The 56,900-nt window shown below is 55.0% G+C and carries 54 protein-coding genes and 1 tRNA gene (2 of these 55 running past the window's edge); 16 read left to right on the top strand and 39 right to left on the bottom strand.

What is annotated here, in order from left to right; all coding sequences use genetic code 11:
• Together sigJ and ED661_RS06205 are read left to right on the top strand one after the other, a co-directional pair.
• A protein-coding gene (gene sigJ / locus ED661_RS06200; protein WP_253279956.1) for an RNA polymerase sigma factor SigJ crosses the window boundary here: on the top strand, positions 1-606 show its 3' portion. It extends 264 nt beyond the left edge of the window; the window shows 606 of its 870 coding nt (coding positions 265-870); the start codon falls outside the window, past its left edge; the stop codon is at positions 604-606.
• 40 nt (positions 607-646) lie between these two features.
• Positions 647-1,354 (top strand): molybdopterin-dependent oxidoreductase, encoded by a 708-nt coding sequence (locus tag ED661_RS06205; protein WP_122073046.1) that lies wholly within the window; start codon positions 647-649, stop codon positions 1,352-1,354.
• Between the two features lie 509 nt (positions 1,355-1,863).
• Here the strand turns inward: ED661_RS06205 and ED661_RS06210 are convergent.
• The 5 genes from ED661_RS06210 to ED661_RS06230 form a co-directional block, all read right to left on the bottom strand.
• Complete coding sequence (locus ED661_RS06210) at positions 1,864-2,409, bottom strand: YbhB/YbcL family Raf kinase inhibitor-like protein (protein ID WP_083464437.1); 546 nt, start codon at positions 2,407-2,409, stop codon at positions 1,864-1,866.
• Between the two features lie 140 nt (positions 2,410-2,549).
• Positions 2,550-3,377 carry a CoA ester lyase gene (locus ED661_RS06215; protein WP_054463662.1) on the bottom strand — a complete coding sequence of 276 codons (828 nt, stop codon included), beginning with the start codon at positions 3,375-3,377 and terminating at the stop codon, positions 2,550-2,552.
• On the bottom strand, positions 3,377-4,552 hold the full coding sequence (locus ED661_RS06220) for a CaiB/BaiF CoA-transferase family protein (RefSeq protein WP_054463663.1): 1,176 nt from the start codon (positions 4,550-4,552) through the stop codon (positions 3,377-3,379). The genes ED661_RS06215 and ED661_RS06220 overlap by 1 nt, the downstream gene beginning before the upstream one ends.
• Complete coding sequence (locus ED661_RS06225) at positions 4,552-5,703, bottom strand: acyl-CoA dehydrogenase family protein (RefSeq protein ID WP_054463664.1); 1,152 nt, start codon at positions 5,701-5,703, stop codon at positions 4,552-4,554. The genes ED661_RS06220 and ED661_RS06225 overlap by 1 nt, the downstream gene beginning before the upstream one ends.
• Positions 5,704-5,712: 9 nt before the next feature.
• Positions 5,713-6,561 carry a MaoC family dehydratase N-terminal domain-containing protein gene (locus tag ED661_RS06230; protein WP_122073047.1) on the bottom strand — a complete coding sequence of 283 codons (849 nt, stop codon included), beginning with the start codon at positions 6,559-6,561 and terminating at the stop codon, positions 5,713-5,715.
• A gap of 101 nt (positions 6,562-6,662) precedes the next feature.
• Between ED661_RS06230 and ED661_RS06235 the strand changes: the two genes are divergently transcribed.
• Entirely contained in the window at positions 6,663-7,571 is a 909-nt protein-coding gene (locus ED661_RS06235) for a LysR substrate-binding domain-containing protein (RefSeq protein ID WP_054463666.1), read from the top strand.
• Positions 7,572-8,186: 615 nt separating this feature from the next.
• Here the strand turns inward: ED661_RS06235 and ED661_RS06240 are convergent.
• The 3 genes from ED661_RS06240 to ED661_RS06250 are packed head-to-tail and all read right to left on the bottom strand — an operon-like array spanning position 8,187 to position 10,822.
• Entirely contained in the window at positions 8,187-8,972 is a 786-nt protein-coding gene (locus ED661_RS06240; protein ID WP_083464438.1) for a gamma-glutamyl-gamma-aminobutyrate hydrolase family protein, read from the bottom strand.
• A 29-nt stretch (positions 8,973-9,001) separates the two neighbouring features.
• Positions 9,002-9,976 carry an amino acid ABC transporter permease gene (locus ED661_RS06245; protein WP_054463668.1) on the bottom strand — a complete coding sequence of 325 codons (975 nt, stop codon included), beginning with the start codon at positions 9,974-9,976 and terminating at the stop codon, positions 9,002-9,004.
• A 9-nt stretch (positions 9,977-9,985) separates the two neighbouring features.
• Positions 9,986-10,822, bottom strand: coding sequence for a transporter substrate-binding domain-containing protein (locus tag ED661_RS06250; protein WP_054463669.1), 837 nt, complete (start codon positions 10,820-10,822; stop codon positions 9,986-9,988).
• A 114-nt stretch (positions 10,823-10,936) separates the two neighbouring features.
• On the opposite strand from ED661_RS06250, the gene ED661_RS06255 reads away from it, so the two are divergent.
• On the top strand, positions 10,937-11,884 hold the full coding sequence (locus tag ED661_RS06255) for a LysR substrate-binding domain-containing protein (protein WP_054463670.1): 948 nt from the start codon (positions 10,937-10,939) through the stop codon (positions 11,882-11,884).
• Between the two features lie 429 nt (positions 11,885-12,313).
• On the opposite strand, the gene ED661_RS06260 is transcribed toward ED661_RS06255, so the two are convergent.
• From ED661_RS06260 to ED661_RS06270, 3 genes are all read right to left on the bottom strand, one after another.
• Positions 12,314-13,774, bottom strand: a complete 1,461-nt coding sequence (locus ED661_RS06260) for a hypothetical protein (protein ID WP_054463671.1) — start codon at positions 13,772-13,774, stop codon at positions 12,314-12,316.
• Positions 13,775-14,264: 490 nt separating this feature from the next.
• Positions 14,265-14,852, bottom strand: coding sequence for a hypothetical protein (locus ED661_RS06265; RefSeq protein ID WP_122073049.1), 588 nt, complete (start codon positions 14,850-14,852; stop codon positions 14,265-14,267).
• A gap of 481 nt (positions 14,853-15,333) precedes the next feature.
• The gene (locus tag ED661_RS06270; protein WP_122073050.1) at positions 15,334-16,569 is read right to left on the bottom strand and encodes a DUF4238 domain-containing protein; all 1,236 of its coding nucleotides are present in this window, start codon (positions 16,567-16,569) and stop codon (positions 15,334-15,336) included.
• Positions 16,570-17,063: 494 nt separating this feature from the next.
• Between ED661_RS06270 and ED661_RS06280 the strand changes: the two genes are divergently transcribed.
• Positions 17,064-17,771, top strand: coding sequence for a hypothetical protein (locus tag ED661_RS06280; RefSeq protein WP_122073052.1), 708 nt, complete (start codon positions 17,064-17,066; stop codon positions 17,769-17,771).
• Between the two features lie 906 nt (positions 17,772-18,677).
• On the opposite strand, the gene ED661_RS06285 is transcribed toward ED661_RS06280, so the two are convergent.
• From ED661_RS06285 to ED661_RS06295, 3 genes are all read right to left on the bottom strand, one after another.
• Entirely contained in the window at positions 18,678-20,054 is a 1,377-nt protein-coding gene (locus ED661_RS06285) for a PAS domain-containing methyl-accepting chemotaxis protein (protein ID WP_122073053.1), read from the bottom strand.
• 83 nt (positions 20,055-20,137) lie between these two features.
• Complete coding sequence (locus ED661_RS21875; protein WP_162930058.1) at positions 20,138-20,581, bottom strand: hypothetical protein; 444 nt, start codon at positions 20,579-20,581, stop codon at positions 20,138-20,140.
• A gap of 137 nt (positions 20,582-20,718) precedes the next feature.
• Complete coding sequence (locus tag ED661_RS06295) at positions 20,719-21,372, bottom strand: hypothetical protein (RefSeq protein WP_054459665.1); 654 nt, start codon at positions 21,370-21,372, stop codon at positions 20,719-20,721.
• A gap of 599 nt (positions 21,373-21,971) precedes the next feature.
• Between ED661_RS06295 and ED661_RS06300 the strand changes: the two genes are divergently transcribed.
• Positions 21,972-22,619, top strand: a complete 648-nt coding sequence (locus ED661_RS06300; RefSeq protein WP_054463835.1) for a hypothetical protein — start codon at positions 21,972-21,974, stop codon at positions 22,617-22,619.
• A 92-nt stretch (positions 22,620-22,711) separates the two neighbouring features.
• Here the strand turns inward: ED661_RS06300 and ED661_RS06305 are convergent, their stop codons facing one another.
• The 10 genes from ED661_RS06305 to ED661_RS21880 form a co-directional block, all read right to left on the bottom strand.
• Positions 22,712-23,806: an endonuclease/exonuclease/phosphatase family protein gene (locus ED661_RS06305; RefSeq protein WP_054463834.1), complete on the bottom strand. Its 1,095-nt coding sequence runs from the start codon at positions 23,804-23,806 to the stop codon at positions 22,712-22,714.
• 317 nt (positions 23,807-24,123) lie between these two features.
• Entirely contained in the window at positions 24,124-24,801 is a 678-nt protein-coding gene (locus ED661_RS06310; RefSeq protein ID WP_054463833.1) for a hypothetical protein, read from the bottom strand.
• Between the two features lie 338 nt (positions 24,802-25,139).
• On the bottom strand, positions 25,140-26,765 hold the full coding sequence (locus ED661_RS06315) for a phage/plasmid primase, P4 family (RefSeq protein ID WP_162930059.1): 1,626 nt from the start codon (positions 26,763-26,765) through the stop codon (positions 25,140-25,142).
• A complete protein-coding gene (locus tag ED661_RS06320; RefSeq protein ID WP_162930060.1) occupies positions 26,758-27,951 on the bottom strand; it encodes a CHC2 zinc finger domain-containing protein in 1,194 nt (397 codons plus the stop codon). Before ED661_RS06320 ends, ED661_RS06315 begins: the two co-directional genes overlap by 8 nt.
• 4 nt (positions 27,952-27,955) lie before the next feature.
• Positions 27,956-28,213, bottom strand: coding sequence for a hypothetical protein (locus ED661_RS06325; RefSeq protein ID WP_122073058.1), 258 nt, complete (start codon positions 28,211-28,213; stop codon positions 27,956-27,958).
• Positions 28,210-29,076 (bottom strand): DUF6456 domain-containing protein, encoded by an 867-nt coding sequence (locus ED661_RS06330; protein WP_122073059.1) that lies wholly within the window; start codon positions 29,074-29,076, stop codon positions 28,210-28,212. The genes ED661_RS06325 and ED661_RS06330 overlap by 4 nt, the downstream gene beginning before the upstream one ends.
• Positions 29,073-29,354 carry a hypothetical protein gene (locus tag ED661_RS06335; RefSeq protein ID WP_122073060.1) on the bottom strand — a complete coding sequence of 94 codons (282 nt, stop codon included), beginning with the start codon at positions 29,352-29,354 and terminating at the stop codon, positions 29,073-29,075. The genes ED661_RS06330 and ED661_RS06335 overlap by 4 nt, the downstream gene beginning before the upstream one ends.
• Before the next feature lie 120 nt (positions 29,355-29,474).
• Positions 29,475-30,149: an acyl-homoserine-lactone synthase gene (locus tag ED661_RS06340; RefSeq protein WP_054459419.1), complete on the bottom strand. Its 675-nt coding sequence runs from the start codon at positions 30,147-30,149 to the stop codon at positions 29,475-29,477.
• Between the two features lie 82 nt (positions 30,150-30,231).
• A complete protein-coding gene (locus ED661_RS06345; RefSeq protein ID WP_157063665.1) occupies positions 30,232-30,843 on the bottom strand; it encodes an autoinducer binding domain-containing protein in 612 nt (203 codons plus the stop codon).
• 2 nt (positions 30,844-30,845) lie between these two features.
• Positions 30,846-31,199 carry a helix-turn-helix transcriptional regulator gene (locus ED661_RS21880; protein ID WP_157063664.1) on the bottom strand — a complete coding sequence of 118 codons (354 nt, stop codon included), beginning with the start codon at positions 31,197-31,199 and terminating at the stop codon, positions 30,846-30,848.
• Between the two features lie 238 nt (positions 31,200-31,437).
• Here ED661_RS21880 and ED661_RS22405 point away from each other — a divergent pair, with 238 nt between their 5' ends.
• Both ED661_RS22405 and ED661_RS06355 read left to right on the top strand, forming a co-directional pair.
• Positions 31,438-31,587 (top strand): helix-turn-helix domain-containing protein, encoded by a 150-nt coding sequence (locus tag ED661_RS22405; protein ID WP_371412412.1) that lies wholly within the window; start codon positions 31,438-31,440, stop codon positions 31,585-31,587.
• On the top strand, positions 31,580-31,795 hold the full coding sequence (locus ED661_RS06355; RefSeq protein WP_216822441.1) for a hypothetical protein: 216 nt from the start codon (positions 31,580-31,582) through the stop codon (positions 31,793-31,795). Before ED661_RS22405 ends, ED661_RS06355 begins: the two co-directional genes overlap by 8 nt.
• A 232-nt stretch (positions 31,796-32,027) precedes the next feature.
• On the opposite strand, the gene ED661_RS06360 is transcribed toward ED661_RS06355, so the two are convergent.
• The 11 genes from ED661_RS06360 to ED661_RS06415 form a co-directional block, all read right to left on the bottom strand.
• The gene (locus tag ED661_RS06360) at positions 32,028-33,278 is read right to left on the bottom strand and encodes a tyrosine-type recombinase/integrase (RefSeq protein WP_162930061.1); all 1,251 of its coding nucleotides are present in this window, start codon (positions 33,276-33,278) and stop codon (positions 32,028-32,030) included.
• Between the two features lie 440 nt (positions 33,279-33,718).
• A tRNA-Gln gene (locus ED661_RS06370) sits at positions 33,719-33,793 on the bottom strand.
• Between the two features lie 103 nt (positions 33,794-33,896).
• Positions 33,897-34,901 (bottom strand): NADPH:quinone reductase, encoded by a 1,005-nt coding sequence (locus tag ED661_RS06375; RefSeq protein WP_122073061.1) that lies wholly within the window; start codon positions 34,899-34,901, stop codon positions 33,897-33,899.
• Between the two features lie 223 nt (positions 34,902-35,124).
• Positions 35,125-36,780 (bottom strand): transcriptional regulator, encoded by a 1,656-nt coding sequence (locus ED661_RS06380; RefSeq protein WP_122073062.1) that lies wholly within the window; start codon positions 36,778-36,780, stop codon positions 35,125-35,127.
• 382 nt (positions 36,781-37,162) lie between these two features.
• A complete protein-coding gene (locus ED661_RS06385) occupies positions 37,163-38,083 on the bottom strand; it encodes an MBL fold metallo-hydrolase (protein WP_122073063.1) in 921 nt (306 codons plus the stop codon).
• A 234-nt stretch (positions 38,084-38,317) separates the two neighbouring features.
• On the bottom strand, positions 38,318-39,493 hold the full coding sequence (locus tag ED661_RS06390; RefSeq protein WP_122073357.1) for an ABC transporter substrate-binding protein: 1,176 nt from the start codon (positions 39,491-39,493) through the stop codon (positions 38,318-38,320).
• A 47-nt stretch (positions 39,494-39,540) separates the two neighbouring features.
• A complete protein-coding gene (locus ED661_RS06395; protein WP_122073064.1) occupies positions 39,541-41,436 on the bottom strand; it encodes a long-chain fatty acid--CoA ligase in 1,896 nt (631 codons plus the stop codon).
• 11 nt (positions 41,437-41,447) lie between these two features.
• Positions 41,448-42,221 (bottom strand): ABC transporter ATP-binding protein, encoded by a 774-nt coding sequence (locus ED661_RS06400; RefSeq protein WP_122073065.1) that lies wholly within the window; start codon positions 42,219-42,221, stop codon positions 41,448-41,450.
• Positions 42,221-42,988, bottom strand: coding sequence for an ABC transporter ATP-binding protein (locus tag ED661_RS06405; protein WP_122073066.1), 768 nt, complete (start codon positions 42,986-42,988; stop codon positions 42,221-42,223). The genes ED661_RS06400 and ED661_RS06405 overlap by 1 nt, the downstream gene beginning before the upstream one ends.
• Complete coding sequence (locus ED661_RS06410) at positions 42,985-44,070, bottom strand: branched-chain amino acid ABC transporter permease (RefSeq protein WP_122073067.1); 1,086 nt, start codon at positions 44,068-44,070, stop codon at positions 42,985-42,987. The genes ED661_RS06405 and ED661_RS06410 overlap by 4 nt, the downstream gene beginning before the upstream one ends.
• Positions 44,071-44,074: 4 nt before the next feature.
• Positions 44,075-44,950 carry a branched-chain amino acid ABC transporter permease gene (locus ED661_RS06415; RefSeq protein WP_122073068.1) on the bottom strand — a complete coding sequence of 292 codons (876 nt, stop codon included), beginning with the start codon at positions 44,948-44,950 and terminating at the stop codon, positions 44,075-44,077.
• 446 nt (positions 44,951-45,396) lie between these two features.
• On the opposite strand from ED661_RS06415, the gene ED661_RS06420 reads away from it, so the two are divergent.
• Positions 45,397-46,011: a TetR/AcrR family transcriptional regulator gene (locus ED661_RS06420; protein ID WP_122073069.1), complete on the top strand. Its 615-nt coding sequence runs from the start codon at positions 45,397-45,399 to the stop codon at positions 46,009-46,011.
• 23 nt (positions 46,012-46,034) lie between these two features.
• Here the strand turns inward: ED661_RS06420 and pcaQ are convergent, their stop codons facing one another.
• On the bottom strand, positions 46,035-46,955 hold the full coding sequence (gene pcaQ / locus ED661_RS06425) for a pca operon transcription factor PcaQ (protein WP_122073070.1): 921 nt from the start codon (positions 46,953-46,955) through the stop codon (positions 46,035-46,037).
• A 96-nt stretch (positions 46,956-47,051) separates the two neighbouring features.
• Here pcaQ and pcaC point away from each other — a divergent pair, with 96 nt between their 5' ends.
• The 4 genes from pcaC to ED661_RS06445 are packed head-to-tail and all read left to right on the top strand — an operon-like array spanning position 47,052 to position 49,684.
• Positions 47,052-47,450 carry a 4-carboxymuconolactone decarboxylase gene (gene pcaC, locus ED661_RS06430; protein ID WP_122073071.1) on the top strand — a complete coding sequence of 133 codons (399 nt, stop codon included), beginning with the start codon at positions 47,052-47,054 and terminating at the stop codon, positions 47,448-47,450.
• A 14-nt stretch (positions 47,451-47,464) separates the two neighbouring features.
• On the top strand, positions 47,465-48,202 hold the full coding sequence (gene pcaH / locus ED661_RS06435; RefSeq protein ID WP_122073072.1) for a protocatechuate 3,4-dioxygenase subunit beta: 738 nt from the start codon (positions 47,465-47,467) through the stop codon (positions 48,200-48,202).
• On the top strand, positions 48,202-48,828 hold the full coding sequence (gene pcaG, locus ED661_RS06440; protein ID WP_122073073.1) for a protocatechuate 3,4-dioxygenase subunit alpha: 627 nt from the start codon (positions 48,202-48,204) through the stop codon (positions 48,826-48,828). The genes pcaH and pcaG overlap by 1 nt, the downstream gene beginning before the upstream one ends.
• Positions 48,829-48,838: 10 nt before the next feature.
• Positions 48,839-49,684, top strand: coding sequence for a 3-keto-5-aminohexanoate cleavage protein (locus tag ED661_RS06445; RefSeq protein ID WP_122073074.1), 846 nt, complete (start codon positions 48,839-48,841; stop codon positions 49,682-49,684).
• 189 nt (positions 49,685-49,873) lie between these two features.
• On the opposite strand, the gene cueR is transcribed toward ED661_RS06445, so the two are convergent.
• Both cueR and ED661_RS06455 read right to left on the bottom strand, forming a co-directional pair.
• Positions 49,874-50,263 carry a Cu(I)-responsive transcriptional regulator gene (gene cueR / locus ED661_RS06450; RefSeq protein WP_122073075.1) on the bottom strand — a complete coding sequence of 130 codons (390 nt, stop codon included), beginning with the start codon at positions 50,261-50,263 and terminating at the stop codon, positions 49,874-49,876.
• Positions 50,264-50,283: 20 nt separating this feature from the next.
• Positions 50,284-52,785: a heavy metal translocating P-type ATPase gene (locus ED661_RS06455; protein WP_122073076.1), complete on the bottom strand. Its 2,502-nt coding sequence runs from the start codon at positions 52,783-52,785 to the stop codon at positions 50,284-50,286.
• 375 nt (positions 52,786-53,160) lie between these two features.
• Between ED661_RS06455 and ED661_RS06460 the strand changes: the two genes are divergently transcribed.
• Positions 53,161-54,273, top strand: coding sequence for an S-(hydroxymethyl)glutathione dehydrogenase/class III alcohol dehydrogenase (locus ED661_RS06460; protein ID WP_122073358.1), 1,113 nt, complete (start codon positions 53,161-53,163; stop codon positions 54,271-54,273).
• Positions 54,274-54,362: 89 nt separating this feature from the next.
• Here ED661_RS06460 and ED661_RS06465 read toward each other — a convergent pair whose 3' ends face one another.
• Positions 54,363-55,460, bottom strand: coding sequence for a Xaa-Pro peptidase family protein (locus ED661_RS06465; protein WP_122073077.1), 1,098 nt, complete (start codon positions 55,458-55,460; stop codon positions 54,363-54,365).
• A 216-nt stretch (positions 55,461-55,676) separates the two neighbouring features.
• Here ED661_RS06465 and ED661_RS06470 point away from each other — a divergent pair, with 216 nt between their 5' ends.
• The gene (locus ED661_RS06470) at positions 55,677-55,949 is read left to right on the top strand and encodes a metal-sensing transcriptional repressor (RefSeq protein ID WP_122073078.1); all 273 of its coding nucleotides are present in this window, start codon (positions 55,677-55,679) and stop codon (positions 55,947-55,949) included.
• A 3-nt stretch (positions 55,950-55,952) separates the two neighbouring features.
• Positions 55,953-56,900 carry the 5' portion of an MFS transporter gene (locus tag ED661_RS06475; protein WP_122073079.1) on the top strand. Its footprint extends 399 nt past the window's final position, so the window shows 948 of its 1,347 coding nt (coding positions 1-948); its start codon is at positions 55,953-55,955; its stop codon lies beyond the right edge, outside the window.

Genomic DNA, 56,900 nt, shown 5'->3' on the forward strand with positions numbered 1-56,900 from the left:
GTTCAGGAGCCAAACCATCAGTTTGAACTGGCGCAGGAATGTGAACTGGCCTTGCTCTGGGCCATGGAGCGCCTTACCGAGCGCGAGCGCGCAGCCTTCATTCTCAGAGAGGCCTTTGATGCCAGTTACTCTGAAATTGCGAACACGCTTGGCACAAGCGAGGCCGCCTGTCGCCAGCTGGTCAGCAGGTCCCAGAAGAAACTACAAAACTCTGGCCCCCGGTTCGATGCCACGCCAGAGGATGTTGCCGATTTGAGCCAGCGCTTTTTTATGGCGGTTATGTCGGAAGACTTTGATCAGGCGCTGTCGCTTCTTACCCCCAATTCTGTTGCGCTGTCAGATGGTGGGGCCAAGAGAAGAGCTGCGCGGCGCCCATTGGTGGGTGGCAGCGAAATCATACAGGTATTCCGTGCGCTGTATGAAAAGGCGAAGGCAGAACAGGGGTGGACGACCCAGTTGTCTATGGTGAATGCCAAGCCCGCTTTCCTGCGCAGACAGTTCGGCGTTTTGGATTCCATCACTACGCTTGCCCCGGACCAAAACGGCAAAATTGCATGGCTCTATATCATGAGAAACCCTGACAAACTGGGACAGGGAGCCCCATAGGCACCCCGTCAAAGGCAAATGTTTACAAGTGCTCTAATCGATGGATTTCACAGATATGAAAGCGATAACCGTGCTGCCCAAAGGACAATTTGATATCGGAGACATGCCAAGATTTGGCCTGTCCCAATTTGCAGACCGGTTTCCTGCCCAAACGCAGTGTCCGCAGCTTCAGGTTTCAGGGGACATGCGGCAGGAAATCACCATAGGGCCTGAGTTGTCAGAACTGCCCCAGACACAAGTTGTTGCCGATTTTCATTGCGTTACAACATGGAGCTCCCTGAACTTGAAATGGGAAGGGGTTCTATTCAAGGACGTTTTTGAACATTTCGTTCAGCCGCTTGGGATGCCAGACAAACAGGCGCGGTTTGTCATCCTCAGAGGACAAGACGGGGACAAAACCAGTCTGCCACTGGACGATCTGCTGAAAAGTAATGTGATCTTAGCCACCAGATTGAATGATGAACCCCTTTCAATGGCGCATGGCGCGCCCTTGCGCCTGGTTGCGCCGGATCACTATGGATACAAGAGTATCAAGTATTTGAACCGGATGTCCCTGCATGTTGAGAACCCCGGCTACAGGCCTTCTGGGTTCCGCTTTATGGAGCACCCCCGCGCGCGGGTTTCTTTTGAAGAACGGGGACAGTTCTTCCCGGGTTGGTTCTTGCGCTACTCCTATAGGCCGTTGATCAAGCCGACCGCCAAGTTGTTTGCGAATGCGGCTGAGCTTCACTCTGGAAAAAACAGGTGAACCGTAGTCGTGTTCTCCAGACCATTGCTACTTTTACTTACACAGGGTCCAGCTGGGGGCGTAGTTTTTATTGGCACTCAGCACTTCGGTCTCATTGCCGACATTGAGAGCAAGAAGCCGCGTTTGACCGCTTGAATGTCCGGTTCTGGGAAGTCGAGGCGCGATATGTGCATGTGCGGCAACGAGAGCCAACCTCGCTTCACATCGGTCACTTTGGGCTGACAGCAGTCATCCGCAACCTGGACGGATCGGCGCCAGCCGCGTAGCCCCTGCTACGTCGGCTATGCGCAGTAAGCGAGCTTTGCAAAGTGTGGCCCACTTCCCGACAGCGGACCTTCGTGCTCTGCGCGGCGAATTCGGGCTTGGAGCCCAATTTGTCTGATACCGCACTGAGTATGAACGACCGCTTCGGAATGCTTGATTCAATGTGTTGCGGACGGCAGCTCAATGGCGGGCGCGGATTCGACAATGAAACCTTTTCATCCCGCCTTTGCTTAGGCACGTAAAAATTAGCGCGTATAGACTGCGGTTAGCTCCGCCGTCGCGATGGTGTTGGCACCTGTCATGAAGCCAACAAGCGCAGCACTGGCGTTTTCATCTAGGCCGAGCGTCTTGACGCCCAATGCATGCACCTTGAACTGGTAGCGGTGAACTTCTCCAGCCGGGGGGCACGCACCGCCATAACCGGGCACACCAAAATCTGTGGAGATTTGAATCGTGCTTTCGGGCATGTCACCATCTGCGGAACCGGCACCTTGGGCCAGCGAGTTTATATTGGCAGGGATATTAAAAGCCACCCAATGCCACCAACCAGATCCTGTTGGCGCGTCTGGGTCATAAACCGTTAACGCCAGACTCTTGGTGCCTTCTGGAACACCGCTCCACTCGAGAGCAGGAGAAACGTTGCCTCCTTCACACCCGAACCCATTCAGGATGAATTGATTGTCCAACTCCTGCCCCTCGGCAATGTCGGGACTCGTCAGAACGAACCCACCTTCGGCCAATGCAGATGTTGAAAGTGTGGCACAAAGGCCTGCTGTTACTAGGAACTTCATATTTGATCTCCGTTAGAAGTGTTGATCGGCCGGATTGGCCATTTGAGTGGCAAGAAAAGACGCGTTTCACGCGTCAGGTCTTGTGCTCGGCGGGTAGGTCATGACCCGGACTTCTGGCAGGCGATTGAGTTTGAGGTCGCTCATGGTCGGTGACCTTGAAGGGCGACAAGGGTGCCCTGAGCCCGATCCAGCACAGGTTTATCCACCATTTTTCCGCGAAACAGGAAGCTTCCCTTCTGCTCTTCGGAAGCCAAGACAACGGCCTGCGCCCACTCCACTTCCGCCTCACTTGGGGCAAACGCAGCATGGACAACTGATGTTTGGCGCGGGTGTATGCACATCATGCCCCCCATGCCTGATGCACATGCGTGCTCTGTTGCGTTTTGAAGTCCGGTCGTGTCGTCCAAATTTGTGAACACGCCATCGATTGGTGGTGGCAGATCGCCCAGACGTGAGTTTGTCACCAACATAAAACGCGCTGCGTCCAAGGCCGTTTGCCCGCCGGGATGGTCCATTTCCAGACCAAGATCCAGAGATAGGTCAATCGTTCCCAAAAGAAGTCGGCCAAGGTCCGATAGGCTCACGATTTCTCTAAGATCAACAAGGCCTCGCACGGTTTCGATCAGGGGCCAGACTGGGTTTTCCAGTTTCTGGACAACTTTTGAACAACTCTCCGCATCCGCCTTGGGGAGTATTACGCCAGACAAGCTTGGATGGTTGGCTAAGGCTAAATCCGCTTCGAAAAATGTGCTCTCAATGCCATTAATCCGCACAAGAACTTTCTCAACCGTCACTTGATCAAGGAATTTTTTGGCGTGATGGCGCGCCTTCATCTTGGCCTCGGGCGCAACTGCATCTTCAAGATCAATGATAATTGCATGCGCACCGGATGCTGCCGCTTTTCCAAAACGCTCAGGGCGGTCGCCGGGAACAAATAGAAAACTGCGGGCAGATGTTAGATCAGTCATCAGATGACCTTTTCTTCAAGTAGTTTAGCAATGTCTTCTTTGGAGTATCCGATCTCGGCCAGTAGCGCGGACGAGTGCTCTCCCAGCGCGGGCACAGCATCCATGCGTGGTTCGGTCCCAATTCCCCCCGGAGGCAGAAGTGCCGGAACACGCCCGGCTGGAGTGTCAATTTCGCGCCAACGATTGCGGGCTTCGAACTGGACGTGGTTCCAGACGTCTGCCATCTCATTCATATTCGCATTGGCGATGCCCGCGCGATCCAGCCGCGCGATGACATTCTCGGTGGTCAAATCTGAAAAACTACCGGTGATAATCTCCGTCAGCACCACTTTGTTCTTGGCACGCAGGCTGTTTGACGAAAACTGCGGGTCGGCGGTCAGCTGTGGCTCTTCAAGCACAACATCGCAAAACGCTTTCCATTCGCGTTCGTTTTGCAGACCAAGAATAACCGTGCGCCCGTCACCAACGGTAAATGGCCCATAGGGAAAGATCGTTGCATGGCTGGCACCAGCACGTACCGGTGGCTCGGCACCTTCGTAGGAATAGTAGAGCGGGTAACCCATCCACTCGGTCATCGAATCAAGCATCGACAGGTCGACCTGACAGCCTTTGCCTGTTTGTCCGCGTTGCATAAGGGCCGCAAGAATATTGGTATAGGCATACATTCCCGCAGCAATGTCTGCGATCGAGATCCCTGCTTTGCTTGGGCTGTCCGGGGTGCCCGTCGTTGTAAGAAAACCCGCTTCTGACTGTATCAGAAGGTCATAGGCTTTGCGTTTCTCATCAGGGCCGCCCGTTCCATATCCGGAAATATTGCAAACGATAACACTGGGGTTTTCTTTCGACAGTTCTTCATACCCCAAGCCAAGCCGCGCGGCGGCCCCGGGTGCGAGGTTTTGCACAACGACGTCGGCCTCTGCTGCCAGCTTTTTCAAGATCGTAGCACCTTCAGCGTGTTTGACGTCCAGCGTCAGGCTTTCCTTGGAACGGTTGGTCCAGACGAAATGCGACGCCATCCCATTGACGCGGCTGTCATAATCCCGAGCAAAATCCCCAACACCGGGACGTTCGATTTTGATAACCCGCGCCCCCAGGTCCGCCAGTTGCCGCGTGGCAAAAGGCGCTGCAATCGCGTGTTCAAGGCTAACAACAGTAATTCCTTTAAGTGGCAGCATCAGAAAGACCTCGGCAGGCCGAGAACATGCTCAGCGACATAAGACAGGATGAGATTGGTTGAGATCGGCGCGACCTGATAAAGTCGCGTTTCGCGGAACTTTCGCTCGACGTCGTATTCGTCAGCGAATCCATATCCGCCATGAAACTGTAGGCACGCATTCGCCGCCTCCCAACTGGCCTTGGCGGCAAGATATTTCGCCATATTGGCTTCGGTGCCGCATGCTTGGCCCGCGTCGAAAAGCGCACACGCTTTGAACCGCATCAGGTTCGCGGCCTCCAATTCGATCTTGGCCTCGGCGATCGGGAACTGGACGCCTTGGTTTTGGCCAATGGGCCGTCCAAAGACTTCGCGTTCTTTGACGTAATTGGTCACCTTATCGATGAACCAATAGCCGTCACCAATACACTCCGCCGCAATCAACGTGCGCTCGGCATTGAGGCCATCCAGAATGTAGTGAAAGCCCATCCCCTCTTCACCGATCAGATTTTCGGTGGGAATTTCAAGATTGTCGAAGAACAGCTCGTTGGTCTCGTGATTGACCATGTTAGGAATGGGTTTAACCTCCAGCCCGTTGCCGATGGCATCCTTCAGATCCACAATGAAAATGGACATCCCAAGCGACTTTTTCTTGACCTGATCCAATGGCGTGGTCCGAGCCAACAGGATCATCAGATCGGAATGCTGCACACGGCTGATCCAGACCTTTTGGCCGTTAACCACATAGTGATACCCTTTGCGCACCGCTGTGGTCTTGATCTTGGTGGTGTCAGTTCCGGTTGTGGGTTCAGTGACTGCCATGGATTGCAGGCGCAGTTCGCCGCTTGAAATACGGGGTAGATAGCGTTGCTTCTGTTCCTCAGAACCGTGGCGCAGCAAAGTGCCCATATTATACATCTGGCCGTGGCAGGCACCGGAATTGCCACCCGCCCGGTTGATTTCTTCCATGATGATGCTGGCCTCGGTGAGGCCAAGCCCCGAGCCGCCGTAATCTTCCGGGATCATGGCCGCGAGCCAGCCCGCTTCGGTCAAAGCGTCGACAAATTCCTCCGGGTAGCCACGCTTTTCATCAATCTTGCGGTGGTATTCGGGCGGGTAGGTTGCGCATAGCGCTTGAACGGCATCACGGATATCTTGGTGATCAAAATCCACAGCTTGTCCTCACTCGATGATTGCTTTGGCGTTCATTGCCAATGTACCGTCTTTGCGCCGCGCCCAAAGTTGGAACGTTTTTCCATCTTGTTCGGCTGCGCCATGAACTGAGAATGTTTCATTGTCGAAAACCGTGGACACGGCACGGAATTCAAAACTACGAACGATTGCTTCGGGAGCTTCGCGACGCAACAAATCAAGAAGCAGCGTGGCAAGCAGCGGCCCATGCACAACAAGGCCCTGATATCCCTCGGACCCAACGCAGAACGGCTGGTCATAATGAATGCGATGGCCATTGAAGGTCAGCGCGGAATAGCGAAACAGAAGCACTGGGGAGGGATCAATATCGCGCGAGAAATCCCATTGCGCAGGCGCAGGTGGCGGCGTTTGTACGGGCGCGTCTGGGCGGGGCTCTTCACGATAAACGATGTCATGTTCTTCATCGATGCCGAGCATGTCGCCGTCAAACATTTGATGTCCAACGGTGACAAAAACCAGTTTCCCGGAACGGCCATCCTTGGTTTTTACAGATTTGATCGTTGAAACCTTTTTTAACTCACTGCCGATTGACAGCGGCGCGAGGAAATTCAGGCGACTTCCGGCCCACATGCGCCGCGGCAGTGGCACCGGAGGCAGGAAGCCTCCGAGTGCGGCATGGCCATCATACCCGACCTCTGACAGATTGAAGAGTTGAAGGAAATGCATCCAGTGCCAGAGCGGCGGCAGGGGTGTTCCGTCTGTATAATGCGGATCATCGCGATCCAGCGTTGCTGCAAGAGCGTTTGATGGAAAGGGAGCGATCCGCTCGACGTGGGATTCAGATTTGCCGATCCACTTTTCCAATTGCGCAATGTCCATCTTCGCCTCGCTTTCGTATCTCTGTGCCCATCTGTGTCAAATTCGTCGTATTCTGAAAATTCGCATTTCAGTAATGCGGCGTTCGTGGTAGGCGAATGCAGATGAATGTTGAATTTGTTGACCTCAGACTCTTTGTGAACGTGGCCGAATGCGGCAACCTCACGCGTGGTGCAGAGAGATCCTATCTTTCGCCGCCTTCTGCCAGTGCGCGGATGAAATCGCTGGAACTGGAAATTGGCCAACAGCTTTTCAATCGGGGCAACAAGGGGGTCACACTGACCCGGCCCGGAGAGCTGTTTCTGAAACAAGCGCGTCTGGTGCTGCGGCAGTTAGATTTCCTCAAGGATGAGATGTCTAACGCAGTGGATGGCCACATAAGACTGTACGCAAACACAACCGCCATAACCGAGTTTCTGCCTGAGCTGCTTGCGCAATTCCTATCTGAACGTCCTGGCGTGACGGTGGATCTTCAGGAACGGCTTACAAATGAAATCGTGCGATCTGTTGTCGATGGCACGGCGGATCTTGGTATCATTTCAGGCGATATTGAGGACCAAGGGCTGCAGGTCATACCGTTTTCGACGGATCGTCTTGTATTGGCAACGCCAAGCGATCACCCGCTTGCGCTCCGAAAACAGGTGCAATTTGCGAAAACACTGGAATTCGAACACATAAGTTTGCACGAGGGCAGTACATTGCTGGATTTTCTGCGTCGGCAGTTTCGGCGTAGTGGCTACGATCGCAGCCTGCGCATTCAAGTTCGAAGTTTCGAAGCCATGTGCCGGCTTGTCGAAGCGGGTGTCGGGATCGGGGTGGTGCCGGAAACTGCAGCCAAACGCCATGAGAAGACGATGGATATCGCCTTGCTCAACCTGTGCGATAATTGGGCAATCCGGACCAGATCGGTCTTGGTAAGAGACCGCGAAACTTTACCTCGTACGGCACTTGGCCTCATTGACCTGTTGGTTGATTCAAGCGCCGGAGGCAAGCGTCTAAAAGTAGATGGGTAATGGTGTCCTTTGTTTGTCTTTTCAAAAACTCTGCCTTTGCAAACTAATGATTTCCAGCCTGTGTCGACGCAAAAGCTGTCATTAGCATCTGATGCAGTGAATTGGTGCTTCGTTCGCGTTGCCGCCCTTAGAGCCTTAAAGTCGCAATTCTTCCTGACTGATGTTGTCGGATCACCGGTTTGAGTCCACTGCAGTCACTGCCTGGCCGTCTGAATGCTGCGAACACACGAGGCCACTCGCAGCCCGCAGTGGACCCATGGTCCTCGGTGCGAATTTGCAATAGTTGACCTTCGCCGCGCAGGTCGCGAAATCACACAATGCGGGACGAAGCGGGCTTTCGCCTCAGCTGTACGAACGACTGCTTTAGGTTCAAAATTTGTTTGGCCGAACCAAACAAAAACCGTCAATCGCATCGATGAATTGTCGCAGAGCGACAGGCAAATCAACGCATAGAAATTCAACTTTTTGAGAAGTTCTTGCAGTACTTTTATGAGAATTGGAGGAGGATCAGAGAGCTTTGGAAAACCCAAATTGAATGCATGCGGTTATTCAGACCGGACATTGCAGCTTCGAAACGTTGGAATACCGACGAGCTCCTACCCAACAAAACTAGCCTCACAAAACGTATGGAGCGCTTTCTTTGCGGTCCTTCATGAGCCGTGCAAAATAGTTGAACAAAGTCGCGGATAGTGGTCTCTCTGCCGCCCGGTACTCTGGGTGCCATTGAACCCCAATAATCATTTCCTCCGAACTTAGTTCAAAGGCTTCAACAATCCCATCATCGGATAGTGCCACGGGTTCCAACTCACCGGCAAGCTTGTCAACAGCCTGAACATGCACGGAGTTCACCAGTACACGGGGCTTGCCAATTGCCTCGCCAAGCTTGGTCTTTTGGTTGACCTTGATCGGATGCGCTTCCCGATAGACAAGGTCGGGGTCCGTTACCTTGGGCAGTTCGGGGTGATCTGGATAATCAGCAGTTCCGGCAAATCCGGTGCGGATGGAGCCTCCAAGTGCAACATTTATCTCCTGCATGCCGCGGCAAATGCCAAGCAAAGGCAGCTTCCTTTTGCGGGCCGCATTTACCAAATAGAAGGCGGTGGCATCTCGTTGCGAGTCAAAAGGGCCGTGGCTCTGACTGTTGCCAACTACGCCATAGGCATCGGGGGCGATGTTCGATTGATCGCCGGTCAGAATGACACCATCAACCAGGTCAAGGAAGGCGTCCAATTGCATCTTGCCGGACAGTGTCGGAACAATGATCGGTAGGGAGCCGCAACCTTCAAGCACCGCTGTCAGGTATTTGTCGTCTAGGGTTTGCCGTGTCAGGCCAATGTCGGTGTCAAACCCCGAGTTGGCCATCAGAGCTACTCTCAACGGAGGGTCAGTATACGCAGTCATCTTGACAATACTTCTTTCTGTGCTGACGGTTAGCGGATCAGAGATTTGGAGAAATGCAGCTCAATCCGCTTTTGGACGAGCTCCAGGACAATCGACATCAGCCAGTAGACAATCGAGGCTGTGATCAGCATTTCGAGGATTTTGAAGTCAGACCGTCCAACGGTACGGGCCAGGAACATCAGGTCCCAAACCCCCACAACACTTACAAGGGAGCTGTCCTTGAGCATGGCGATGAACTGGTTGCCTGTCGGAGGGATGATCACGCGCATGGCCTGCGGCAGGATCACCTTTCGGAAGGTCACCATGCGGTGCAAACCCAGCGCGTCGGCAGCCTCCCACTGTCCTTCGGGCAGCGATTGAATTCCAGATCGGAAGATCTCGGTCATGTAGGCGCCATAGACCAGCGAAAGTGCTGCAATGGCTGCGGGCACCGGATCTACGACTATGCCAATCTGGGGCAGCCCCAGGTAAATCAGGAACAGCTGCACCAGCAGCGGCGTGCCGCGAAAATAAGAGGTGTAGAACGCTCCGATGCCTTCAAGAATGCCAATGCCGGAGAGTTTTGCCGTTGCCCCGGCGAGGGCAAAGACAAATGCCAGGGTGATCGAAATCGCAGAGACATAGAGCGTTGTGACAGCCCCCTGCGACAAGAGATAGGGCAGTTTCTTGCTGATGAAGCCGAAGCTCAGATCAAAGGAATAGAATAACCCGAGCGCAATTGCCGCTAATACGGCCCAGATCAGATAGGCTTGCAAGCGGCGTTGAAGGCCGAGGAGGGCGTAGGCCACGCCCCCCGCGATGAGAAAGGCCACCAATGCCGCCGAAAAGCGCCCCCAGTTTCCGGCCAGAGTCTCAGGGCGCATGGCGGGCAAGAGCATCTCGCCCAAGGCCCCTTGATTGGCCGACAGTAGGAAGGCTGCCGCAAAGACCGACAGCGCCAAACCGGATGCCAGTTTCAGACGCTCCGGCCCATGCTGGAAGCTGCTTTTGAACAATGTGACCATTGGCTTGCCTTATTTGGTGCTGACGAGGTCAGTGCCGTGCCATTTGACCGACAGATTGGCCAATGTGCCGTCGCTCCGCATCTCTTCGATAATGTCATGCAGGCGGGCATTCAGCTCTGCGTCCCCCTTGTCGGTGGCTAGGGCAAGTGGTTCAAAGAAGACTGGCTCTCCCAGCTGTTTGATCGGAAGGCCAACGGAGACCGCCTCGGCAATAACTGGCACCGATTGCAATACTGCATGAAGTCGCGCGCCATCGCCAAGGGCGAGGTCATCAAACTCGTTCACATCGCTATAGGCCCGGATCTCACCGGGGGTGACATCATAGGTAAAGGCAGGCATCCCCACCACGTCGAGCTTCAGATCGTGCTCCAGATACCGGTTGTAGGTTGAGGCAGAGACCACGCCCACGGTTTTTCCGTCCAGATCCCCCGGTTTTTCGGCAGGCGATGTCTTATGCACCGCAAAAGCAGCGGGGCTAAAGTAATAGATTGCTGGAAAATCCAGGATCTCGGCGCGGGCCTTAGTGGGCGTCATCGAGCCAACAACCATGTCCCAGCGGCCAGCCCAGCGTCCTGCGGTCATGACCTCCCAGCCAGGGGTTACGAATTTGACGTCGACGCCCAGGCGTGCTGCAACTTCTTTGGAGACCGCGATATCAAAACCGTCGAGTTCATTATTGTCATTCATAAAAGAATTGGGGCGGTAGTCTGAATTGGTGCCGACGGTCAGCACGCCATTGTTCAGAATACGATCAAGCGTTTCTCCGGCCTGAGCGGCCAATCCATAGAAGCTCACTGAAAGTGCCGTAGCGAAGCCTGTGATCACCGCTCTACTTGAAATTGTCATGTCTATCCTCCCGTCTCGACGAAAACAAAAATCTGGCTGATCATTCGCCTAGCGGGTGGGATTTCGCAAATCAGTAAAGTTGAAAGTTCTATAGAAAACCTCTATGGATCAGACATGAGCGCCTCACGAAGATTCATCCCAACACTGCAGGAGGCACGATCTCTCGATGCGGTATCACGGCTGAACTCTGTTTCTGCCGCTGCGCGCGAACTCAATTTGTCACAGCCGACTGTATCATATCATATCAGGAAGTTAGAGGAGAGGTGGAACGCAAAGCTATTTCGTGCGAAGGGGCGAAATCTGGAGCCAACAGAGTTTCTGCGCGCCATCATCCCAGAGGTCCGCAGCGTGACACACCAGTTGGAACATATTGGTCATTTGGTGGGGAGTCAGTATCATCAAAAGGTTCTTTCAATAGGAATTGCCCCATCTTTGGCCTCAATCGTTTTGCAGCCAAGACTCGCTGCTTTTCTGAAGCGTTCCCCAGAAATCAACGTCAGACTCTGTGCTGCAAACCGTTTTGTGGATCTGGAGGAAGAGCGGATCGACGTCGCGCTGCGCCTGCTTCCATGCCCAAATTCAAAAGAAACAGAAGTTAATGGAAATACTTTGGTTCCCTTACCCAGTGAATACATGAGGGTGGTTTGTTCACCGAATTACCTAGCCTCCTTGACAGGTCAGTTGCAGCCAAGTGACAACTCGGATGCCAGGGTGCTTTCACAGGCGCAACTCATCCACGAAGACGAAACCGTTCATTGGGCCAACTATTTTGCTACCTATCTGGCAGGGTATCCCTTCGAATCGCGTCCGCGCTTGACCTTCAACAATGCGGACATGATCCTACAGGCCGCAATCTCCGGGCAAGGCTTTGCCTTGCTTCGCGACATCTATGTGATGGATGCGCTTAGAAGAGGGGAGTTGATTGAACCCTATGCGTCGCGCTTATCCTGCGAGCGCGTCTTTCAGTTCGTTGCTCCTGAAGCCATCGGTTTCACTCAACCCGCATCCAGCTTCGTCGCCTGGTTTGGGGCTGAGTTGAAAGCCCTGCTAAGCCAAGCTTGAAATCGATTCCTGCTTTCGTTGCGGCCGCACATCAAGATGCTTGGCTGGCGCGCTGCTAAAGGCACGATTAGCAAAGCCCGTTTTCTGCGCATCGCGACCGTTCGACTAGGGCGCTGCATTTGCCAGCGTCTTAACCAGCCGCTGAATGGTAGCTTACCGGAAAATCATTCAACCGCTTCGCATTCACAGCATATGAATTGCTGCGCCTGATGCGAAGGTCGTGTTTAGGCTGGGAGCCAACCACAGGCGCTTCTGTAGTTGATCACTGACCAAGCGGCCCGCCTCCGCTCGGCGTCGAAGGCAGCTATGCGCAGAGAGCGGGCTTTGCAAAGTATGGCTATCCAGTGTTGCCAATGAGCCTAGACGGCCCAGAGCCGCCATCCAACGGCACTCTCGGTGCTGCGGCGTCGCGCTCCGACCAGACATTCGCTACGCAGGCTCTGCTCTCCTAACTTCCGGTGGTTTTCTCGAATCCACGTATGCATCTGGCGTGTTTGGAAAGACGATTTCGCCAGAAGTCTCAACTAGTGCTTTTCGGCATGCTATTGCAAACTCCCCATCCGCACAGCTTGATAGGTATTGCGCTATTCGAAATAGCTCTGGTGTGGAAACAAGTCCAAGCGACATTGAAACTGCTGATGTTTTGCACTTGTCAGTGAAGCTCTCGTCGCGCTCGTTTGGCTTTGTCAGGCGGAAAGCGTTCCCAAATAGTATGCCCTTAGCTGGCACCAAAACATCTTCTCGCTCTAAGTCTTCGTGGATATTCGTAGACAGTTGCCTTAGTTTGCCAATGGCAATAGGCTTATTGTCTCTTCCTTCAGCCTCGCCCAAGAGTCGTCCTTCGGTGCTTTCAAAGACTGCATCAAACTCTGAGTTTGCATCTTCAAAGTTGCTGGCTTCGAAGCCAAGAATCCTAAGTGCTTTCAGAATCGCTGCCTCAAGCGGTTTACCCGTCTCAAACAAGAGGTCTCGAAGTTGTCCCGCCTCTGCCAGAAGGGTTGCTGACTGTTCCTTGTTCTTCTGAGCCTTTTTTAGCTCAGCCTCAGCTACCAGCAAATCGTCTCTCAAACGAATCTCGTCAGATAGGGCATAGCTTTCACTACCCGCCCAGTCTGGTTCTGGTGTCTTTTCAGAAGTTTTACGTAGGCTTTTTTCTAAGCCCACGATTTCCGCAATATAAGCAGATGAAAACTGATTTGCTGCTTCAGAAGATTGATACTCATCATCAACCTCGTCAAAAAATTCGTCTCTTTCAAAATCGAGGTCTGGCAAAAGCAGAAGTGAACCGTTGGACGACTTGCTGCCCATTTGTATTGCGACAGGTCTACTGCCATGTTTGGTAGTGATGCAGCAATCCTTTGTGTCCGTTGGGAAAACTACCTCGTAGTTAGATTGGCTACCAAATCGCCCCCAGTAAGGTGCAAGCAGATCTCGATAATTTTGACGTAGCGCCATCTCGCTGCCCTGAGTTGCAGTAGCTTTGAGTGTAATTGGCAGAGAAGAGTAGCTTGATAGCTCTGCAACGTGGCGAGTGACTTTTTGATTCCTGCCAGTGCCAGACGTTTCTTTCGTGCCTGTGGCCGCATAAACGACGTCTGGGGAATTGAGGTGAACGATCACTGTTTTGCCATTGTCAACGGCTTCACGCAACTCACGCCGCCAATGCTCGCAAGCCTCTTTCGCTCGAAACGACTGCGTGTCGTTCAGCGCGATTTTTCCGTTGTAGTATTCATAGCCAGTGAAACTGTGGGAGTTTCTAATGAAGTGTTCGATGTTTGGGCGAAACAAGATGATATCCCAGTCAAGTAAGGAGGTCTTGTCACTAAAGTCGGAATCAGGGATTTCACCAGAGGGCAGCTGAAATCCAATGCTAATGATCTTCTTCGCCATCAAGGTCTACCAATCTATATTGCGTTGCAGCAGATATAGCGTGTCTGTTCAAAGTTCGCCACTAACCATAGTCGGTGACCTGGCAATCAAGAGAGGAATTTTGGCCACAGTTTTTGTGGTGCGAGGCGGGCGGGTGCTAGATCGAAAACGTCCGATGCAGAGTTGATAGATGAACATCTGCATTGGCGACTTGAGTTGACAAGCGGGTATGCGGCGAACAGCGGCTATTGAAAGGGCGCACTGGTTTGTTCGTACAAGCAGTGAATGTCTCCTTTCCGACCTGACCTGCCTAGGCTGCCTTAGCGATCTGCCGAATTTTAAATGTCGCGTTTGGGCTGCGAGCATACATCCAAAAGCTTTGACCAACCTCGAAACCTGGGGTCAGATCCTGCCAGGCGGTGGGCGAACTTTAACCATGCCAAGGGCGTCCCTTTTGACTCATTCAGATTCTAGGTGCCGAATTCGAAGAACCTTAACGCACTCCCAAAGATCAGTTTCTCGAGCTCCAGTCCATAGTTTCGACCATTGCCGCAGGCGCTACTTGGTTAACTATAATGGTCTGCGTCAAGGATCGATCCGGGGTTTGTACGTGTTGATCTGAATCGTCATTGTAAGGAATTCCGGCTCTGTGGAGATAGATTCTAACGTCGTCAGAGCCATTGTAGCAATTGATCAATTGTAGCCAGAAGAACATCTCTGTTTGCTTGGTTTGCTCAGTTTCAAAGCTATTGATTACCTGGCCCACCGTACTCAAGCAAACATCAACATGCGCATTAAGCGACCATATCGCATACTCTTCGCTTTTTAGGGCTCTTTCTACCCTGTCGCCTTGGGCACCCATCTCTGCCTCGATCCATTCTCGATCACTTGGAGAGAGCCTCGGGACTCTTGCATTAAAGTTCTCCCAATATTTTTGGATTGCCTCTGCAAAGGCTAATCTTTGCTCTGCGTTTGGAGAGGCCAAGCCCAATGGAACTGTCGAAAAGACAGCATTTCTTAGGTCTTTCGTAGCGGCACCCGCGCCTCCAGTCGCAACAACCGAAAGAGTAAGAAAAAGTACAGTCAAGGTTTTGAGCATGGATACCTCCGGGAAGCGCCTTCTAGGTTAGCAGGGCATATCTCCATTGAAAACCTGAAGCATTGATCAACCTCAACTGGCAATACCGCCAAACTGCCTAGTGCATGAGTAGCCAAGCATGAGTACCTCCAAGATAGTTGAAGGTCCGTTTTGGGCTGACAGCAGTCATCCACCGCCTTGGAAGGTTCGCGTGACCATCGCGGCCCATGGGCAACGGCAGCTCTGCGCAGATAGCAATCTTTGCAAAGTCTGGCCAACTTCCCCAAAGCGGCCAGACAGTAGGTTACTAGGGTCGGTCGCTTTGAGCCCTTACCTGCCATTGCTGCGAAAATTGGCTGCTGCGGGTACATTTGGCCGCTTGCAGCCAAACATGGAATTTCTTGCAAACGTCGAAAAATTACCAAAGCAGACACCCCAATAGCAGTCAGTTCTGATAATTCTGCTAGCGGAGCACCACCATATTCCTTAGTTAACTGTCCCGCTAAACTGCGGCCCGAGCCAAGTGCACAAGCTTTTGTAGATAGTTCGTGCTCCAGTCAAATTGGCTCAATTCTACTGGCCCTCGCGACACAAATTCAGATACCGATGATTGTATTAGCGCACCTGTTGCTGCTTGAGCTAGCTCCTCCCCCTTTAGCTCAATTGGAACAGCTCGTTTTTCTGTTTCTGGCATCCCGGTTGCCACAAAGCAGGCATTGGGATTGAGTGGATACATAAACCAACTGAGGTTATCTATTTTGGTCAAAATACAGCACGTGTCCGGAATAACGAACTCAGGGCTTTCGGATCTCAATACAGCCCAACGGCTCCAATGTAGCGGGCGGGCAACGGCTCTATATAGGTCGTTATTTTGAAAGATCGTTTCGTAAACGTCTCGTTGAAATTCGGGCGACTTTGCTTTCTCATCACCAACTTCACGGACAGAGACCGGCAGCACGCCCTCGATCAAAATTTTTCGATAGTAAGGGTTTCGCATCTTCTGAACGATGAAAAAACCCATAAGTGCGGCCCTCTCGGGATCATTCAAAGGATACACGTCTAAAACTTTATTGATTGGATCAGTGGCATCCCCCTCGATCAACGAGAAACGATCTTCTAAAGGATCACTATACAGACCCGATTGATAACCCCAGTTACCAAAGGGTCTTTCCTGTACACCCCAATCCTTGACCGATCTTCTTGTGTAAACCGTGAGTTTTTGGTCACTTGACCAGAACCTTCTTAGGTGTGACTTCGGAATGAAATGATTATCGTTAACCTTTTTTGGTGTCCTTGCCTTTAGCGGCGGTGGATTTTTCTCATTACCTAATTTTCGATCTGTTTTTGGTTTCCAACGTACGTGATATCTCTCGAGCCATGAGGTAGTTAGAACCTTCGCAGTGCCTTCGATCAAGGCTTGCCCCGCGTCAGATGCCTGAAAGCTTGCTTCCTCCGTCGGACAGATGTCTCCAAGATCGCGGTTGGCGGTTCGAGCGGTCACAAGATTTGTGGCGATTTCGGTGGTGCAAGCAGCGATTGTGATGGCCATCTCTGGCTTTAGGTCTACGTGAATGGTTTCGGCTTCACCCCAAAAATCATGTTCAAATCTTGAAATGATCTGTGCGAGCGTATTTGACCATAATTCATGAAGCTTCATCCAGTTCGGCGATTTTGCTTGCGCAGGGAAACGTGATTCTAATGCGTTAGTAATTGCGTTCGAGAAAAGTGGGTCGATCATGGCAGAAAACACCTAAAAAAATTTGGCTGATTTGGATGTGCATAAATGGATCACAGGGAAGTTTTCCATTCTCTTAGCAGGTTGGCGATTGCTGGCTGATCGTCAAGGTCGATGTCGCGAACCTCATGCCCCCGTTTCCAAGTTAACAACCAAGAGAGAAAAGCAGTTTCTGGCATATTCCCAACGTATGCAGCTTCTATTTCTGGCATCCTCTTTCGGTGGCGTTGACCATCTCGGTCCCAAAGCTCTTGAAGTTGGTCAGTGGAATAGCCGGTTTGGGCTGGGAGCAGACCTCTAGCTATCATCTGAGCAGCTGCCGCTCATTGCCCAGCTTCAGAGGTCTGCGTTGCGCAGATATCGACCTTTGCAAACTTGGTCCTAGCATTCTGTCAAAGGCTCCTTGACCTCTCAGCCATTTACGATTCCCAATTACTCCGAATTCACTTACTCTCCGATGAAACTTATTTTTCGAGAAGCTTTCGGGAGTAAAGATTATGGAAAAGGCAATCATTATAGCACTGTCTGTCGCCCTTGGCGGTGGGCTTGGCTATGTTGTAGCGGACAAGTACATTGATAGAACCATCGTCTCGACGAATGCATCAATCTCGGAGCCTAAGATTGTCACGCGCGTCGAGACAACTGAGGTAGTTTCGCGGAATACGGCCGTGGCAATCTACGAGAATACGACGGTCACCGGTGCAGAGAACAACGCGGCAATGATGCTTGAATGGACGTCGGTTGCACAGATCGGTGTCGATTTTTCTGCTCCCGGTTGGCAGTGGACCAGCTTGTCTGGCATTGGTAAACCGGTCCCTGAGACGGGGACTATCCGGGTGTCTGGGGAGTTACCACCCCTGAAGCTCCTCAACTCCTTTTCACAGATCGGTAAGGAAACAGAAACAATGATTTCCAGAATTGCCAAGATCAATGAAGAGCAGGTACTTGGGCCAGTCTTGAGAAATCAGAAGGCCGATTTGACAGCCTGTGTAGGGAAACAGACACTTTACCGAAAGGAGAGCATCGACAATGCTCACAAGGTTATTCTTTCCCTTCTGACCGCTGCCATCCCTCCTCGTAGGGATGGTACTCCAACAGTCGTGTTTGACCTGAAATTTGAAAACGAAGATGAATTGTTGCTTGAGATTTCAAAACTGAACGGCCAACCAGTTTCGTGCGAAGGTAAGGTCATTGCGAACCCTTAGGTCATGTTGACAATTGGCGCTCCCAGGGTCCGTCTGCTTTGGGCTGCGATCGGTTATCTGCAAGCAAGGTGGGTGGCTCTTCTACTTTGGAAGACCGTTTGCGAAGACGGCTAGGGTAATTTTGGCAAACGCCCGTTCTTCATCGGCCAGAGGCCTTAACTCAGAAACCGGCAGTGTTTCATCCTCTGGTTCGACAACAACCCCAATCCAAAGAGCCACCCCTCGGAAATCCCCAACTGCCCAAGGTAACGGGGTGCGAATATACCCACGCTGCAGGGCGCCAGAAGGACCCACGAATACATTTGCAGAGGTATAACCTTTGTTCGAGCGCCATAAATGGAGAGGGCAATGGCGGCGAAGCGCGGAGCTCATCTTAGCCGTAGAACTTGACGATCACGCGGTAGCTGAAGGTTTCCGTGCAGGGATTGCTGACAGCTGAGACCCGATATTCGTTTTGAGGTCGGCGGCCAAAGTTTCGCAATAGGTTTGGGCGGAAAGTGTGAATTCGCCGCACCTGCAAGGGCGTTGCCTCAGGTTGTGGAAAGCAGCCATTCGAAGCTCATTCGGCCAAGTCATCGATGCTGCACTACGCACCAAGGTCAGGAATGCGCAGAGAGCGACCTTTGCAAAGTCCGCCTTTCGGCCTTGGAATACTGCCAACGACCGCTGCGATGCCGCGTGGAAAGCGGTCATTGATGAGAGTTGCAGCGAAATTTGAGGGTTGGAGTACAGCAGTGCGGGACGAAGCGGCCCTTCGCCGCACGTGCCGCCTGAGATGTCTGCTAAGGGTTATCTCAGCACCCAGCCCACTGTCACGTCGGAAGCGGTTGCAAGCAGTCAGTGCAGTGAAACCTCGGCTAGAAGGTGTGCAACTGCTGGCCTATCAAAAACTAGAGGCCGAGGGCATCAAGTCCCAAACATCGAAGCTTCATCTTGGTCATGGTTGTTTTCAAACTCAATAGACGGCAACGAAACGATATTGTGTGGCTGGGTAGTGAACTTATCAACTTGTTGAGCCAAGTCTGTCGCATCATTGGCCAGAATTTGGCTCGCGGCGGTAGTTTCTTCCACCATTGCGGCATTTTGTTGTGTCACCGCATCCAGTTGGCTCACACCAGTATTGATTTCTTCCAACGTTATCGATTGCTCATGCGCCCCCCGGGCAATTTCAGTGACGTGCCCGGAAATATTTCCAACATTCTCGATAATTGAACTGAGTTCTACTCCAGCTTGCCCTACCAGCTCTACACCCTTGGATACATGATTTGAGCTCTCCGAAATCAGCCCCTTGATTTCTCCGGCAGCCTCCGTTGAACGCTGGGCAAGGGCTCGAACCTCCGAGGCCACGACCGCAAACCCACGTCCGGCTTCACCTGCCCTAGCAGCTTCGACCCCAGCGTTTAGTGCAAGTAGATTAGTCTGAAACGAGATGTCATCAATGACAGAAATAATGTGGGAAATTTTGTCCGAAGACTCTTGAATGTGATCCATGGCCAAGATCGCGTCTTGCACAACTTGATTGCTTCCTTGAGCCGCAGCTCTGGCGCTCGCAACAATTTCTTCTACTTGTTTCGCCCCTTCTGCAGCAGAACGCACTGTTGCTGTAAGTTCTTCAATCGCAGCGGCAGTTTGTTCCAGTGTTGCAGCTTGAGTTTCTGTACGGTTGGACAATTCAGACGTCGAACCGTTGATCTCTTGTGCTGTTGATGAGACCGTACCTGACACTGTCTTTACAGCTTCCATGGCCATTGAGAGTTTTTCCATAGCTTGGTTTAGAGATTGGCCTAGTACACTTAAGTCTTCGATACTGGAGACTTGAACTCGTTGCGCGAGATTTCCATTAGCCATCTCTGTCAAACTGCTCGCGATATCATCTGTGTCCTCCCGGCGTTGAGTGACGTCGGTTGCGAGTTTGATGACTTTCTTGACCTTATTTTCAGAATCGAACACCGGCGCGTATGTTGCCTGGATCCAGATTTCAGAACCACTCTTTGTTAGCCTCGGAAACTGATCGGTGAAGAACTTGCCGGAGCCCAGGTCCTCCCAGAATGCTCTATAGGCTGCTGTTTTTCCGTAATCCTTGTCGACAAACATAGAATGATGTTGTCCGACAATCTCATTGAGATCATACCCTAGCGCCGAAAGAAAGTTTTCGTTGGCTTTTATGATTGTTCCATCAGGCTCAAACTCAATAACGGCTTGTGTTCGATCAATGACATCCATGAATGCCTGCTTTTCAGCCAGTTCTACCGCTTGAGCGCGACGTCCTGATGTAAATAACATGTTCTCTCACCTAGTTGGTTGAATTCGTTAAAGATGAGTGATTTTGGCGATTTGGGGTTGATAAAACGAAAACTTCAAAAAGTTCACCTAGTGGTTGATTCTTCAGCCTGACTTCTGGATTTAAGTGTCATTTTGAAACCATTCGGCAACTTTGAGTAGAAGCGGTTCTTGAAGGAACTGATTCCTAACTGCGAATCATCTAGCACAAACGAAAGAGGCATTTTTGCAGCCCCCTGCCTGAGTATAGTGGGTTTTTCTTCAGCCACGGCGCCGCAGTGAAGGTCAGGGCTCGAAGCCGACATCGAGGGCAAAAAGCCGCGTCTGACAGCTTGAATGTCCGCTTCCGGGAAGTCGAGGCGCATTTTTGCATGTGCGGCAATGAGAAGCAGCCTCCCTTCGCACCGGTCCGCTTTGGGCTGGCTGCGGTCATCAAGCGGCCAGTTTTCCTGACGATTTTGCTGCAGACATGTTGCCGCACCGCCGCATGGCGGCTCTGAGCCCAAAAATACCGATGCTGCGCCAAGCATGAAGGTCTGGTTTATTTAAGAAGTAGCCAAAAACCAACATTTTGGCAGGGAGGTTTTGACCTAAGTTTTTTGCACGCGACTCTAACCGTAGCCAGTGCTCGCTGTTTCTACAGAACAACGAACCGTGCAACAGGCCGTCACGATAGAGTATCAAAAGGGAACGCAGCATTCGGGAAGACTTCGGCTGCCTTTCGAACTCTATCGAATATCAATCTATCATCTTCTTCGTGATGCGCTCGGCAAAGGTAGAACGCCCCAAACGGCGTTTCGGAAAAGATCAACCAATGACCCGAAGTCAGGTTATTGCGCCTCCCTCGATTGGTGATCCCTTGGATGACTGCAAGGTTGGCTAATTTTCCAGCGAGATGCTCATCAAAAACACCACCAGCGTGATCTGCGGATAACCCATCGAATTTCTTTTCAAACCACCTCTGATCTGCTTCGCGCAGTAAGTTATGCGCGAAGTCTCCAAGACCTTGTGGAACAGTGTGAGCTTTCCATAAACCTTTCAAAGGCGGTTTCTGGAATTGACCTGGCTTTCTCGGCCCTTTTGGCCAGTCGACAAAATTGGTCTCACGGTGTCTTTGTATGAGCACGATTAAATCTAAGATGGCAAAGATTCCCGTAGATTGGCTTTGCTCTGTTAGTTGATCTATCAGTAAAGGACTGCAAAAAAGTTCCACGCCTGAATAGCGCAATTGCTCGCAAATGTAACGCCTCGCATCTTGAGTTTTTTTAGAGGGTTGCAATAAGCTCGGTGCCTCTGGTGTTACCGCTGAAACCTTCAGCATGTGCTAAACAATGGTGTGGGGGGACGGACTCGCACCGCCCCCTCGCGGTCTACCGGCTCAGGCTTTGGGCACTAAACTATCATCTTGCAGATGGCGTGGCTGCTCACCCAACTAGGCCCACAGAACCGCGAGAGCATTCACACCAGTTTTAAACGTTGCTTCCATGAAACCCTCCTTTAGCACTTTAAGGCTGAACAACCAATCAATGCAGGCCCAGAGGGTGAACAGACACGCCCCAACATCTCCAATAGCGATACCCAAAGTCGTTAACGCCGACCTCTGAATCTCTCGTCGAAAATAGGGTTGAAATGCTGATACTTCAAGTGAAGAAGTCGCCACCGCTTATGCATAAACGACCGTATTTGATTACCTGTTTTTCCTAAAGCTGTCATTGGCGCAGCCGCAGCGAAATGGCGCATTGTCCGCAGTGCAGTCATCCATCCATGGTCAAATGCTGCGTCCTGCGCGAATGTCCGCAATGCAGGCTGCTTGCGCGTCATTCGAACTCCCTCGCGAGCGGCGGCTATGGGCCGATAGACAAGACCTCTTCAAAACAATACTATTCATAAGATTTTGTTTTGGTTTGGATACTGCCGACAATGCCAACTTTGTACTCAGAGCTCCTTGATCAATTCGATCGATATGTAAACCTGGAGAAGAGACGACGGATTATTTACTTGCCTGGCCCTGATGGACCAAGTTTTCTGTTACATTATCAAAGCCATGATGATTTCGATCAAGCGGTGTTGAGCTTGCTCCTCGCGGCTTATGCCAGAACATTTGATTGTGAGTTTGTTTTGCGATCAATTGGATACGGAACCTATCAGGTGTCCTACACAGTCGTTGCCAAAACCAAGGAAGAGGCTAAAGCAATTGCTCGGCACATGAGCAACAGCAGGCGCATTGCAACTCTGACTGAGCATGCCGTTAGTGAAGAAGTGGTAGTGCAAGCACTTGATTCAGGGCAAACGGCAAGAGCATTGCTGCGCGACATGAAAACGGTACTAGATGACGCTAGCTCAACATCTGCAGAGGAAGCAAAGGCAGAAATCGACGCTATCGTTTCAATTGCGGAAACCGATCTGGGAATTTCGCATAGTGATGGGATAGAACTACCGGAGCGGCTGGCAAAACTTGACGAAGTTGCAGTCAAGTCGCCGCCTGCCAAAAGCAGCAGCTACTGGCGAGTGGGTGATGCCGTAGGTGCTGTGCTAGGCGGACTGTTGAAGTCGTTGGGAGCAGGCTAAATTCGCGTTTGTACAATGGCTGCTTTGCAGTAGCTGCAGTGCAGCGCAAGACTACTTCATCAAAGTCTGCAATGGGCCGAAAACACCTCTGCTCACGCCTCAGGAAGAAAACGTGCCAGATATTCGTCTGAGTAATCAACCTCAAGTTCAACCCAAATTGGAAGGTGATCGGACATCTCGTAGGTCATGAAGTTTGTGGCGTATTGTGCGTCAAAATCAGTGTATGGATCCTTGCCGTAAGCTGTCCGCATTGCGGCATTTATAGGCTCATAATGTTGTCTCTGTTCGATATCGGTTTTCCGACTGACGAACGGCGGGTCATCAGGGGCTGTTGGATCGCCCTCTTGTGCTGGGCCAAAAACCGAATTCCTCCAATCGAACACACCGTGCCGCAGCAGTCGCGTTTTGCGGGTCGAGGCACCTTTCTCCGTATAGGCGATCTGATCATAGAACTTGTCACCTTTCATGTTGGTAGCTTCGAAGCGCGGAACTTGCATGCCACTGTCTACGAGCGCTTGCCAAACTTGATCATCACGGCTTTCGATGTTCATATCGCCAAGGAAAACGAAAACCTGGTCCTCTTTCTTCGCACGTTTCAAAAGCGCACTTGTAATTGCTGAAATTTCCTCGCCACGCTTACGCAAGTCGTCACCATAGATGATGTGATTTGAACAAAGCGTGAAACGAAACCAATTCGACTGGAATGCGGCAAAGAAGGGTGTGCGCGCGATCTGGCCACCATCAGTCATCGCACTCGACGGGATTACTATTTCACCAATGACATTGCGGAAAAACACCTTGTCCTTATTAAAGACGAACCCCATTCGTTCGTGGTTAGCGCCCTCGTGGTTGCCAACGTCTGTGACGAAATAGTCCCAGTTGGGGCCAAGGAGACTCATGAGCCTTTTAACAGGGCCCAGATCATTGCGTAGTTCTTGGATAGCACAGATGTCGAAGGCTGAGACGATCTCCGCGATGTAGTGGTAGCTTTCATCAAGACGTGGCATTCCGCCGTCAAACGCACGGATGTTCCATGAACCTATTATGAGCGAATTGGGACGTCGCGCCTTTGAAATGCTTTGAGCCAGATCGTAGCGCAGGGTCAGAAGGCGGCGAGCGATCCATTCAGCTTTGTTTGGATAGATGGGGTCTGGATCGTAATTCTTCAGGTCGTGATAAAAAGGCATAGCATTCTCAATTCCGTATATCTAATTGTGAATAAATGTCTTAAGCACCTCCGAGTTGACAACATGTACTTCTAGTACGTCAATGCCCATGGCTTGAACCGGACGGTTATGTGCTTCTGCCACTATTTCCAATGTCTGCAATGCGAAAGTTGCGGTGCAGCATAGAAAGGCCTTGTAGGTGGCAGGTTTGGGCCGGATGGCGCCATGGGCCTGATCAGTTTAGCGTCGACTTTGCGAATGCCGGTTTCTGCACTTTTCTGACAAAGCTACCTGTGTTTGTTAAGCCGGAAGCCTGAGAGAGTGCCGAAGCATATACATCAGGGTTTTGGGCTGTTGCGCGAATTTGTGCTTGGGAGCGCCGTTTGGACGTAGCCGCAACACAGGGCCAAGGATTGGGCCATTTCGACTATGGCAAGGGTTGCAGCGTCCTGAGCCGTTTCATTGGATGAAGTGGCCCCGGCTTTGCGCAGGATCTCTGCTCGGCTAAGTTCATCTACACCGACCCATTGGGCAAGTTGGCGATAACTCACTCGGGCCAGACCATCGGATCGGCGCAGGCGGCGAGCGTCTTTCAGCGGTACAACCAGCTCACCGTCGGCAAGCACTGCGTTCATTTGACGTAAGCGTGTTGCGGCCGTGAGGGCGCGAAGACTGGGGCCGCGTGAGCCGCTTCTACCCGTGCCTCCAGTCGGATCAACTGTGCGCCCTGAAGAGTGTACGGCCTCGAAGACTTCCGCATAGTCCAGGACAGCAGCGCGCCCAGCTGGGTTGAGGATGCGCAGGGTTGAGTGCGTTTTCACCCGCCAAACCCGTGCTCGGTTCAGAACCACCTGACCATCGGCCCCTTGGCTGGTACCTGTCTCCATTTTAACCTGTTCAAGGCCGGGTCTTGCAAGCGAGGCCACGGTACCGTCGGCTAGTTTGGTTTTGGTATCCCAGGTAAAGGGAGGCAGTGTGACTTTGGGCGTTGCTCGAGTTTTGCGCTTTTTGACCATTCGTCTTTCCTTTCCGGGTGGAGGGGGAGACGGGTTGCCCACTCCCCAAAGTTCTCTAATTTTTCCGATACATGATTTTTTCTACCTATAGCGCGTACTCACCCTCTTCTTCTTTCTCACCCCTTTGTTTATTTTCAATAAGTTAGAAGAACAAAAGGGGTGAGTGTAAGGGTGAGAAAGGTGATGAATTTACGCCAGATTTGCGCCTTTTCGCTTACTTCTTCCCCGCCGGTTTACGGCGGGGGCCGCTTGGTCCTCGCTCTGTTTTACCCCCCGGGTGAGGGTTCTCCCCCTGTCCTAAACAGGGGCGCGGGGATCAGAAGGCATGTCTGGGGCCATCAGAATGCCGGTCCTTTCTCGGCCGGAGGGGCGCCTTTGGGCCTGTTGCCGGTGACGTGCTCCACCAGGTCTGCGGCCTCTGGTTTCCACTTCAAACCTTTCCAGTGCGAGCGCCCCCGGACAGGGCCGCGCTCAAAGCCCTTTTCGACCATGATGTCGCCCACTGTTTTCATCTGGAACAGCTGACGCCCTTCCTGTTCGCACCAGGCTTCATGCACCTTGTAAAATTCACTGACAGAGAGGCGACCCTTGGTTTCCTTGTAGGTCATTTCGGTCAGAAACACCCCGACGGGATCAGCCGATTCAAGCAGTTGGATCTTGAGGCGTGTCATAGGCTCAGGCAGGGCGATGCCGCGCCGCAGGAAGTCCTGAAAACCTTCCAGGAGCCAGTTCAGAATGCCGCTGGCCTCGCGGCGCAGTTCTGCCTCAACCTCAGCCTGGGAGCGCTGTTGGTCCTGCGGCAGGCTACGCAGATCCACGTCAAAGGGCACAAAGACCAACCGGCGGCGGGTGCCTTCGTCCTCATCTTTGATCTTGGGGGTGCGATTGCAGGAAATCAGCGGAATGCCGGTTGGCGTCCAGAAGAACGGGTTTTCGTAATTGCCCCGGCTCATACGCCGATCACCGCCAGTGAGGCCTTTGATTTTCTTGGCGCTCAACACGTCTCGCGCGCCTGGCTCGGTGGCGATATAGGCGCGGGCGCCGGGTAAATCGACTTCTTCGGGATTGGCGCCTGAGGGGCTTTGCTGGCCGGTGTCCAGGAACATTTCCACCTTGCAGGTGGCGGCATAACCATCACGGCGCCCTAACACGTAGGCGATTGTGTTCAGCAATGTGGATTTCCCATTCCCACCCGGGCCACGTAGCAACACGCATATCTGCGCGGGGTTCTGGCCAAAGAGGCAGGCACCAAGAATGCGTTGCGTGCAGTTCCTGATGGCCGCATCCGGCAGGATCAGTTTCATGAAGGCCAGCCAATGTGGGCAGCGGGCCGCTGGGTTAAAGCGCACACCACCGCATTTGCTGGGCAGTTTGGAGCGATCGGTGTCTTCCAGCCACACCATTTTGCTTTCGATCTCTTCGGTTTCGGTCGCGCCCTCGGGCCGCTGCCAGTTCCGCACGGCGCGCAGGTTCAGATCCCCATTGGGTAGGACCAGTGTCCAGGGATCGGCGTCCATATCTTCCACCTCGGCGCGGCGCTGGTGTTCGCAGGTTTCAAGCGCGCTTTTCACCTTGGCGGCATTGCCGCATTTGGTGGCGTGTTGGCGCAGTTTGGAAGCGGCGGCAAATCCCATCATTTGGCGGGCATCACTGGCGGACCGGACGTAGATTGGCGGCCGTCTGCGTTGACAGGCCTGAATGAAGTCTTCGATCTCCTGCTCTGTAGGGTCAAAGGTCCGTTGCAGATAATCGGCCTCTTCCAGCACTAGGCGCCGAAGCCTGTGGCCGATCTCACGGGCAGCCAGCGCACCGGAACGGAAGGAATAGCGAGTGCCATCCCAGACAGCCCAGCCCTTGCCGGAGACAAAGATCAGATCTTCACCATAGGCCGACAAGATACGGGCCGCGTTGTCTTCATCGTTCATTTCCAGGTCAAGCCGCTCGGCAAGTGACATGTTAAACATAGAGTTCTCCATTTTTGGTGAGGTCTGCAAAATCATCGTCGTGGTCCCAATGCCCCCTTGGGATGGCCAGCCGGGCGCCCTCTGCGCAGTGGTGGGCCAGTTTGGCCTCGGCGCGGGCCGCGTGCAGGCGGGCGGTGTCGGGGCACTTGGTGCCGGGGTCGGCCAGGATGGTGGCGCGAGTGATGCCGTCCGGGGGCAGCCAGCCAGGGCGCGGGCTTTCCAGATCGGGCAGCGGTGACGGCAGAGGCCTTCCTGTACGCGGGGACTTGCCCCGGCGGGCGCCAGTCCTGGCTTCTGGCCCGCAGAGGGCACCAAGCGATAGGGCGGCCTCTACTCGGGCCTTGAAGCCAGGATTGCGCAAGCGGGTGGCGGCGAGCACCGCCAGGGTGGTTTCAATGCCTTCACCGACCATCACCAGGGGGCAATAAGGCTTGGACAGAACCACCGGCTGGCCCCAGATTGCACCTGTGCGGCCTTTGAGCTTCTTTGGAACCTTGGAGCCATCATCAAACCGGGCACGGCCGCGCGCCGGGTCCTTAGGGTCAATCCAGGTCAGATGCACGCCAACCAGACGCTGGCGCCCGATAAAGCCCACCATGGCCGGGCCGCGGTGGGTAATCCGGGGGCGGCCACTACCGTTGCCCTCATAACAGGGTAAATCTGGGTGATAGCGCAGGGTTGGGGGCAAACCACCCAATGCCGATATACGGATGCCCCGGCCGCGTTCCAGATAGGCCGCCAGGCCGGGGTGATTGGCGAAGGAGGCGCGCCAGATCCGCAGCGCCCGAGAGATACCCCGTTCTGCCAAATCGCGGGATTGGATCTCGGCCTGTCTTTGGCGTTCCTCGGACTTTGCTTTGAAACGGGCGATGCGGGCAGGATCGGCGGTGCGGTCTATCCCTTCCTGGTCAGCCAGGTCACGCAGGGCGGCGGTAAAGCTGAGACCGTCGCGGGCCATCAGGAAATCAATCACCGATCCTTTGGCGTTGCAGCCAAAACAGAAGAACTGGCCGCCATGGCCTGTGGGTTCTGTCACATGAAAGGATGCGGTCTTTTCACCGTGTAGAGGACAGGGCGCCCAATAGTCACCACGCCTGATGTTGGACTTGCGCATGTCCCAGGTGACAGTCTGTTCAACAATCGCCCGCAGCGAGACACGCGCTTTCACTTCATCTGACAAGGCCATGGGATTATTCCTTGAATTGAGGTTGATCAAAGACATGCACGCGCCAAACTTTGCTCAGTTTGACGCCGGATCTGGCAGCCGCCTTGACGGCGCGACGTTGCGCGGCGAGGTCACATTCGGACTGGGTGCAGATCCACAGACATTCCCCGCGCAGGTAGTCCGGCAGGCCTGGCAGCGCATTTGGGGCAAGGGGGAAGCCCAGCCCAAAACGTGAGGGCTGTTCTTCGCAGACCTCGCAGAGCGCGGTCATGGGCCGGGTCACGTCAGGGCGCCAGTGTGGTCCAGAGTTTCCAGCGCCAGCGCCACTACGGCCTTTCCAGATCGCGCGGGAATTTTCAGCATGGTTTCCAGCGCTTCAAGTCCCGTGGACTTGCCGCACACCTCTTCCAAGGCAGTCAAAAGGCGTGGCGCAAGGCGTTGGCGTACAACGGAATACACATCCCCCGTCACGTCTTGGCGGCCTAGGTAGATCATCTGGAAATCGCGGGCGATGCGCATGTGGTCGGCAGTGATCAGGCCGGGATTTTGGCGGTGGAGCACTTCCAGCGATGAGGAGCGCCAAGCCTGCGCGCTGGAAGACCGCTTTGTCGGATGCGAGCAGGTGGCGGTAAAATCGCGCCCTGTGCATTCAATTGCGCTGGGGGTTGGTTTGAATTGCCGGACCTTGCCAGTGATTACGCCCACGGGCACCAGCCAGCCAAAGGCAAGCCCCGCCAGGGCCACAGAGCGGCGCATTTTGCCCCGGACCTCGCCTGCAACTGTCACAGCACCGCCTGGCATATCTCCAATCAGCAAGAGGCTGTCCGCCTGCTGCAAGAGCTGGAGCTGAGGGGAGAATTCCTTCGCAAGGTGGGCGGCATTCAGTTTGAGGGCCGCCAGAACTGTCTCCCTGGACAGATGGGCAGAAAGAGATTGCCGGGTGTCTTCCTGGTGGTTTTCCAGGGCCGTGAACAGCGCGTCCCATTCCGGGTGTTCGCGCAGATCCTCACATCTGCGGATGCGGCGCAGGACGGTGGAGGCTTGGCAGTCCTGGAGCCTGCCGATTTCCCGCATGGATTTGCCCTCCAGGATATTGAGGAAATAAGCGGCGAGAGCATTGGGTGAAACAGCCAAGGAGGAATTCATCGGATTGCCCTCCCTGAAAGGTCAGTGGCGGACATCAGGCTTAGCAACGGTGCCAGCTCCACCGCAGCCCAAGCGCGGCCTGCATTGGTGAAACGCAGAGAGGGGTGGATTCGACCCGTGGCCTCAACAAGGCCAAGATCCTGCGCGGCAGAGACCGCGACTTGCAGTTCAAGCGGGTCATAGCCAGAGGCGGCCAAGAGCGTGCTGCTGGTCTCGGAATGGTGCTGGACGGCACCCAGGAACCGCAACAGCGCGGGGTTTTTGAGTTTTGACAACATAAGGGGTCATTCCTTTTGCAAGAATGACCCCTTTTTGGAACGTCCCAGTTTCTGATAGCAGTTTGATATTTAGGTCGTTTCTGATGAAAACACGTCTTACTTGGTCGCCTACCAATCCATTCAATTTGCCTGAACTACTGAACTACTTGTTTTTCTTGTTTCGTACGGAAATCGGCCTTCATCAGCCGGAAACCCGCAGGAAGAACCGGAAACTCGGTCTAAGGTCATTTCCAAGGCGCAATAGCATTTGTTGTCCTCAACGCATTGATACGGTGCACCGATGCGTTGCGCACGGTAGCCTGCGAGCCGTAGGGATCTGCGCAATGGTGGAGGCGAAAGGGAAAGCAAGGCACGGGCACCATTCTGCTTGCCTATCCCGACCAAGCCTCCCACAAGTAATTTGAATGAGGTCAGCCTGTCTGCACCCGGCAATATGGGATTTGTGACCAAACGAGAGCATTCCCATGTGTTGGAAAAATCATAGCCTTTGGGGAAAATTCCAGGCGCGACGGTCGGAACGCGGCCAGCCTCGGCATCCACCAGCAAATTGTGCCAACCGTACCAAGCTGGATCTGAGGGGATTAGGCGAGCGGCGGCGATAAGCTTGTTGCCATCAACAACAAATGAATAGTGGGTGTTCGGGTTGTCGTACTGGTCAATCTCTAGGCTATCATTGTGCCACAACTGCCAGCTCAGCCCGTCCACAAACTGTTCTTTTCGAAATTCAGCATAGTTGTGAAACCACTTCCAGAAATCAGTAGTTTCCGCGTATTTGTAGGTAACAGATTTCAGCATTTTTCCACCTCGTGCAAATCTACATGCTCAAGGTATGCAGGAAATTCAATTTATAGGTGAATCATGCGGCCTCTAGATCACGCTAAATGAGGCCTTCCCGCAAGCACGTGGCTACTAAATGGGCGGGAGTTTTTGTTCCAGTTTTGGCATAGGCTGAATTTCTGCGTGTTCTTACGGTTTCAATTTTCACCCCAAGCGTTGCCGCGATCTCTTGATCACGCAAGCCATCGGCCAGCAGATTGATGACCTCTGTCATTTTGGGATTGAGCTTGGCAGCCTCATATCTCGCGTGTAGGCGGTGAAGCGTTCCCAGGGCCAAAACTAGACGGGGAAGCAATGATTTTGGCCAAACTGGTCCGGCCCCAGAAGCCAGAGACCTACGCCCATTGATCGAAACGCTAAGGGTGTTTCCTTCACCCAGGCCAAATTTGGGGCTTTCCATCATAACCCGGTTGTCGGGATAGTCCGCCGCCAACTGAGACCAAGCAATATGACCGATTTCACTTTGAGCAAATGTGATGGTTGGATCTATGTTGATAAAATCGTTCTCCACATAGTGTTCCACCCAAGGTTCCGGGTATTCCATGTGAACCCAGTCAAACTCTTTCGCTCCAAGATTGACCACGATGGCAAAGCCGGTGGGGCTGACACTTCGAAAGGTATCAAGGCACGCGAGTTCCAGAGGGTCATCCACGGTCAAATCTTTCTATTTTTGAAACTTTCCGCGAGGCGTTCTGCTAGGTCCGGCCGGTTCCCACCAACAGAGCGTTGCAGCATATTCAAGGACGTTAATTTGCTATATGAATCGGGATCTACAAAAATTTCTGTGGGATCAATGCCATTGCAGATGCAAATTGCTGCCAAACTACCCAGTGACGGGTTGAAATTTTTTGACCTTTCTGACAGTGCTTTACTTAGATATTGAGGATTTAGTCCAGCCGGAACCGACGCCTCTCCAATAGGAATTCCAGCGGCTTCCAGGCGCGCCCTGATACGCGATTTAACCGCGCTCAGGTACTCATCAATCCGCAATTTTTCCAATTCATCCATGCATACATTTAAAGGGAATTGGAACTATTTGTCCAGTTTTTCCTCTATAAGTGATATTTTTTACTCCGCAAATAATCCGTGAGTTGTGAAGTTCTCATTAGTTATAACTTGTCATATTGAAAAGTAACTCATACAAACAATCTAAGGTAGAGAAATCTCCGAAGGTTCAGTTATGATGAGTCCAAATCTTGAGTGTGTTCAAATTGATTTGGGAGACCGGACTCTCTCTCAGGTTCTAATGGAAGTCGAGCGCCTATATCTCGAAACCGTTTTGACAAAAGCATGTGGTAACAAAACACTAGCAGCCAAATTTGCAGGTGTATCGCTGTCAACATTTCGCGAAAAGCTCTCACGCTTCACCGTAAAAATGGCCATTTCTCTTGAGTAACCTTGCAGAAATAAGAGATGCGATGATCACCATGGCGCTGGTTATTGAGCGAGATGGCCCGGTCTACCTCCCCCTGTTTTTACGACTTGAAGCAGAAGAAAAAGCGCTACTGCGGAATGAAGCTGGAATGGCGCGGGCACTAAAGCTCGCGGAGAAGTTTGGAGAAGCCTCCCACTCAACCAAGGACAGAACATGCAAAAGGCAGTGAAAGAGATAGCAATAGCCGCCAATGAAATAGCAAAAATCGCGAATGTTGGAGGTGCAGAAGTTGCCGGGTTAATCATTTCGGTTCTGGCAGTAAATCCACGCCTGACTGAGGAATTTACCCGCAAAGGTCCATCAGCTCTTTTGACCCACAACCTATGTTGGGAAAATGGCTGTTTAACCTGGTATGGCCCAGACGGCAGGATCAGATCACCTCAACCCCCAGCGCCCCCACGCTAAAGCGCGATCTTCTCCAATGCCAGGCGCCGCCCTTCCAGCGCCCCACCGTCACCATAACGCGGCCGATTGTACTTGTGACCCAGAATATCAGCCCTCACCCGGTCATCCACTTCGGCTGCCAGAAGCGCATTTTCCACATAGTGGCGCAAAGAATAGGCGACGTGCAACGGCGACTCTTTCAGGTGGTTGTTAGAGAGGTACTTATTCACCGCCGCCGACCATGCCCCCGCCTTGTGTCGATAACGGCAGATCCCACCACGGTGGCCGATCCGGCGCGCCGCTTCGAGCGAGACCCCCAGCAGGGGTATTTCGCGACTGGTGTGAGCCACCTTCAATTCCCGGCCATGCGCAGCAACCCGAAAAAATGGAATGTTGTTGCTTGTCTCAAAATCTTCCAGAGGCGCATCGGTGATTTCACTTGGACGCAGCCCTGTATTGATCATCATAAGAAATACGTCACGCGCTTCATCGTTGAGCCGCGAGAAAGCACCTGGAGCCAGAATCTTGTTCGCGATCCAGTCACGCGTGAAAGGCGGCACACTGCGTTCGTCTCGCCCCTCAAGACGGAGCTTGGCAAAGGGATTGGAAATTTCAGTTTCGGTCAGTTCAGCCCAGGTTCCATAAATCTCAGACAGGTGGCCAAAATCCTTATTGGCACTTTCGATCTTCATGCCGCCCTCAACGCGGGCAGACCACCACTTGCGAAACTTGAGCGCATCAGCACGGGTGATTTCGTCAACGGGGACGCCAACTGGCTCCCCCTGCCCGTTCTTGCGTCCGGTCACTTTCAGAAAGTTTCTGACCGCCCGCTCGCGCGGCAGCTTCCAGCGGTGCTTTTGTGCATCGGACTTTTGCAGATGGCGCGTTCTGGTCAGGCTGTAATAGTCTTCCAAAATTTCGCTTAGAGTCGGCAAGGTTTCTGGTGCCGCACCAAGTATAGCCTTGGTGACCGCCGCTGGCTCTGTCAAACTGCGGCCATCAGCTAGAGACAGAACTCGGTTCACCAGGTCCACAATGTCACCCGCGGCCAAATCATCTATGGGCTTGTAAGAAAGCCCCCTGGCCTCGGCCAGTTTCCGGGCGGTCAGGTAATTCTTGCGCGCACTCTCACTGTCTCCAAGCCGCAGGGCTTCCCATTCTGCAAGGCGCGCCGCCTCAACTTGGCTTGCCTTAGACTGAGCCTCCAACTTACTGTCCGTATACAATGCTTGCCGCACCTGGACTACCGGCTTGCCGGTGACCCCCACCACAAGGCCCTGATAGCGCTTTGGGACACGCTTCACCCAGTAATACCGCCCACGGTTTAAGACTATCCCCATGGGACGCACGCGAGGAAAGAGGGCGCCGAGATCAACCCAAAGTACTTTGCCACTAGGTATATTTTGGCAAAGACGACCAGATAAGCAAAGATCAACAGGGCAGTGTCGATAGCAAGGTGAAAGCCCAAGCGCAAAGACTTGCCACGAAACGCGGCTATGACCTCCGTTTTGCCCACTGCTTCCACCTCCTCCGATCACGTGTGCCAGGTACGAAACCGACAAAATGTTGATGGATTTGTTTATGGAAATGTTGATGGATTAGCGAAGCCAAAGCAATGGGCCTGAAAGCTTGAAGCAGTCAAACTACCAATAATAAAAGTCAAAAATTGAAAAGGCCGATGCTTATAGCATCGGCCTTTTCAAATTACTGGCTGGGGTGGTAGGATTCGAACCTACGATCTTCAGTACCAAAAACTGTTGCCTTACCACTTGGCCACACCCCATCAGTGAGCGGCGTTCTAGTGTGAGTTTCGGGGGGGCGCAAGAGGGTTTTGGAAAAAAGTCAAAAATTTTTCGCGACCTGTCCCGCGCCCTCCAAAACTACTCTTAGTCCGCCAGAGCTTCACCCATCTGGATCAAGATCGCGCCCTCGCGTGCGCCCGCCTCTACGGCCTCGTGGGCAAGGCAAGCCTCTGAAATTTTGTACACCTTTTCGATATCAAAGCGCAGCGCTCCTGCGCTCAAGGCGGCGTGCAAGCGAGAGATCGTCGCCGTGCGCTCAACTGCTGTGAGCAAGTAGACCAGAATGATTTCCAGCCGGACAGCTTTAAAAAGAAGCGGTAAAAAGGGCAGGTTTGGGGACATCTCCTGGGCCGAGCCATAGGCCGCAATGCAGCCCTTTTCGGCAATCACATGAGAATCTGTTTCAATGTTGAGGCCGAACTCAACTTCCACAATGAGATCCACAGGATTTGCGCCATTGGCTTGCAGGATTTGCTCCGCCAAGTCCTTTGCCCGGTAATCCAACACAACATCGGCACCAGCGGCCAGCACACGCTCATCCGCCCTAGGACTGCAAGTGGCAATAACGTGGGCGCCGCCCCATTTGGCCAGTTGCACCGCCAGGATACCGACAGTCCCTGCCCCGCCTTGCACCAAAACGGTCTTGCCCGCCACCTCTCCCTGGCCAAAGACCGCATAGCAGGCTGTAAGCCCCGGGATCCCGAGGATTGCCCCCACCTCAAGGCTGACACCATCTGGCAGAGTGACCGCCTGCTCGCCGGGCAGCGTGATCTGTTGCGCAGCTGTTCCACAAGAACGGCGGAACTGCCCATTCCAGATCCAAACACGCTCCCCTATTCGGCTGCTGGAGACGCCCTCGCCCACGGCTGTAATCACCCCGGAGCCATCACTATGAGGAATGATATAGTCCCAAGGGAATCCAGAAAGCCCTGGCTGTCCTCGGGTGCGGGTTTTGACATCCGATGGGTTCACCCCGGTGAAGGCGACCTCTACCAGCACCTCTCCTGCGGCAGGTTGCGGAACTGGCAGGTCTTCCAGCTGCAAAACCTCGGAAGCAGCGCCAAAGGCGCGGTATGTAATGGCTTTCATCGTCGCGTATTCCTTGTGATGTCCAACCCGTTGAGTACGTGCTTCCTGGCTGCATGAACCGTGCGGCCAAGCGCCCCTGGGCTTGGATATCAGAATACAGAGCATTTTCCGAAAGGACAGAGCTCCAAGTGTGACGACATTGCGTGACTCTGCTAAAACTTACCTTCGCCACAGTACCGAGAGGCCCCGCTGCAACCGCGTCCTGGCCTTTGATTGCGGTGCCTTAAGCCGGAACCCCTGCCTGTTTCAGGGCATCGGCCCATTCACTGCCCTCCAACGAGGCGGCGCCTGGGTATTCCCGGTGATACTGAGTCAGGTTAAACTGCGGTGACGCCGCCATCAGGTTCTGAACGGCCTTACGTGCCTCGCCTGGGCGGCCAGAGAGCTGCAGCGCGATAGCCTTGGTGCGCAGGCTGGCAGGATAAGCGGCATTGGCCTGTAGCGAGCGCTCGGCCAGCTCTATGGCGCGGTCATAATTATGCGCGGATAGATTGGCAGAAGCAGAAACCGAGTCGAAATAGTATTTTTGCGGCCCCAATGGCGTCAGCCGCCGCGCCGCGTCGGTGAGTTCCACCGCCTCGATCGGGTGCCCCTGGTAGGCCCAGGTTGCCCCTTTCAACAGGATTGCCAATGCTTCATTGGGGTTATCCTTCAACGCCAGGTCATAGGAGTTCTGCGCCCTGCCAAAATCAAACAACAAATGACTGGAAATCGCCCCTTTGAGTGTATGAGCCAAAGAGAAAGAGGGATCAGCTGCCAAGGCGGCGCCAGCATATTGACTGGCCAAGCCAGCATCCATCTGACGGTCACTGGAAAATCCTTTTTGCACGCGCAGTACGTGCCAGAAACCTACCCAGGTCAGCACCACTGGGTGTTTGGGGTCACGGTCCAGCAGAACCTTCAAAATTTCACGGGCGCGGCCAAAACGGTCAGGAGTCATTTTCTGCATCATCGAGATCGCCGCCATCAACAGCATGTGACCTTCCAGACTGGGGAGTGGCTTGAAGGCGGCAATCCGAACAGCTTCTCCAACCAGGGTTTGGCCAATCTGACGGGTTGCTTCACAAAGAGCTTCGCTCCGGCCCGCCATCAAATCCGGCAATGGCCCCTCAAAGTGACGCGACCAGATCACCTGCTCGCGCTCGGCATCGTGCAACTCGATTTCGGTGGACATGAGCTGCCCGTTTGCCCGCACTGAGCCGGAAACCAGGTATTTCACCCCGGCAACGGCCGAGACTTCTGACGGACGCACCCGGGATAGGTCAAACTGGCGGGATGCCAAGTAGGAAGTAACGGTAAACGCCTGACTGCGCGCCAGACTGCGCGAGAGCTCTTCTGAAATCAAAGACCCCAGCGGCGAGGCATCTTCTCCCGGGGCCAACTGTACAAAGGGAAGGACCGCGATCAGCGGCAAGAGCGCCTCGGGCCTTGGGCGGCGTTCCTGTTGTGGTGGCTTGCCATTACGGGCAGAGCTGCGACCGATCTCCAGCCGGGTCTGTTGCAGCCAACGGGCAAAATTGGCCTCATATGGCAGATCAAACCCTTCCATGAATTCGGCGTCGCGCGCACAGTCCTCAAAAGCCACCCTGCTCAGATCTAAAGTCACCCTTTCCCTATTGGCACTGATAACCTGTGCAATCGTTGGCCCCAGGTGACGTCTCAGCGTTGACAAGGCAGTTCTGAGGCTGGCTTTGGCCTGCTCAGGCTGCGCCAAACTCCACAAGGTCTGCTCGAGGAAGGCACGTGTGCGCACCCCTGATTCCGCCATGCACAACAAGGCCAAAAGCGCCTGATGTTTTGCGCCTAAAGGGATGGGTGTCCCATCGCCCTGGGCGACGTTAAAGGCTCCAAATTGACCGACACGAAGTAAAACGCTCATGACACACACCCAAAAAATTATAGCATGATTAAATTACAACAATACTTCCCTGAATTGTAAATAAAAATCATCAATAAATTTTGCGGAGATTTAGTCAACCCATCTCCAATCACATTAACTCTTTTACAACCTTTGAGGTATTTTTGTTTACTAGCAGCACTTTGGGGCTGATTAGATCAAGGTAAACAGGGAACCATTCCACGACCTCCCTCTCCTTGCCAGAAGTCCTCCCATAACTGAACTCTTTGAGTAAATCCCGAGGAAGCGAGTCTTTTCTCCCATAACAGGACCAAAGTTCCAGACTTCTCAGCGGGCAGAATTTGACGGCACCGCAAGAGAAAAGGAGGCTTTACCAGCCTCCTGTGTTCAAAAGCCGCTCCCCCTAGTTCGCGGGGATAAATCGATAGCCATTCTGCGCAGTTTCGACCCGTCCGATTCCACCATTTGGCAAATGATAGCCAATCAGCTGCATTTGGTCGTGCGCCAGCATATCCAGCAGACGAAACCTCGTTTTTGCAGCGAGGTCGACGTCCTGATCTGTGCCAATTGCCCATCCTGGTTGCGCAAAGCTAACGTGGTGATTGCCAATTGCATCGCCGCCGATGAGGGCACTTTTCTGACCATCACGCAGTTCAAACGACATATGCCCCGGTGTATGGCCATAGCTTGCATGTGCGGCCACTCCTGGCAAAATCTCTTGCCCATCGCCAAATCTGCTGAGGCGCTCTTCGATGGCTTCCAGACGGCGACGCGCACCGACCGCCATTGACGCCCGATCCCCAGAGATCGTCGATGCCGTGTTGGGATCAAACCAATACTCCCACTCGACCTCTCCCATCAGGTATTGTGCATTGGGAAAGAGAGGATCGTCAAAATCATCCAATACCCCCCACAGATGGTCCGGGTGGCAATGGGTAAAGACCACATGGGTCACCTCGTCTGGGGCAAGACCCACCGTATCAAGCGCCGCTGTCAATTGCCCCGCAGTGCTTTGGAAACCCGGACCGGACCCCGCATCAAATAGCACCACACGCCCTGCATGGCGTAGTAGGGTCACGTTGATTGGCGGATGGATCGCCCCCGCAGCTACGCCGCGTGCCTGAAGGATCTGATCCACTGCACCAGGCTCTAACCCGGCAAAGAGCATGGAGCGTGGCAGAGTCAAATGCCCATCTGACAGGGTCATCACCTGCATTTCTCCAAGCGTAAGCTGCCCGGGCATCCCAGATTTTGCCCTACTCACTGCTGGCGCCATCCCCGCAGCAGCCAGGCCTGCGATAAACACGCGACGGTTCACTGTCATTTTTCCCCCAATCAGATTAATGCGCTATACGGAGCGCTCAACACATTCTTACATGTGAATTTATATGAATTTGGCGCTTTGGCAAGATTGAGAAATTGCCTGACTATTCAGACGAAAAGCCTAGTCGAGGATAACCTCAGCGTTTCTGGCATCAAAAAGCCCGGCGCACGTATAATGCACCGGGCCTCCTATGTGCTACGCTCCCTCATCTGCAAAAGGGAGCCTTTTCGCCGGTTACTGGCGGCTCAGTTCTTTCCACTTGCCGGCTTCGACAACCGAGATCACGATATCATCTGCCCCACGGTGGTCCGTGGCGGTGTAGGAAATCTGAGTGTCGGTCAAAGCATCGAAATACTCGAGCGTTTCCATACCTTTGATAAAGGACTCCTGGGTCAGATCCTGACCTGCGGCTTCCAGCGCACGCACAACGGTATCCGCTGCCGAGTAGCCAAGCATGGCAAAGCCGCTTGCAGGATGGCCAAATTCGGCTTCATATTCCGCAATGAACTTAGCCGGAGCTTCGTCTTCGGCGCGGGCGATAAGATCCACCCAACCGGCAGCCGCATAAAGCCCTTCGGTCACGCCACCCGGAACAGCGGCAACAACATCAAGGAAACCAGCCGAAGTGTTGAGGAACTTGACGTCGGTCCAGCCCAGCTTTTTGGCGGTGCCAACGACAGTGATACCTTGACGCACGCCCAGAGCCATGGCAACGACGTCGCAGCCAGCGGCTTTCAGCTTGGTCAAAGACCCAACAAAGTCCAGCTCATCCGGCTTGTGGCTGGTCTCGGCGGCAAAAGTCAGCCCCAGCTTGGCAGCGGTTTCTTCTGCGCTCTCCTTGATCTCCTTGCCAAAATCCGACGGGATATACATCGAGCAGATTTCTTTTGCTTCAAATTCACCCGCCAGATAGGTCACACCGGCCTCGACCTGATCATAGTAGCTGGAAAAGCCGATGAACTTGTTTTCGACCGGATCCTGCAACATCTGACGCGCTGCCGACAGCGGGCCAATGTTTGGAATACCCTTGGGGTCCAACAGCTTGAAGCCCGCGATATTCATCGGCGTGCCAAGCGACAGCAACATGCCAAAGACCTTGTCGCGGTTCAAAAGCTTGTTGTAGCCCTGCATCGCACGGGGAATCTGGTAGCCATTGTCCTCAACCACAAAGCGGATCTGGCGCCCATGTACGCCGCCCGCCTCATTGGCCTCGGCAAAGCGCATATTGGCCCCATTGGTGGCAGGAACGCCAACCGCTGCAAAGATGCCGCTCAGGTCATTGACCGAGCCAAAGACCACTTCGCTATCGGTCACGCCCTGGCTATCGGCCTGCACGGCAGAGCCAGCACTCAGAGCCATTGCGCCGGCCATCACTGTGCCCGCCATCACCTTGGATGTAAGTTTCTTCATTTCCATTTCCTCCCTGGATTGGTTCGCAGCGTGTTCAGATCACGCCGTCAATACATGTCGTCGATCAGTGCCTTATGTTTCTTCTCCACAAAACTGCGCTTCAACTTCATCGTCGCTGTCAACTCGTCGTCCTCAGCGGTGAGCAGCACATTGATCAGGCGGAAATCCTTGATCTGTTCCACCCGGGCAAAATCCTTGTTCACCGCCTCGACCTCCTCGCTGATCTGCTTGACCACCTCCTCCGCGGCACAGAGCGACGCAAAGTCACTAAAGGGTATCTTCCGGTCCTGAGCGAATTTTTCAACATTTTCCTGATCGATCATGACCAGACAGCTGAGATATTTTCGCTGATCGCCGATCACCACCGCATCCGAGATATAATGGCTGAATTTCAACCGGCTCTCGATTTCAGCAGGTGTAATGTTCTTACCGCCTGCCGTGATGATGATATCCTTGATCCGCCCGGTGATGGTCAGATTACCTGCATCATCCACCCGGCCAACATCCCCCGTCCGCAACCAACCATCACTGGTATAGGTCTCGGCGGTTTTCTCATTGTTGCGCCAGTAACCCTGGAAATTGTTCAAACCCTGGGTCTGGATTTCACCATCTTCGGCAATCCGCAGTTGCACCCCCGGCACCGGATGACCAACGGTCCCCGGCAGGTTCTGCTCCAGCGTGTTGATGGTGGCAATACCGGCGTTTTCCGTCATGCCGTAGCCCTCGATCAGAGGCACGCCAATGGACCAGTACCACTTCAGCAGTTCAGGAGAGATGGGCGCGGCCCCAGTGCCTCCACGGCGCATTTTATCCATGCCCAGCATCCGGCGCAGATTGCGCAACACCATAAAGTCCCAAAAGGCATAAGCCGCAGCAATATTGGCTGGTGGCTCTTTGCCGACCATCACATGTTCAGCCCGCGCCTGCCCTGCCTTGATCGCCCTTTGGAAGGCCCAGCGCCCCATTGGCGTGGCTTCCTGTGCCAGCACCAGGACCCGCGAATAGATCTTTTCCCAGACCCGTGGCACCGCAAAGAAGGTTGCCGGAGAGATTTCCTGCATATTGTCAAAAACCGTCTCGGGGCTTTCGGCAAAGTTCACTGTGCTGGAGGCCCCAAGTGGGAAATAGACCGAAACATTGCGTTCCAGAATATGGCAGAGCGGCAGGAAGCAGAGCTGCTCATCATTTGGATCCACTGCCAGGGCGCGTGCACCGGCCTCCATTGAGGCCAGGATGTTTTCATGCCCCAACATGGCGCCTTTTGGCATGCCCGTGGTCCCGGAGGTATAGATCAGCATGGCTGTATCTTCGGGCTTGGACTTTGCAATTTCAGTCTCAAACGCGCCTGGGATCTTGGCCTCATAGGCCTGTCCCATTGCCACCAGGTCTTCGATAAAGATGCACTTTTCCTGCTGAAGATCATGCAACCCATCGCGGTCATAGATGATCACCTGGGCCAGATCCGGCACCTGGTCGGCAATTTCCAGATATTTGTCCAGTTGTTCATCATTCTCGACAAAGAGAAACCGGCTGCCGCTGTCATTTACAAGATAGGCAAGCTGCGAGGCAGAATCCGTGGTGTACACACCCGAAGCAATGCCACCGACGCCCTGCACGCCCATATCCGTATAGAGCCATTCACGGCGGTCTTCGCTCAGGATCGAGACCACTTCGCCGCGCTGCAGCCCCAAAGAGACCAGCCCCAGACCAATCCATTTGGATTGCTCCCAATAGGTGGTCCAGGAAAAGGATTTCCAGATCCCCATGTCTTTTTCGCGATGCGCCGTGCGATCTTGCAGGCTCATGCAGCGGGTCTGGAACAGTTTTGGAATGGTATCACAGCCATCCACCAGAACCGGACGTTGGCCCGGTTCCGCATTAAACGAGACGCCGTTGATTTCAATCTGGGCGAGCCCGGTCTGTTTTCCGACTTGCATATTCATCTCCACCCCTCCTAGCGCCAGGTTTTCTTGCGTTTCCAGCGTTTCTCGCCGCGCTGGCCCTCTTCCTGATGGCCCAGGTAGAAAGACTTGATATCCTCGCTTTCCATCAGGCGATCAGCTGAGCCGTCCATAACGATGCGACCGATCTCCATCACATAGCCCACATCCGCCAGATCCAGAGCGATACGGGCGTTTTGCTCCACCAGCATCATGGTCACATGCTCTTCGCTATTGAGCCTGCGCAGAATGGCAAAGATCTCCTGGACCAAGAGCGGTGACAGACCCAGACTTGGCTCATCCAGCAGCATGATCTGCGGCCGCAGCATCAGCCCACGGCCAATGGCCAGCATCTGTTGCTGCCCCCCTGACAGGGTGCCCGCCTCCTGGTTGCGACGTTCCGCCAGAATGGGGAAATAGTCAAAGACCATCTGCCGGTCGCGCTCGATCTCGGCCTTGTCCGACCGGGTATAGGCGCCGAGGCTGAGGTTCTCATCCACCGTCAGCAGCGGAAAGACCTCACGTCCCTCTGGCACATGCACGATGCCCTGATCGACAATGCGATGTGGTTCCTGGCCCTGGATCGGCTTGCCGTTGAACAGCACCTCACCCTTTTCAGGGTCCATGATGCCCGAGACAGTTTTGAGCAGGGTCGATTTACCTGCACCATTGGCGCCCAGCACGGTAACGATCTGCCCCTTGTCCACCTTCAACGAGACCCCCCGGATCGCCATGATCGGCCCGTAAAAGCTCTCGAGGTTTTTGATTTCCAGCAAAGGTTCACCCATTAGACTGCCCCCGCGCCGAGATAGGCCTCGATGACTGCCGGATTGGCCTGCACCTCTGCCGGGGTTCCCTCGGCCAGTTTGGCGCCATCTGCCAGGGCCAGCACCCGGTCGGATACCCCTGAAACCAGCCCCATGTCATGTTCCACCATCAAAACAGTGATCCCCATCTGTTTGCGGATGTCATCAATCCACCAGCGCATATCCTGAGTTTCCTCCACCGAAAGCCCCGATGCGGGCTCATCCAGCAAAAGAAGACGCGGTTTTGAGGCCAGGGCACGGCCCAGCTCAACCACTTTGCGGACCCCGTAGGGCAGACCGGCGATCATCTTGTTGCGGTAGGGCTGCAGATCAAGGAAATCGATCACCTCTTCTACCGCCTCGCGGTGACGTTCTTCTTCGCGCCGCACGCGCGGGGTAAAGAACATCTCTTCCAGAAGGGTGGTTTTGCGATGGCGATGCCGCCCAACCAGAAGGTTTTGCAACACCGTGGCATGCTCGAACAGTTCAATATTCTGAAAGGTCCGGGCAATACCCAGATCCGCCACCTGATCCGCGTCCCGTTCCAGCAAGTTGTTGCCGTCAAAGGTAAATGTGCCTGCAAAGGGATCATAAAAGCGCGAGATCAGGTTGAAGGCGGTGGATTTGCCAGCCCCGTTCGGGCCGACGATGGCATAGACCTCGCCCTCCTCAACCGAAAAGCTGAGATCATTGACCGCCACCACGCCGCCGAATTTGAGCGTGGCATTGTTGATTTCCAAAAGGCTCATCTCAGACGCTCCGTCTTCAGGTAGGATTTCTGGCGGCGGAACATGTCCTTGCGCGCAAATGGGAACAGCTCGAACCAGGTGCGGATTTTAAGCCATCGCCCGTAGATTCCCATGGGTTCAAACAGGATGAACAGGATCAGAATCATGCCGAATACGCCGGTCTCCAGCCCGGGAATGGCGACGCCACTGCCGACGACATTATCCTTCAGGATCGACAGGGCCTGCGGCAAGAAGGCAACCACAATTGCCCCAAAGAAGGCGCCATGGATCGACCCCAGCCCACCAATCACGATCATCATCAACAGGGTGATGGAAATCACCAGGCTGAAGGTCTCGTTGTTGAAGGTGCCCGCGTAATACCCCATGAGCGCTCCGGCCCAGCCCGTGATCATGCAAGACAGGCCAAAGGCCTTGCCCTTGGTACGGGCAATATGAACGCCCATGGCGGTGGCAGAGACTTCACTGTCGCGCACCGCCGCAAAGGCACGCCCTAGGGGAGAGCGCAGCAGGTTGCGGTAAAACAGGGTGCAGATGATGGTGACCACCAGAACCAGATAGTAGAACCGCGATGGCATCGACCAGCGTTCGATCTCAAAGCCAAAGATGGTGATCATCTCCGGGAATTTCCCCGACACGCCGCCGCTCCAATGTTCGGTCAGCACAATGATATCATCGGCCAGAACCGACAGGGCGATGGTGGCAATCGCCAGATAGATCCCGTGCAGGCGCAGCACCGGAATTGCGATCAGCAGGCCCACAAAGCCAGTGATGATCCCCGCCAGCGGGAAGGCAATGATAAAGGGCACGCCCTGTTCGATCAGGATGGTATTGGCGTAGCAGCCAATCGCCAGAAAGGCCGCATGTCCCAGGCTTGCCTGACCGGTCTGCCCCGTCAGCAACATCAGGCCCAGGCCTGCGATGGCCCAGATCAGCACATTGGTGACTTCGCCCAGGTAGAACTCGCCGATCAGATAGGGCAGCGCAAAGGCCAGTACCAAAAGCGCGCCGTAAACCGAGAGCGTCCAGCGATCTGGGAACAGTCGGATGTCGTGCTGGTAGGATGTTTTGAAATGAATACGCATGAGATTATACCTTCTTCACGCGGACCTGGCTGAACAGACCATGGGGTCTGAAGATCAGCACGGCCAGCAACAGGGCATAGGGCGCAATTTGTGAGTAACCAGCAGCGAAGTAGCGCGCTGCAAAGGGTTCGATCACCCCAACGATGAGACCACCAGCCAGGGCGCCAGGAAGCGAGCCAAAGCCGCCGATCACTGCTGCGGCAAAGGCCTTGATCCCCAAGAGACCGGCATTGGGGTCGATTGCCCCTTTAGAGGCAAACAGGATACCGGCCACCGCAGCCGTGGCACCGGACAGCCCCCAGATCAGCCCCTGAACACGTTTCACCGGAATACCCATGAAATAGGCTGCCATCTGGTTTTGACTTGCAGCCTGCATCGCCAAACCCAGCTTGGTGCGCTGGAAAAACTGATACAGAAACCAGGTCAGCAGGAAAGTAACAACGATAATGGCTACATCAGCCATACCAAGAACCACGCCGCCTATATGAATATCTCCCAAGGCTAGCGGGCTCTCCAGTGTCTGTGGCTCATGGCCCCAGATGATGCCCGCGATAAACCGCAGCACAAATCCCATGGCAATAGTCAGGATCACCACCGCTGTCTGGTTCTGGCCAAAGAGATGGCGCAACACAAACAGATCGAGCAGATAGCCAAACACCGCCATGATCGAAATCGTCAGCGGCGCTGCGATCCAGAATGGCAGGTTCATGTGTTCCGCATTGGTCAGACCAAGGCTGACAAAGGCCCCGATCATCATGAAATCACCCTGGGCGAAGTTCACCGCCTCGGTGGCTTTGTAGATCAACACGAACCCAAGCGCGATCAGGCCGTAGACACAGCCATTCGCAAGCCCACTGATCAAGAGCTGCAATACTTCCAAATTTTCCTCCCCCCGCTCCTAAAGAACGGTTCCTCGCCCGGTCTGATCCAGGCCTTTGCGCCTTTTTTAGTGGAATTTCGCGCTGCCTCCTCAAGCGGCGGAATCCCAAGCGTCTAAAAACAGACTAATGAGTATGTTTTTGACCTGTCAATTGGCGGGACCCAGCGTCAAACTCTCAAAAAACGCCTATTCTTTGTGCCTCTGGCCCCCTAGGCTGATTCTATTCCTCGTCGAGCCAGCACCCGTTGCCCGGCCCCCTAAAGGCGAGTTTTTCGGACTTTGTTTCTCTGGCTTCAGCCCCGTACTTCGGCTTTGATCTCTGAACAGCCGCGGCTGGCTGACAGGCGCGCGGTGACGTGAACTGGCCGCAACAACGCTGGGGGATTGCCTCTTATCCGGGCCGTCTGATAGGCCAAGATCCAATCTGAATTACAGGCAGAGCCCGGATGTTAGAACAGATCAGCACCTCCAAAAGCGAGATCCTGGACGCTGCCGCCCATTGTTTCATGACATTGGGCGTCAAAAGCGCCTCTGTTGATGATATCGCGGCGCGGCTGGGCTCAACCAAGGGGCGGATCTACCACCACTTCCCTTCCAAGGGCGCCTTGCTCGCCGCAGTTCAGCTGCGGGCTGCGGGCTTTACCCATCAAGCGGTCGAACAACTGATCGATACCAGCCGGCCGGCAATCGCCTCTCTCGACAGAATGGCGCGCGGGCATGTCTACGAGGTGCTGAACTCACTAGCCTACCACAAGGTCGTGTTGCAAACCTACACCGGCGGCACCCAGCCCAAAAAGATCACCAATGTCGAGCAAGAGCTACAGGAGCAGTTGCGCACCGGGCAGCGCCAGTATGAGCTGCTGTTTCGCAACGAAGTGGCTCGCGGCATTTCAGAAGGCAGTATCCAGAACCGCAACCTCACAGTTGCTGTGGCCGGGCTGATGTTGATCCTCAATTCTCCGGTTTTCTGGTTCCGACCCGAGCGCGGTGCCTCGCAGGAGTTCATCGATACAATCGCCCGCGATATAAGCAGCATGGCTCTGGCCAGCCTGCGCGCCTGATCGCCACAACCCTGCACAAAAACCTAATCAGCCTGACGGCACAGCTCCCGTATGCAGGCACAAAACCGCGCGCCAGTGGCCGATAGCTGATGCTCACTGCGAATACACAACCCCACCGGCCCCCGCGTGCTAGTGGTGTCCAGCGGTAGCTTTTGTACGATCCCCGCCGCCAGATCGGCATGCACCACCCCCTGACTGATGAACCAAATCGCACCATGGTCGAGAACAAAGCGCCGCCCGAATGTGGCCGAGACCGTCTCGATTGGGGCCTGCGGCATCATCAGCCCCTGCTCCAGAAACATATGCTCCACCAAGGGGCGAATGATTGAGCCCTTTGAGGGCATCAATACCGGATAGGACTGCAGTGCCCCCGCCGGCAGATGGCTGATGTCCCCCAGGGGATGCCCCGCCGCCACAACAACTGCAACGCGCTCGTGAAACAGCGGTTCAAACTCAATCCCCACCATGCGCTCAGGGGCGGGCAAGCGCCCCACAACCAAGTCCAACTCCCCACGGCGCAGCTGATCCAGAAGATATTGATTGTCACCAGTGAGCACCGAATACCGGCTGCGCCCTATGCCGGCCTCCAGCTGAGCCAGTGCATCTGGCACCAGAGTGGCTGAAACCGTCGGCAAGGCGCCGATACGCAGTTGCGGCCCCTCACCGGCCTCCAGTCCCTGCAACATCGCCACGCCGTCCCGTGCCAAGGCCAGGCTGCGCCCGGCGTGGTGGCGAAACATCTCCCCATAGGGGGACAGGCGAATGCCCCGCCCATGGCGCTCCACCAAGGGCTTGCCGCAGACCGCCTCCAACTCGCGCAGAGCGCGGGTAACGGCGGGCTGTGTCATGCCCAGCGCCTCGGCCGCCTGGGTAACACTGGTTTGACGGGCCACTTCGACAAAGACTTCGAGATGGCGCATTTTGAGCTGTGCAGATAAACGCATATCATTTTCGCAATGCAAACATGTATATCTTCACATTATACAGCACAATTTTGATATGTGATACTCCTTGTGACTGCAAACCAGAGGGCACCCCCTATGAGTAACACCAGATATGATCAGGGCATGAAGACTCGTCGCGCGGTTCTGGGCGACACCCATGTGGATCGGGCCGAGGCGGCCAAGACCGATATGGATCAGGCTTTTCAGGCCCTGATCACCGAAGGCGCCTGGGGCACGGTCTGGTCATCGGATGCCATTGCACCGCGCGAACGCTCGATGTTGACCCTGGCCCTGCTGGCCGCCCTGGGGAACTTCGACGAGATCCCCATGCATATCCGCGCCACCGCCCGCACCGGCGCCAGCAAAATTGACGTGCTGGAAGCTTTTCAGCATGTGGCCATCTATGCAGGCGTGCCCCGCGCCAATCACGCGCTGAAACTTGCCAAACAAACCTATGCGGAAATGGAAGCCGACGCCGCCGCACCCAAGGCCTGAGGAGGAAGACCACAATGACCCAGACACCAAAACAGGGTGAGTTCTACCAGCGCGACCGCCGCTGGCATCCCCCGGCCTATGACAAGGACTACAAGACCTCTGTAGCGCGTTCGCCCAAGCTGTCGCTGATCAGCCTGGAAAACACCCCAAGCGAAATCACCGGCCCCCGCTTTGGCCATGGTGATCTGACCGCGCTCGACAATGACCTGTTGTCAAACTACGCCCAGCCAGACCAAAGCCCCATTGGCGAGCGCATCATTGTGCATGGCCGGGTGCTGGACGAAAACGCTCGCCCGGTGCCTAATACGCTGGTCGAGATCTGGCAGGCCAATGCCTCTGGCCGCTATCGCCACAAAAAGGATACCTATCTGGGGGCCATCGACCCGAACTTTGGCGGTTGTGGCCGCACCATGACCGATGAGAACGGCTACTATTACTTCCGCACCGTGAAACCCGGCGCCTATCCCTGGCGCAATTGGGTCAATGACTGGCGGCCCGCGCATATCCATGTCTCGGTCTTTGGCACAGGTTTCGCCCAGCGCCTGATCACCCAGCTCTATTTTGAAGGTGACCCCCTGGTCAAAACCTGCCCCATCGTGGCGACAATTCCCGACCCGGATGCGATCGAGCAGCTGATTGCCAAGCTGGATATGAACGCCACCATCCCGCTGGATACCATCGCCTATAAGTTCGACATCGTGCTGCGCGGCCGTCGTTCAACCCTGTTTGAAAACCGCCTGGAGGGGAACTAATGCCACAATCACTCGATTATCTGAAGGAAACCCCCTCGCAGACCGCTGGCCCCTATGTGCACATCGGTCTGGCCCCCGGCGCGGCTGGGTTTCAGATCTACGATCAGGAGTTAGGCCAGGACATCGCAGGCCCCAATGCAAAAGGTGAGCGCATTCGCGTCGAGGGGCTGGTCATCGACGGCACCGGCTCGCCCGTCAAGGACGTGCTGCTAGAGGTCTGGCAGGCCAATGCCGATGGTATCTATCCGCACCCTGAACATGCCGGGTATGAGAATGTTGAGGAGGGCTTTCGCGGTTGGGGCCGGGTGATCACCAATTTTGAAACCGGCGAATGGGCGTTTGATACGGTCAAACCTGGTGGGTTGATGGGCCGCAATGGCCAGATGATGGCGCCGCATATCAACCTCTGGATCGTGGCGCGCGGCATCAATGTGGGGCTCAACACCCGGCTCTACTTTGACGATGAAGCCGAGGCCAATGCCGCCGATCCTATCATCAATGTGATCGAGTGGGAAAAGCGCCGCGAAACACTGATTGCAAAACGCAGTGAACGCGACGGTGAGACGGTGTATCGTTTCGACATCCGCCTGCAGGGCGAAGATGAAACCGTCTTTTTTGACATCTAAGGGAACATCCATGACCATCTTCAGCCAGGGAAAACCCTGTATCATCTGCGTTGCCATCACCGGATCCGTGCCCCGCAAAGAGCACAATCCGGCGGTGCCCACCACCATTTCGGAACAGATTGAAAGCACCCAAGCGGCGTTTGAAGCTGGTGCCTCGATTGCCCATTGCCATGTGCGCAACGACGATCAGACGCCTTCATCTGATCCGGAAAAGTTCGGCCTGCTGCTGGAAGGGTTGAACAAACATTGCCCCGGCATGATCGTGCAGCTCTCGACAGGCGGACGGTCTGGTGCGGGTCAGGAACGTGGCGGCATGCTGTCGCTGCGCCCTGATATGGCCTCGCTCTCGGTGGGATCGAACAATTTCCCCACCCGCGTCTATGAAAACCCGCCAGAGCTGGTTGATTGGCTGGCCTCTGAGATGCGGCAATACGAGGTCAAGCCCGAGATCGAAGCCTTTGATCTGTCCCATATCCACCAAGCGGTGAAGATGAACCAAGATGGGCGGATCAATGGAAAGCTCTATGTGCAATTTGTCATGGGGGTGAAAAACGCCATGCCTGTGGATCGCGAGACCTTTGATTTCTATATCAAAACCGTGGAACGGCTGGCACCAGAGGCAGAATGGTGCGGTGCTGGCATTGGCCCCGGCCAGATCCAAGTCAATGAATGGGCCATTGCTGCAGGCGGCCATACCCGTACCGGGTTAGAGGACAATCTGCGCCTGAACCGCGAGACCCTGGCACCGTCAAACGCCGCGCTGGTACAGCGTGCAGTGGAACTCTGCGAGAAATACGAGCGCCCCGTTGCCAGCTGGCAGCAGGCCCGCGAAACTCTGGAACTGCGCCCTGTCTGATTCAGACACCTCTTTGCTAAACTCAGAGCACCAGCCCAACGCAATCTCCCGACCGCAAGGTCGGGCAGCCCCCGGCCGCCCCCTCGGGCGGGGGCTACTCCCCCACCCGCGGCCGATTGCTGCCCTTGCTCGGTATCTCCAACCGGTCCAACCCGTCTTCGCAGCCAATCTCGTTGGCTGAAAATGGCTTCAGCACTTACCCGACAGATCCTTCAGGATCGGGCAATCGGGGCGGTTGTCGCCCGCGCAGCAATGAACCAGCTCGGTCAGGGTATCGCGCATTGCTTGCAGGTCGGCGATTTTGGTCTCGATCTTGCTCAGGTGTTCCTGCGCCAATTGTTTGACATCACTACTGGCGCGGCTTTCGTCTTCATAAAGCGCCATCAACATGCGGCAGTCCTCAATGGTAAAACCCAAGGCCCGCGCCCGCCCCAGAAAGGCGAGTTTGTGCAGGTCTGCCTCGACAAAGCAGCGATAGCCGTTTTCGCTGCGCTGCGGTTTGATCAGGCCGATATCCTCGTAATAGCGGATGGTCTTGGCCGGCAGTCCCGAGCGGGTAGAAACATCACCGATATTCATGCGGACCTCATACTGTGCCGTCAGGTGGCGGGGCGAAGTGAACCAGTGCCGGATGCCGACACCTCTGCTCCTTCATCTAAGCTGGATTTCAGCCGATGCAAGCGCAGCGCATTGCTGAGCACAAAGACACTGGACAGCGCCATGGCGCCCGCCGCCAGCACCGGCGAGAGCAATGGCCCGCCAAAGGGATAGAGCACTCCGGCGGCAACCGGTACCAGAAGGACGTTATAGCCAAAGGCCCACCCCAGGTTCTGGCGAATATTACGCATGGTGGCGCGGCTGGTGGTCAAGGCATCCTGCACGCCGCGCAGATCGCCAGAGACCAGCACCACATCTGCGGCCTCAATCGCCACATCGGTGCCGGTGCCAATCGCAATCCCCACATCCGCCACAGCCAAGGCCGGAGCATCGTTGAGACCATCACCAACAAAAGCTAGGGCACCAAAGCTGTCTTGCAGATCCTTCAGCGCCGCGACCTTATCCCCCGGCAGGCATTCGGCGCGCACCGCATCAATGCCAAGACGTGCGGCAATGGCCTGTGCCGTGGCCGCGGCATCTCCGGTGATCATCGCCACCTTCAGCCCCTGCGCCTGCAAGGCCCGGATTGCCTCCGGCGTGCTCTCTTTGATCGGATCCGCCACTGCCAGCGCGGCAGCGGCCTGACCATCAATCGCCACATAGAAGGGTGTCTCCCCCGCCGCTGCCCACAGCGCCGCGGACTCGGTCAACGGACCAAAATCAATGCCTTCGCGCTGCATCAAGCGCGCAGCTCCAATCAGAATGTTCTGACCTTCGACCTGCGCCTGTAGGCCATAGCCAGGAATGGCCTCGACGCTATCGGCCTTGGGCAGGCCTTTGCCTGCCGCCTGCACAAGCGCCTTGGCGATTGGATGCTCCGACTGGGCCTCGGCGGCACCGATCAGGCGCAACACCCCGTCGCGGGTAAAGCCTGGGGCGGGCTCCAGATTGGTCAGGGCCGGATGACCCTCGGTCAGGGTACCGGTCTTATCCAGGGCAACCACATGAACCGACTGTAGTTTTTGCAGCGCATCACCTTTGCGAAACAACACCCCCATCTGCGCGGCGCGCCCGATACCCACCATGATCGAGGTCGGGGTCGCCAATCCCATAGCACAGGGACAGGCAATGATCAGCACCGAGACACCAGCCACCAGAGCCAGCGGCAGAGCGGGTGCTGGCCCAAGCACCAGCCAGACCAGCACCGTCAGCGCCGCTGCCAGCAGAACGGCAGGCACAAACCACAGGGTAATGCGATCAACCAAGCCCTGAACGGGCAGCTTGGCCCCCTGCGCCTGCTCAACCATCTGAATGATCTGCGCCAGACCCGTCTCCCGCCCCACATGAGTGGCGCGAAACTCCAGCACTCCGGATCCATTCACCGTGCCAGCAGAAAGCCACGCAAACTTGCCTTTCTCCACGGGTATCGCCTCGCCGCTCAACATGCTTTCATCCACAAAGGAGCTGCCAGACGTCACCTCTCCATCAACGGCAATACGCGCGCCCGGGCGCAGACGGATCAGGTCACCGGGGGCGATCTCTTCTACCGGAGTTTCGATCACTGTATCGCCGCTGACCAGCTCAGCGGTTTTGGGCTGCAAGGAGACCAGTTTGCGGATCGCTGCCCCGGTGCGCCCCTTGGCGCGGGCCTCGAGCAAACGGCCTGTCAGGATCAGAACCACGATAACGCAGGCGGCCTCAAAATAGACATTGGCCGACCCATGAGGCAGCAGCTGCGGGACAAAGGTTGAGATCACCGAGAACCCATAGGCCGCCACGGTGCCCAGCGCCACCAGGGCATTCATATCCGGCGCACCACGCAACAAGGCGGGCACGCCCTTGCTATAGAACTGGCGACCGGGCCCAACCAGCACCAATGTGGCCAGCACAAATTGCAGCAAATAGCTGTTGTTGAGGCCAATATTTGCCATCACCCAATGATGCATGGTCGGCACCATATGGCTGCCCATTTCAATCACAAAAACTGGCAGTGTCAGAACCGCCGCTATTGCCACCTGCCGGGTTAGCGCTGTGATCTCCTGCCCCCGACGCTGCTGCGCCTGCTCTGCTGCATCCACTTCAGCCGCGCGTAGAGAGGCGGGGTAGCCTGCACCGGTGCTCGCCGCCCGCAGGTCTGCCGCGCGGGTTGCGCCGGTCAGATAGCGGATCTCAGCCCGCTCCGTGGCCAGGTTCACATCGGCTGAAACCACGCCGGGCACCGCCCGCAACGCCACCTCTGCCCGCCCCACACAGGAGGCACAGCTTAGCCCCTCAATATCGAGGCTCACCTGAGACAGGGCCGCTGGATAGCCCGCCTGCTCCAAGGCCGAGACCAAATCTGCTGGTTCGAGATCCAGCGCTGCGTGAACCTGGCCCTTGGAGGTCGCCAGATTGACCGAGGCCTCAGTGACACCGGGAAGCGTGGACAGGGCTTTTTCTGCCCGCCCAACACAGCCTGCACAATTGAGACCGGTGATTTGCAATGTTATCTGGCGCTGTTCCATGGTGGAAATCCCGAGAGTCGTCCTACAATTGCGATTGGATATGGGGCTTCCAGTGAGGGGAAGGTCAAGACCAAACCTCGTAGAGAATCTGATTTATCCTACAATTGTTTCACCCTAGCCCAAGGAGCTGCCATCACGGCCAATTGACTGGAAAACGTCACTTTTCGTCGTATTTGGATGGGGCGCAAAGGGCTGGAAAAGATAGAGCCAAAGGCAATGCTTGCCTGATCACTTTGGCAAATGTAACGCTGGGCGGATCAGGCTCTGGTCAGATCACATGGGCCAATCCCTTTGATCGGGCCGAACAGTAATTCGAAAGGGTCAGCGCCTAGCTGTGGCGCGCCCCTCACAACAGGACGAAGGATCGCAATCATGATGCGTACACGTGCAGCCGTTGCTGTTGCTCCGGGCAAGCCGCTCGAAGTGATGGAAGTGAACCTCGAAGGGCCAAAGGCCGGCGAGGTACTGGTGGAAATCAAGGCCACGGGTCTCTGCCACACGGATGAATTTACCCGCTCTGGTGATGATCCCGAAGGCATCTTTCCCGCCATTCTGGGCCATGAGGGCGCGGGCATTGTTATCGAGGTGGGCGAAGGGGTGACCAGCCTGGAAGTGGGCGATCACGTGATCCCGCTCTATACGCCCGAGTGCCGCGAATGCGACTATTGCCTCAATCCAAAAACCAACCTGTGTCAGGCGATCCGCTCGACCCAGGGTGCTGGTCTGTTGCCCGATGGCTCGACCCGGTTCTCTATGCTGGATGGCACTCCTATCCATCACTACATGGGCTGTTCGACCTTTGCCAATCACACCGTGGTGCCGGAAATCGCCCTAGCCAAAGTGCGCAAGGACGCGCCCTTCGACAAGATCTGCTACATCGGCTGCGGCGTCACCACCGGCATCGGCGCGGTGATCAACACCGCCAAGGTGGAAATCGGCTCGACCGGTGTGGTCTTTGGCCTAGGTGGCATTGGCCTCAACGTGATCCAGGGTCTGAAACTGGCCGGTGCCGATCAGATCGTCGGCGTTGACCTGAACCCCGGCAAGGTCGAGATGGCGACGCATTTTGGCATGACCCATTTTGTCAATCCGGCCGAGGTCGAGGGCGATCTGGTGGCGCATCTGGTCGAGCTGACCGGCGGCGGTGCCGATTACACCTTTGATGCCACCGGCAACGTCAACGTGATGCGCACCGCGCTGGAATGCGCCCACAAGGGCTGGGGCGAAAGCATCATCATCGGTGTGGCCCCTGCGGGTGCTGAAATCTCCACCCGTCCCTTCCAGCTGGTCACCGGTCGCAGCTGGCGCGGCACCGCCTTTGGTGGCGCCTCCGGTCGGACCGATGTGCCCAAGATCGTTGACTGGTACATGGACGGCAAGATCGAGATCGATCCGATGATCACCCACAAGCTGACGCTGGACGAGATCAACCACGGCTTTGACCTGATGCACGAAGGCAAATCCATCCGCGCCGTGGTCGAGTTCTAAGCCCTAACGCTCTCAACAGATCTAAAATTAGAAAAGGCGCGCCCCCTGATGGGGCCGCGCCTTTTTCACTGCTCTATCCTGTTCAGCCCTTAGCCACCGACAATGGTCAGCTCTTTGGGGAACTGGGTCAGCACCTGACAGCCCTCTTCGGTGATCAGCACGTCATCTTCGATCCGGACGCCAAACTTGCCCGCCAGATAGAGCCCCGGTTCATTGGTGTAGACGGTGCCCGCAGGCAGCAGCTGATGATTGCCCCGCATGATATAGGGGGCCTCATGCACATCGCGGCCCAGACCATGTCCGGTCTTGGTCTCGATATGGGCGGCAAAGGGAGAGGCCTCCAGCACGCCGATCACCACATCATCAATCTGATGCGCGGTGACCCCGGCCCGCGTCGCCGCAAGCCCCACCATATTAGCGGCTAGAACGGTCTCGTAGACTGCGCGCGCCTCATCGCTTACCCCGCCGACAAAAACCGTGCGGGTGATATCAGCGCAAAAGCCATCCTTGCGGGCACCAAAGTCAAACAGGAGCGCGTCACCGGACTGGATTTTATAGTCTTCGCGGGCATGGCCATGCACCCGGGCCGAATTGTCACCTGCCACCACAATCGGTGTAAAGGCAAGATCATCAGCCCCCTCGGCAAAAAGCGCCTGAATGAGGCGGCTTTCGATCTCTTTCTCGGTCTGCCCCACCTCGACCTCAGCCAGCACGCTGTGCAGGGCGCGTTCAGACAGAGCAATGGCCTTTTGCAAGGCGGCGACATCGGTGTCGCTCTTGATCATCCGCAGACCCGAAATCTCTTTCTCTGCGTCGATGATCTCCAGCTCCGGGCTGGCCTGTTTCAGCGCATGATGCACAAAGACCCGCATCACCTGCCCCTCGACCGCCAGGCGCGCCATTTGCATATGGTCGGCCAGATCCGCAAAGGCTGCCTGGTAGCCATCCTGATCCCGCCAGTCAAAAACCGCCCCATCAAATGCGACCAGCTCCCAGGATCCCAGCTCCAGGTTTGGCACAATCGCTGCCGGTGCCCCTTCTGCCGGGATTACCAGGACAAAGGGACGCTCGTGGCTCATAAACCCCTGCCCCAGTGCCCGGGTGAAATTTGGCCCCGGCACCAAGGCCACTGCGTCCACCGATAGGGATCTGGCCAGTTGGCGATACTCTGCAAAAGAAGCGGTCATGTGATGTCTCCAAGGGATCAGATTGGGGGATCGAAGCCTGCCCCCCGATTTCAAAGCATGGTGTCGGCGCGAGGGCTCCGCGTAGCGAGTGAGAAGCGTCCTGTTTGGAATATTGTATCCAATTGAGAGGGGCGCTTGTCAATGACTTGCGGTGCCACCGCTCGGCAAGAGGCAAACAGTCTTGAAAACATCCTCCCCAGGGGGATATATGAAACCATGAAACAGCCACATACACATCTTTCCCACCCGCGCATTGCCACCCGGCTAAAGCGTGCAAACGGCCACCTGAGCAGCGTCATCTCGATGATTGAAGACGGACGCCCCTGCGCAGACATCGCCCAGCAGCTGCAGGCCGTTGAAAAGGCCATTACCAATGCCAAGCGGGAATTGATCTTTGATCACATTGATCACTGTCTGGAAGATGCGCGCAATGAGACCCGCACCGAGGGGCAGAGCGAGATGTTCAAAGATATCGCGAGGTATCTGTGAGCCATGCTAGCCATCTTGAGAAATCGCACCTTTCGCCATCTGTTTGCGGCGCAGGTAATTGCCATCCTCGGAACCGGTCTGGCAACCGTGGCACTGGGGCTGATTGCCTATGATCTGGCCGGGGCCGACGCCTCCATCGTGCTGGGTATCGCCCTCACCATCAAGATGGTCAGCTATGTGACCCTTGCCCCAATCGCCGCAGCGCTTGCCAGCCAGTACCCGCGCCGCAATTGGTTGGTGACGCTGGACATTCTGCGGGCCCTGGTGGCACTGGCGTTGCCCTTCGTCACTGAAATCTGGCAGATCTATGTACTGATCTTTGTGATGCAGGCCTCTTCTGCCGGGTTCACCCCCGCCTTTCAGGCCACAATTCCCGATGTCCTGCCAGATGAAGACGACTATACCAATGCCCTGTCTCTCTCGCGGCTGGCCTTTGATATCGAGAGCCTGCTGTCCCCAACAGTGGCTGCACTGCTGCTGACCCTGATGACTGCTAATTTTTTGTTCTTTGGCACCGCTATTGGCTTTGTTGCCTCGGCACTTTTGGTTGTCTCGGTCGCGCTCCCCTCGCCCAAGCCAAGTGTTGCCAAAGGGTTTTATGAGCGCACAACACTGGGCATCCGCATCTACCTGAAAACACCGCGCCTGCGGGGGTTGCTGGGGCTATCGGCGGTTGCCGCCTCTGTGAGCGCAATCGTGATCATCAATACCGTGGTCATTGTCCGGGCTGAGCTGGGTCTTGGAGAACATATGGTCGCCCTGACGCTGGCGGCTTTTGGGGCCGGGTCCATGCTGGCAGCCTTTACCCTGCCAAAGCTGCTGATCCGCATTCAGGATCGCCCGGTCATGATAGGCGGCGCACTTATTGCCATTCTGGCCCAGACAGGGCTGGCAACCTATACAGGTTTGGTCGAAGCAGAGTTGATCCCGGTGCTCGCCTGCTGGTTCCTA

It is taken from the genome of Pseudophaeobacter sp. EL27, from assembly GCF_900313025.1.
Classification (GTDB): Bacteria; Pseudomonadota; Alphaproteobacteria; order Rhodobacterales; family Rhodobacteraceae; genus Pseudophaeobacter.

Excerpts from the sequence above, each read along its gene's own strand:
- ED661_RS06340 (WP_054459419.1), bottom strand. The coding sequence starts at position 30,149 with ATGCTGAAATCTGTTACCTACAAATACGCGGAAACTACTGATTTCTGG.
- ED661_RS21875 (WP_162930058.1), bottom strand. The coding sequence starts at position 20,581 with ATGCTTGGCGCAGCATCGGTATTTTTGGGCTCAGAGCCGCCATGCGGC.
- ED661_RS06215 (WP_054463662.1), bottom strand. The coding sequence starts at position 3,377 with ATGACTGATCTAACATCTGCCCGCAGTTTTCTATTTGTTCCCGGCGAC.
- ED661_RS06265 (WP_122073049.1), bottom strand. The coding sequence starts at position 14,852 with ATGCTCAAAACCTTGACTGTACTTTTTCTTACTCTTTCGGTTGTTGCG.
- ED661_RS06260 (WP_054463671.1), bottom strand. The coding sequence starts at position 13,774 with ATGGCGAAGAAGATCATTAGCATTGGATTTCAGCTGCCCTCTGGTGAA.
- ED661_RS06300 (WP_054463835.1), top strand. The coding sequence starts at position 21,972 with ATGCCAACTTTGTACTCAGAGCTCCTTGATCAATTCGATCGATATGTA.
- ED661_RS06320 (WP_162930060.1), bottom strand. The coding sequence starts at position 27,951 with ATGGCCTTGTCAGATGAAGTGAAAGCGCGTGTCTCGCTGCGGGCGATT.
- ED661_RS06385 (WP_122073063.1), bottom strand. The coding sequence starts at position 38,083 with ATGACAGTGAACCGTCGCGTGTTTATCGCAGGCCTGGCTGCTGCGGGG.
- ED661_RS06445 (WP_122073074.1), top strand. The coding sequence starts at position 48,839 with ATGACCATCTTCAGCCAGGGAAAACCCTGTATCATCTGCGTTGCCATC.
- ED661_RS06400 (WP_122073065.1), bottom strand. The coding sequence starts at position 42,221 with ATGGGTGAACCTTTGCTGGAAATCAAAAACCTCGAGAGCTTTTACGGG.
- ED661_RS06230 (WP_122073047.1), bottom strand. The coding sequence starts at position 6,561 with ATGGACATTGCGCAATTGGAAAAGTGGATCGGCAAATCTGAATCCCAC.
- ED661_RS06240 (WP_083464438.1), bottom strand. The coding sequence starts at position 8,972 with ATGACTGCGTATACTGACCCTCCGTTGAGAGTAGCTCTGATGGCCAAC.
- ED661_RS06270 (WP_122073050.1), bottom strand. The coding sequence starts at position 16,569 with ATGATCGACCCACTTTTCTCGAACGCAATTACTAACGCATTAGAATCA.
- ED661_RS06470 (WP_122073078.1), top strand. The coding sequence starts at position 55,677 with ATGAAACAGCCACATACACATCTTTCCCACCCGCGCATTGCCACCCGG.
- ED661_RS06455 (WP_122073076.1), bottom strand. The coding sequence starts at position 52,785 with ATGGAACAGCGCCAGATAACATTGCAAATCACCGGTCTCAATTGTGCA.
- ED661_RS06305 (WP_054463834.1), bottom strand. The coding sequence starts at position 23,806 with ATGCCTTTTTATCACGACCTGAAGAATTACGATCCAGACCCCATCTAT.
- ED661_RS06245 (WP_054463668.1), bottom strand. The coding sequence starts at position 9,976 with ATGGTCACATTGTTCAAAAGCAGCTTCCAGCATGGGCCGGAGCGTCTG.
- ED661_RS06395 (WP_122073064.1), bottom strand. The coding sequence starts at position 41,436 with ATGAATATGCAAGTCGGAAAACAGACCGGGCTCGCCCAGATTGAAATC.
- cueR (WP_122073075.1), bottom strand. The coding sequence starts at position 50,263 with ATGAATATCGGTGATGTTTCTACCCGCTCGGGACTGCCGGCCAAGACC.
- pcaQ (WP_122073070.1), bottom strand. The coding sequence starts at position 46,955 with ATGCGTTTATCTGCACAGCTCAAAATGCGCCATCTCGAAGTCTTTGTC.
- ED661_RS06315 (WP_162930059.1), bottom strand. The coding sequence starts at position 26,765 with ATGTTTAACATGTCACTTGCCGAGCGGCTTGACCTGGAAATGAACGAT.
- ED661_RS06420 (WP_122073069.1), top strand. The coding sequence starts at position 45,397 with ATGTTAGAACAGATCAGCACCTCCAAAAGCGAGATCCTGGACGCTGCC.
- ED661_RS06250 (WP_054463669.1), bottom strand. The coding sequence starts at position 10,822 with ATGACAATTTCAAGTAGAGCGGTGATCACAGGCTTCGCTACGGCACTT.
- ED661_RS06235 (WP_054463666.1), top strand. The coding sequence starts at position 6,663 with ATGAATGTTGAATTTGTTGACCTCAGACTCTTTGTGAACGTGGCCGAA.
- pcaC (WP_122073071.1), top strand. The coding sequence starts at position 47,052 with ATGAGTAACACCAGATATGATCAGGGCATGAAGACTCGTCGCGCGGTT.
- ED661_RS06335 (WP_122073060.1), bottom strand. The coding sequence starts at position 29,354 with ATGTTGTCAAAACTCAAAAACCCCGCGCTGTTGCGGTTCCTGGGTGCC.
- ED661_RS06330 (WP_122073059.1), bottom strand. The coding sequence starts at position 29,076 with ATGAATTCCTCCTTGGCTGTTTCACCCAATGCTCTCGCCGCTTATTTC.
- pcaH (WP_122073072.1), top strand. The coding sequence starts at position 47,465 with ATGACCCAGACACCAAAACAGGGTGAGTTCTACCAGCGCGACCGCCGC.
- ED661_RS06285 (WP_122073053.1), bottom strand. The coding sequence starts at position 20,054 with ATGTTATTTACATCAGGACGTCGCGCTCAAGCGGTAGAACTGGCTGAA.
- ED661_RS06205 (WP_122073046.1), top strand. The coding sequence starts at position 647 with ATGGATTTCACAGATATGAAAGCGATAACCGTGCTGCCCAAAGGACAA.
- ED661_RS06460 (WP_122073358.1), top strand. The coding sequence starts at position 53,161 with ATGCGTACACGTGCAGCCGTTGCTGTTGCTCCGGGCAAGCCGCTCGAA.
- ED661_RS06465 (WP_122073077.1), bottom strand. The coding sequence starts at position 55,460 with ATGACCGCTTCTTTTGCAGAGTATCGCCAACTGGCCAGATCCCTATCG.
- ED661_RS06295 (WP_054459665.1), bottom strand. The coding sequence starts at position 21,372 with ATGCTGAAGGTTTCAGCGGTAACACCAGAGGCACCGAGCTTATTGCAA.
- ED661_RS06220 (WP_054463663.1), bottom strand. The coding sequence starts at position 4,552 with ATGCTGCCACTTAAAGGAATTACTGTTGTTAGCCTTGAACACGCGATT.
- ED661_RS06380 (WP_122073062.1), bottom strand. The coding sequence starts at position 36,780 with ATGAGCGTTTTACTTCGTGTCGGTCAATTTGGAGCCTTTAACGTCGCC.
- pcaG (WP_122073073.1), top strand. The coding sequence starts at position 48,202 with ATGCCACAATCACTCGATTATCTGAAGGAAACCCCCTCGCAGACCGCT.
- ED661_RS06310 (WP_054463833.1), bottom strand. The coding sequence starts at position 24,801 with ATGGTCAAAAAGCGCAAAACTCGAGCAACGCCCAAAGTCACACTGCCT.
- ED661_RS06210 (WP_083464437.1), bottom strand. The coding sequence starts at position 2,409 with ATGAAGTTCCTAGTAACAGCAGGCCTTTGTGCCACACTTTCAACATCT.
- ED661_RS06280 (WP_122073052.1), top strand. The coding sequence starts at position 17,064 with ATGGAAAAGGCAATCATTATAGCACTGTCTGTCGCCCTTGGCGGTGGG.
- ED661_RS22405 (WP_371412412.1), top strand. The coding sequence starts at position 31,438 with ATGGAAGTCGAGCGCCTATATCTCGAAACCGTTTTGACAAAAGCATGT.
- ED661_RS06390 (WP_122073357.1), bottom strand. The coding sequence starts at position 39,493 with ATGAAGAAACTTACATCCAAGGTGATGGCGGGCACAGTGATGGCCGGC.
- ED661_RS06375 (WP_122073061.1), bottom strand. The coding sequence starts at position 34,901 with ATGAAAGCCATTACATACCGCGCCTTTGGCGCTGCTTCCGAGGTTTTG.
- ED661_RS06255 (WP_054463670.1), top strand. The coding sequence starts at position 10,937 with ATGAGCGCCTCACGAAGATTCATCCCAACACTGCAGGAGGCACGATCT.
- ED661_RS06405 (WP_122073066.1), bottom strand. The coding sequence starts at position 42,988 with ATGAGCCTTTTGGAAATCAACAATGCCACGCTCAAATTCGGCGGCGTG.
- ED661_RS06410 (WP_122073067.1), bottom strand. The coding sequence starts at position 44,070 with ATGCGTATTCATTTCAAAACATCCTACCAGCACGACATCCGACTGTTC.
- ED661_RS21880 (WP_157063664.1), bottom strand. The coding sequence starts at position 31,199 with ATGGATGAATTGGAAAAATTGCGGATTGATGAGTACCTGAGCGCGGTT.